A 57123-nucleotide genomic window follows, 5' to 3' on the forward strand; every position below is an offset into this window, starting at 1 on the left:
CCGCCGGTTTGGATGGATTTCGGGACGATGCGTCGTGGGTCGGTCACGCCGGTTTGGATGGGTTCCGGGGCGATGCACCGTAGGCCGGTCCCGCCGGCTTGGATGGATTCCGGGGCGATGCGTCGTGGGTCGGTTCCGCCGGTTTGGATGGATTTCGGGACGATGCGTCGTGGGTCGGTCACGCCGGTTTGGATGGGTTCCGGGGCGATGCACCGTAGGCCGGTCCCGCCGGTTTGGATGGATTTCGGGACGATGCGTCGTGGGGTCGGTCACGTCGGTTTGGATGGGTTCCGGGGTGATGCGTCGTGGGGTTCGTCTAACGGTATGGATGGTGATGTATTTCAGGGCGATGCACCGTAGGGGCGGCCCTGCGTGGCCGCCCTTCTTCCGCCGTCCATCCACCCATCCGCCGTCCGCATAAACATCCCACCCTGTAAATCCAGGCGTGACGTTTATCATCTTTATTCATGTTAGTTGCGAAATGACACGCGCCGGCATGTTCTGTGCGACTGTTCGCCGCATACGCTGCGAAACAACCGGAAGAGATGCGTGGCGCCGCCCATCGTTAAGTAAGCGTTCGCACCCTGGCCCCTTTCAAGGGGATGCGATTGAATATCAACGTCGCTGAAGCGGCATCACATTTGGAGGACAACATGGCTCTGTTCACACCCCAGGAAGCCCTGGATTATCATTCCGAAGTGCGTCCCGGCAAAATCGAGGTTGTGCCGGTCAAGCCCTATTCCACCCAAAAGCATCTGACCATGGCCTACAGCCCGGGCGTGGCCGAGTCCTGTCTGGCCATCGCCAAGGACCCCGACCTGACCTACAAGTACACCGGCCGCGGCAACCTGGTGGCCGTCGTCTCCAACGGCACCGCAGTTCTGGGCCTGGGCAACATCGGCGCCTACGCCGGCAAGCCCGTCATGGAAGGCAAGGGCCTGCTGTTCAAGATTTTCGCCGACGTTGACGTTTACGACATCAACCTCGACGTGACCGATCCCGACAAGCTCTGCGAGATCGTCAAGGCTATGGAACCCACCTTTGGCGGCATCAACCTCGAAGACATCAAGGCCCCGGAATGTTTCTACATCGAGGACAAGCTCAAAAAGGAAATGGGGATCCCGGTCTTTCATGACGATCAGCACGGAACGGCCATCATCTCCGCCGCGGGCCTGATCAACGCCTTGGAAATCACCGGCAAGAAAATCGATGAAATACGCATGGTCGTGTCCGGCGCCGGTTCAGCGGCCATCTCCTGCACGCGCCTCTACGTGGCCCTGGGCATGAAGCCCGAGAACATCGCCATGTTCGACTCCCGCGGCCATCTGCACCTGGGCCGTACGGACTTGAACGACCAGAAACGCGAATTCGCCACCGAAAAAGCCTACGCGTCCCTGGGCGAAGCCATGGTCGGCGCGGACATGTTCCTGGGCCTGTCCAAAGCTGGCGTGGTCAATCAGGACATGGTCAGAAGCATGGCCAAGGACCCCATCATCTTCGCCTGCGCCAACCCCGTGCCCGAAATCTCCTACAACGAGGCCAAGGAAGCGCGCCCCGACGCCATCATGGGTACGGGACGCTCGGACTTCCCGAACCAGATCAACAACGTCCTGGGCTTCCCCTTCATCTTCCGCGGGGCCCTCGATGTCATGGCCTCGAACATCAACGAAGAGATGAAGCTGGCCGCAGCAAAGGCCCTGGCCGAACTGGCCAAGCAGCCGGTGCCGGACTACGTGGTTGAGGCGTACGGTGTGGACAAGCTGGAATTCGGCATCGACTACATCATCCCCAAACCCGTGGACCTGCGTCTCATCGAATTCGAATCCGCCGCCGTGGCCCAGGCCGCCATGGATACGGGCGTGGCCAGAAAGCCCATCGCGGACATGGACGCCTACCGCGCGAGCCTTCGCGAACGCATCGCCAAGTCCCGCGAACGTTTGGACGCCTTTGTGAAGACCTACCCGCAGATTTTCTAGCGGATCGCTTACGGCAAAAAAAACCGCCCCGTCAGCAAAAGTGCTGACGGGGCGGCTTTTTTTCAGGTGTGCATCGGATCAGCTGGCGGGACGCACCTTGGACGCGACATGATCCCGCACCTGTCCATAGTTTTCCGGGGTGCAGAAAAGAGCGATGTTTTGCGCAAAACCTCCGTAAACCATGATCGTGCTGCGGCGCGGGTACTCCTTGATTTTCCTGATGCTCCTCCACTTGACCAACACATCCTGCCGGGATTGCGCCAGCACGCCGGCCCCGGCCACGGCCGGTTTGCCCGAAAGCAGGCCGAGTACGAAGGCGAGGGTGTTGATGATGCGGTTCTGTCTGGCCTGACGGGCGGCGGTTCTGCAACGGACGCCTTTGCTGTCGACAATGAACTCGGCATCGTATTTTCCGCCCCAGACAATCATGATGAAGAGCCAGGTGAAAAAAAAGAGCGCGCCTATGAGGATGGCCGGGTAGAGAAGGTCGGCGGGCTTTGCGCCGCTCAGCAGCATGATCACGAAAATCAGCCCGAAGGGAATGCCGATCCCAAGTCCCAACTGCTTGAGGATGATGGGATTTCGGAAGATTGGGACCTTTATCGACCACTCGATTCTATCGCTCATGTTGACCTGCCTGAAGATGGGTGCGGGAGGGCGGGTTGGCGGCTGCCGACCGAAAACGGTCATAGATCAGAAGCCTGGATCCTGGCAATGGCCGGGCTCTGCATGTCCGGAGCCTGCCATGCAAAGGTCCGGGTCTAGCGCAACTTGAAATGTATGGGCAAAATGACCTGGCAGGCCACGGGCCGGCCCTTGATGGTCGCGGGGCGGAAACGCGAAAGCAGGACCGCTTCCCGGGAGGCTTCCTCCATGCCGAAACCCTCGCCCCGCAGAACTTCCACGTCGCGCACGGCCCCGGCTTCATCCAGGGCAAGCCTCAGGACCACGATCCCTTCCTTGCCCAGACGTCTTGCTTCGTGCGGGTATCTGGGCAGGGCCATGCGGACAATGCCAGGGCCGCCGGGGGTTCCGAACTTCACCAGACTGTCCCCGGCGCCGTCGCTGCCGCTTGGTCTGTTGCCTCCTGAACCTCGTGCGCCCACGCCGGTTCCGGCCCCGGCAGCGCCGGGCCGGTTCTCCTGGCCTGTGCCCTGGGGGGGGCTCGCGGCTCCGGCTTGAAGCTTGGGGGTTCCGGCCTGGACCTTCCGGGCTTCTGGGTGCTCAGTGCGGTCGCCGGGCGAATTCAGGACCGGGTCCGGGGGCGAGTCCGCAGTGACAAGGCCCGCGTCTGGCGTCCTTTCCGGGGTTTGGATTTTCGGCTCGGGGACAGGCTGCCGAACAGGAGGCTGCTTCGTTGGGATCTGTTTGGGGGGATTGGGCTCAACCCGCGCCTGACTGATGGGTGTCTGCGCGGGCGTCTTTGGGGTAGCGGGCAGGGCAGGGGCGGAGGATGCCTCCGTGACCGGATTTTGCGCTTCGGGAGCCGGAGGCGTGGGAGGAGGGCCTTGGGTCCGGGCGGAGGAAGGCTCCGTGGCCGAATCGCCCAGCAAGGGCAGCAGGGAAGACTCGTCGGCCCCGGCTTGTCCTCCGGAAGAGGTGCCGCCGCCCGCGCCGCCACCGGAAAGCTCCAGGGCCATGAGCATGGGGCCGTTCGAACCTGCGCCGCCGGAGCCGAGCCATATCCCGAACGCGGTCAGGGCCAGGGCATGAACCAGCAGTGCGCAGAGCACGGAGACAAGGCATTGCCGGGCTTGAAACGGCTGGCCGGGATGCGGGGGGTGATTTTTCCCGTGGACGCCTTCCACGGCTTTTCCTATGTCTTGCGCAGCCTGCGCGCCTGTGACGCGCAGGACTTCACCGCGCGGGTCATCCCCATGCGCAGCAAGGAAATCATCGTGGACCCACAACTCATCATCGTCGCGGGGCGGGAAAAATCTCTGCTCAGGCGTCATCCCTGGATCTTTTCCGGAGCCGTGGCCACTGTCAAGGGCAGACCTGTATCCGGGCAGACCGTCGATGTCCTGGGACAGAACGGACAATGGCTGGCCAGGGCCTCTTTTTCGCCCAAATCGCAGATCATGGGCCGGGTTTGGACTTTTGACGCCGAGGAAGTCATCGACGGGGATTTCTTTTTGCGCCGCATTCTTCAGTCGGCCGGCAGGAGAAAGGATTTCGAGAGTGCAGGCAATGCGCTGCGCCTGGTTCATTCCGAATCCGACGGGCTGCCCGGGCTGATTCTGGACCGCTACGCCGGGGTTCTTGTTTTTCAGCTGCTGACCGCGGGCATGGAGTTCTGGCGTGACGCCATTATCGGGGCGTTGCGGAACCTCTTTCCCGAAGACGCCATCCTTGAGCGCTCGGATGTGGATGTGCGGGCCAAGGAAGGGCTGGCCGCAAGGACAGTGGTCGTGCACGGCCAGATCCCCGAGCAGGTCGGGATTCATGAGAACGGCGTGAAATATCTGGTCGACGTGCAGGGCGGTCACAAGACCGGCTTCTATCTCGACCAGCGCGACAGCCGTCTGGCCGTGGCGCGGGCCGCCGGGGGGCGCGAGGTGCTGAACTGCTTCTCCTACACCGGCGGTTTCGGCCTGGCCGCGCTCGGTGGCGGGGCGGCGCACGTGACCCAGCTCGATGCCTCGGCTCCGGCCCTGGCCCTGGCCGAACGCAACCGGGAAGCCAACGGATTTGCGCCCGGGAGCATGGACACGGTCTGCGGCGACGCGTTCCAGATTCTGCGCGACTGGCACAGGGAAAAACGCACCTTCGACCTCATCGTCCTCGATCCGCCCAAATTCGTTGATTCCAAGGCCAGCCTGAACCGCGCCTGCCGGGGCTACAAGGACATCAACCTGAGCGCCTTGCGACTCCTGAATCCCGGAGGACGGCTTTTCACCTTCTCCTGCTCCGGCCTCATGGAAGACGCCCTGTTCCAGAAAATCGTGTCCGACGCCGCCCTGGACGCAGGCCGCACCGGCCGCATAATCCATCGCCTGACCCAGGCCGGCGACCATCCCGTCTCCCTGGCCTTTCCGGAAGGAGCCTATCTGAAGGGGCTTGAGGTGCTGGTGGATTGAGATTTATCGCTCTTCTCAAAAACATGACCCTGATGTTCGGACCAGATTTGGAATAATTGAAAGGTTAGCCAACGGTCGTCAAATATTCCTTGGCTTCACGAATGATCTGCTCTGCGGTTTCGCTTCTTGGCTGGCAGCTTTCAGCCCATGAGCGCCCTGGATGGAGTACGTCCCAGCGGGGTCTAAAACCAGCATGCCGCCCTTTTCCCGGGTCATGGTTTCCAAAGCCATCAATAAGCGTGTTCCATATCGGACTGAATTTGGCGATGAGTAGTGATTCTCCAAGAGGAATCCAGATGTCGTCCACGATCAAGTATCGACAGTGAAAATCTGAAATATCGAGGTTTTTGGATTCTTCGATGCTTCGCGCATGTTGCGCGAGCCTACTGAAAAGGGCTTTTCCTGGAACTGCGTCAAGATTTCCCCCCTTGCGAGTTCCTTTTGGGACGGCTTTGCCGACGTAGATAGGATGAGTGAATCTGCCGCCTCGATTTTGCGCCGCCAGCGGGGCATAGGCCGGGAAGTCGCCAGTATAATACAATGCGTAGATTCCTGCCCCTTCAAAAGGTTTTAATGCGCTCAAGGATTCGGCAGGGCGCTGGAGCATGGCTTGTCCAACACTTTCGCCAAGATGCCGCTTGTCCAAGGGATTGAAGGGGATAATGTTGGCTCCCGTCATGCGACATGCCACCGTCTTAATTGTGTGATTTGTCGTGTACTTGCGGCGATTAGGCACTCCGCCACGGAGGCAGCCACCCGGCGACCCAGGGCGACCGGCACGGCATTGCCGAGTTGCCGCATTGCTTCCGTCCAAGAGCCATGAAGCACATATCCATCGGGAAAGGTCTGGAGACGCGCGGACTCCCTCACCGAGAAGTATCGGACTTGCCCGCTATCCATGACCATCATGTTTTCACCGCCAGGCACTCCATGATCCCCTGCCTTGAGGGTTTTGGCAGGCAGGTCAAGCGGGCTGCCTGTATGCCCTGGGTACGAACGGGCGCCATTTTGGAAAGCGTGGTTCATGAAGTTGCCGTCGGAATGGCGAGGATCCGAGACCTCCGCCAAGGCATCTCGAACTGTCCGCCAGGGTTTTTCTTTTGGCGGGGACATAAGATAACCTAGTTTACGAACCTTGGCTTCCAAAGCAGCCGTGATCTTCGGGCGATTTTTTTTTGGGATTTCATGGCGCTCCCAGTACTCGCCCGAGCCCCACTGCGTGTGGAGCAGAGCATCGAGGCTGTGCGAGGCGGAAGGAAAGGACCATTCAACCCCGAGATCGGAACGGAAGCCGACAATGAAAACTCGTTCTCGTTTCTGCGGAACACCGTGATCCGCAGCGTTTACCAATGTGGGCACGACATTGTAGGTGAGCCCGGATCCATGTAACGCTCCAGAGGTTTTTTCGGATTGGAGGCGTTTAAGATGATGTGACCAGCATTCATCATGCTGGCGTGTGACTTCAGGGAATTCCAGTTGAAGCAATATGTACTGATAGTAATTCGCGAAGCTGGAACGAGTCAGCCCTTTCACGTTTTCTATGATGAAGGATTTAGGTTTCAGAGAACGCACCACCTCGACGGTTGCCGGAAACATATCGCGTTTATCGCCGTAAGCCTTGTGCTTGCCGCCCATGGAAAAAGGCTGGCAAGGGGGGCCACCCGCAAGCAAATCGATGTCCTGCGGGATTGATGACCAGTCAAATGCACGGACATCGCCTTCCCAAATCGGCCAGTCGCGGACCAGAGGGAAGGCGCGTTTTTGATTTTCCCGGATAGTATCGCAAGCCCATTTATCCCATTCCACCACGGCAAGGGATTCAAAACCAGCGAGGGTGACCCCCATGGCTAACCCCCCGGCTCCGGCGAAAAGTTCCACTGATTTCATGATTGCCCTCTCGTGGGTTCGTCCAAAAATTTTCTGATGGTCATGACCAGCCGATCTGCGTCATCCAGTTCGCATTCCCAAATCACCAAGACGCGCCAGCCCAGTTCGTACAAGCGTTGTTGCTGCAGAGCATCTCGATTTTTGTTAGAATCCAATTTTTTCTTCCAAAAATCCAGCTTGGATTTTGGGAGTCTGGCGAGCTTGCAGCCTTCGTGGCGATGCCAGAAGCAACCATGCATGAAGATGACGGCGCGCCGAGATGGAAACACAAGGTCTGGAGTTCCGGGAAGTTCCTTGACGTGAAGCCGGTACCGATATCCAAGTTTGTGCACCAAGCGGCGAAGTCGTATTTCCGGAGCAGAATCCTTGCCGCGAATTCGAGACATTCGTTCACTCCGTTCCTGAGAGGAGAGCGAGTCTGTCATGGAATTGCCCTGGTTGTCAGGATTTCTCTCGCTGATCCAAATAGTACATCACCGGCACCACCATCCGGGAAAACAGCGTCGCCGCTACTTCTCCGGCCAGAAGCGATATGGCCAGGCCCTGGAAGATGGGGTCGAAGAGGATGACGAAGGCTCCGGCGACAACGGACAGGGCGGTCAGCACCATGGGCCTGAAGCGTACTGCTCCGGCTTCGACCACGGCGTTTTCCAGGCTTTCGCCCTGGTCGCGACGCATGGTGATGAAGTCCACCAGGATGATGGAGTTGCGGACCACGATGCCTGCCCCGGCGATGAAGCCGATCATGGACGTGGCCGTGAAGAAGGAGCCTGAGATGGCGTGGGCCGGGATGATGCCGATGAGCGAAAGCGGGATGGGGATCATGATGGCCAGCGGCGTCGTGTAGGACCCGAACCAGCCCACCACCAGGATGGCGATGAGCACCAGCACCACGGCGAAGGCCACGCCCATGTCACTAAAGACCTCGTAGGTGATCTGCCATTCTCCGTCCCATTTCATGGCAATCTCGTGGGTCGTGTCCGCGCCGCGGGTGTAGAGGCGGGTCAGGGGTCGCGTGTCTCCGGCCTGCCATGCGCCCCGGCCGGTCGCGGCCAGTTCGTCCAGGGCCTCGTCCACGCGGGCCATGCCGTAGATTGGGCTCTCTTCCTCTCCCGCCATGTCGGCCGTCACGTAGATCACGGGCAGCATGTTCTTGTGATAGATGTAGCCCGGCGTGATTCCCTGCGTCAGGCTCGCGATCTGGTCGAGGGAAACCATCCGGCCGTTTTCTCCGCGCACGGGCAGGGTTGCCAGATCCTTTGGATGCGAGCGCTCGGAGACGGGCAGGCGAAGCACGATGGGGACGTCCTCCCGGGCGCGCGGATCATGCAGGATGCCGACCTGCATGCCCCCCACGGAGGCGGCCAGGACCTGTCTGGCCCGATCCGGACTGATGCCGTTTTGCAGGGCCTTCTCCGGACTGAGGCGCACCCTCGTCTCAGGACGCGGATCGTTCACGAACCAGTCCACATCCACAACGCTCGGCGTCCGGGCAAAGATGTCCTTGACCTGTCCGGCCACGGCCAGTCTTGAATCGTGGGTCGGGCCATAGATTTCGGCCACCAGGGTTTGCAGCACCGGCGGACCGGGGGGCACTTCCACCACCTTGATTCTGGCCCCGAGTTCCCTGGCCAGGGGCGCGATGCTTGTCCGCACCCGACCCGCGATCTCGTGGCTTGAGGCGTCGCGATCGCCCCGGCCGACCAGATTGACCTGAATCTGGGCCACGTTCGGCCCCTGGCGCAGGTAATAATGGCGCACCAGCCCGTTGAAGGAAAAGGGCGCGGCCGTGCCCACATAGAGCTGCACGTCGGTCACCTCCGGCTGCGCGATTATGGAGCGCGACAGCGTTTCGGCGGCGGCCATGGTGGTCTCAAGGCCCGTTCCGTCGGGCATGTCGATGACAATCTCGAATTCGCTCTTGTTGTCGAAGGGCAGCATCTTCACCAGCACGGCCTTGAGCGGAAAGAGGCTGACGGCCAGAAGGAGCAGGGCGACCATCCCTGCCAGAAAGAGGGCGCGGAAGCGGGGCCGTTCGATGAGGTGGCGCATGAGCCAGATGTAGCCGCGCGTGAAGATGTCGTCGTGGGATTCGGGCTCGTGACTGTCCGAGGGCTTAAGGACCCGTTTGGCCAGCCAGGGGGTGATGACGAAGGCCACGGCCATGGACAGGAGCATGGCCATGCTCGCCCCCACCGGCATGGGGCGCATGTATGGTCCCATCAGCCCGCCCACGAAGGCCATGGGCATGATGGCCGCGATGACCGTGAAGGTTGCCAGGACCAGGGGCGCGCGCACCTCGCTGACGGCTTCGATGATGACCTGGGAAAAGGGCCGCCCCGCCGAACCGGGCAGGCGCACGTGGCGCACGATGTTCTCCACGTCCACGATGGGGTCGTCCACCAGGATGCCGATGCAGAAGATGAGCGCGAACAGGGTCACCCGGTTCAGGGTGTAGCCCAGCAGCCAGTAGGTGGCCAGGGTCACGGCCAGGGTCACGGGCACGGCCACCATGACCACCGCGCTGGCCCGGCTGCCCAGGAAAAAGGCCACGATGCCGCCCACGGACAGGGCCGCGATGGCCAGATGGAAGAGCAGTTCGTTGGACTTGTGTTTGGCCGTCTCGCCGTAGTCGCGCACGATGACGGTCTGCATGTCCGCCGGAATGACCGTTCCGCGCAGGCTCTCGATGGTCGCCAGCGCCTTTTGGCAAAGCTCGGTGGCGTTGATGCCCGGGCGCTTGGCCACGGTCAGGGTGATGGCGGGCTGGAGTCGGCCGGTCCCGGCGGACAGGCCCTTGGACTCGGCCCGCGCTCCCGGGGCAAAGAGGACATAATCCTCGGGTTCGGCCCAGCCGTCGCGGATATCCGCCACGTTGCCGAGTGTCACGGGGTGGCCGCCCTGCACGGCGATGACGGTTCCGGCCACGTCGGCGGCGGTGCGCATGGCATTGTCGAGGCGGACCTGACGGCTGGCTCCGGCCGAGGTCATGAGCCCGCTCTGGTCGGCCTGGTTCTGGCTCGCGATGGCCTCGGCCACATCCACGCTGTCCAGGTTCAGGGCCCGCAGCCGCGCCGGGTTCACCTCCACGGTCAGGGCCCGCTTGCGTCCGCCGATGAGGCTCACTTCCGAGACCCCGTTCATGGCCCGCAGGCTCTCGGCCACCTCCGAAGCGACCTGGCGCAGGGTCCGGCTGTCATGGGTGTCGGAGGTCAGGGCCACGGCCAGAACCGGCACATCGTCGATGGAGCGCGGTTTCAGGATGGGCTGCGAGCATCCGGGCGGAATCCAGTCCAGGTGCTGGTAGAGCTTGCCGTAGGTCTTGATCAGGCTCCTCTCCACATCCTCTCCGACCAGAAAGCGCACCACGGTCAGGGCCTTGCCGTCCATGGCCGTGGAATAGACGTATTCCACCCCCGAAATCTCCCACAGCAGCTTTTCCATGGGGCCGATGACGCGCTTTTCGATCTCCTCGGGCATGGCTCCGGGCATTTCGACCATGATGTCGATCATGGGCACGATGATCTGCGGCTCTTCTTCGCTCGGGGTGCGCAGCACGGCGAAGACTCCGAGAAAAATGGAAAAGACGATGATGAGCGGCACGAGCTTGGAGTCCACGAAGCTCGAAGTGATGCGGGTCAGGAAATCATGGTTGTGGGCGGGATGGTTCGACATGGATCACTCCCGAACCAGCAGGTCGCCTTCGCGGGCCACTGCGGGCGCGCTCAGGACCACCTCGTCGTCCGGGGAGAGGCCGGACAGGACCTCGACCAGAATTTCTGCCCCCTCGGGCACCGCGCCGAACTGATCGGTTCCGGTCTGGAGGATGAAGGTCTTTCCGCCGAGCACGGCCTTCTGGTAGACGCCGCCGATCTTGACGATGCGCAGCCGGAGCGTGGAGTCACTGTCAACGATGAGCGCCGTGGTCAGTTCGCCGCGTGGCCTCAGGGCGGAGCGCGGAACCAGCAGTTTCCTGGCCGTGCCCACGGGTACGCAGACCTTGCCGTACATGCCGGGGCTTGGCGTTGCGTCAAGGGCGGCCTTGATCCTGAAGGATCGGCTTGCGGGGTCCACCTGTCCGATCACGGCCGAAAGGGTGGTCAGGAACGGGGCCTCGGACAGGGATGGAATGAGCGCGACCACGTTCATGCCCTGTTCGATGCGTCCGAGCAGGGATTCGTCGGCCTGGGCCACGAGCTCGAAGCCGCTCTTCAGGTCATCCACCTCGGCCAGGGGAGTCCCGGCCTGCACGAACGCGCCCAGATCGACGTGACGGCGTGTCAGAACCCCGTTCAGGGGGGAGGTCACGGTGCTGTATTGCATGAGGGCGCGGATTTCGGCGCTCTGGAATCCTGCGGCGGAAGACTGCGCGGCCATGGCCTTTTCCTGGTTGGCCAGCGCCTCGTATTCGGCCTGGGCCCGGTCCACATCGTCGCGACTCACGGCAGCCTGGCGCAGCAGTTTTTGCATGCGCTCCAGGGTGGCCTTGGCCTGGGCCTTGCGCGCCGCCAGGGCCTTGCCCTCCAGGCCGGCCTGCCCGGCCGTGGCGCGCATGCTCTGCTCGCGCTGCCGCAGCTCGGCGTCGTCGATGCGCAGGATGGCCTGGCCCGCTGTGAGCACGTCCCCTTCCCTGGCCAGGATTTCCGTCACGGTGCCGCTGGTCTTGCTGGCCAGGATCACGCTGTTGCGCGACTCGACCTGTCCGGGGAGGCTCCTGCATTCGCGGGCCTCGGTCAGGGCCAGACGCATGGTCTGGGCCTTGATTGTTCGTGGTTCGGGCTTGGAGCGGGCGTCGTCCTGGCTGCATGCGGCAAGAAGCAGGGCAAGACTCAAGAGCAGATGGATGAATGCGGGCATGTCGGGATCTCCGGAGGTGAGGTGACGCTGTTCAGCGCACATGTACACCCTGCCGGGTTCCGAGTTCAACCTTGGGGAAAGGGAAAATATTAACTGGAGCGGGAAGGTATGGATTGGATCATGGCGCACGGCTGCGCAAAATGAGCTTGCGCCATGATCCAGGGAGGGGGCTACTTCAGGAAATCCTTCATGCACCGGCACAGCCGGGTGATGCCGTCGTCGATGACCTGTTCCGAGGCGTTGGAGAAGTTCAGGCGCAGGGTGTTCTGTCCTGTGCCGTCGGTGTAGAACGGCATGCCCGGCACAAAGGCGACCTTCTGCTCGATGGCCAGGTTGAAAAGGTCCATGCATGAGCCCTTGCCCTCAGGCAGGGTCACCCATGAGAACATGCCGCCTTCGGGACGGGTGAAGATAACGCCTTCGGGGGCCTCCCGCTCCAGGGTCCGGACCATGGCCGAGGCCTGGGACCCGTAGCAGGCCGTTATTTTGGCGATGTGGTCGTCGATGGAGTGCTTTTTGAGGTACTCGGCGATGACGAACTGGTTGAAGGTCGAGGAGTGCAGATCCGCGGCCTGCTTGGCCTTGACCGCCAGGCGGATGATTTCCGGAGGGGCGACCATCCAGCCCAGGCGAAAGCCGGGTACCGTGATCTTGGAGAAGCTGCCGAGCATGATGCTGCGTCCTCCCGTGTAGGCGAAGAGCGGCTTGTGGTGCTCGCCGGTGAAACGCAGTTCTCCGTAGGGGTCGTCCTCGATGAAGACCGTCTCGGGATATTTATGCAGCAGCTTGCCCAGCTCCTCGCGTTTGGCCCTGGAGTAGGTCAGGCCCGAGGGGTTCTGGAAATTGGGCACGGCATAGAAGAGCTTGGGGCGTCCCGTTGCCAGCAGCGACTCGACCTGGTCCAGGTTCGGGCCGTCCTCCTCCAGATCCACGGTCACGAATCTGGGCTCGAACATGGTGAAGGCCTGGATGGTGCCAAGGTAGCTCGGCCGTTCCAGGATGACCTCGTCGTCCTTTTCGATGAAGAGCTTGCCCAGAAGGTCAAGACACTGCTGGGAACCCGTGGTGATCAGCACCTGATCCGGGTCCACGGTCACGCCGTGGCGGGAGTAGCGGCTTGCGATCCAGGCCCTGAGTTCGACGTATCCTTCCGTGGTGGAATATTGCAGGGCGCGCGCTCCGGCCGTGGCCAGGGTTTCGCGGGCCGCATCCTGCAGAGCCTCGATGGGAAAGAGGTTCGGATTGGGCAGCCCGCCTGCGAAGGACGTGATGCTTGGGTCCTGGGTAACCTTCAAGATCTCGCGAATGAAGGATTTTGGAGTGTTCTGGATGCGTTTGGTGAACCTGAAACTCATGATGCCTCCTTGAGGCCGGTGTTATGCGAAAAATAATCTGCCCAGTGCCACGCAGCCCATGCCGGTGACGATGGCGCCGACAAAGCTCTTTGTTTTCCAGCAGACCGCGAAGGTCGGGATGGCCGCCCAGAGAAAGATGTTGTCGGCGGAAAAATCAAGTCCTTTTTCCGTGATCACCAGCGACGGCAGCAACATGGCCGAAAGCACGGCCACGGGGATGAAGCCCAGCCAGCGCACGACGGACTCGGGCAGGGTGCGCTGCGCCAGGGCCAGGAGCGGCAGGGCGCGCGGGACATAGGTCACGGCCATCATGCCGAGAATGGTCAGGAAGATTGTCTGCTGGTCCATGCGTGAACTCCGAGGCCAATGGTTGCGGCGATGATGGTTGCGGCCAGGACATGGCTCTGGTCAAGGCCCGCGAGCATCAGGACGGTGGACAGGACGCCCGCGACGACGGCCACGGCGAGGTGCTGCCGCGACTTGAGCTGGCCGAGCAGCAGGGCGATGAACATGGCCGGCAGGGCGTAATCGAGGCCGATGGGCCGGATGTCGGTGATGAGCGTGCTCGCGGCCAGGCCAAGGACCGTGCCGCCGACCCAGGCGCTCTGGGCGATGACGTTGATGCCGAAGGTCTCCCCCGGTCCGGTCTCGCCTCTGGCGAAGCGGCCGACGTGCAGGGCGAAGGTCTCGTCCGTCATCTGGTAGGAGAAGAGGGCCAGGCGGGACTTGCTCCAGCCGCGCAGGTAAGGGGCCAGGGCCGCCGACATGAGCAGGTGGCGCAGGTTGACGACGAAAGTGGTGGCCACGATGGCCAGGGGCGCGGCCTTGGCGGCAAACAGGCCCACCGCGATGAGCTGGGCCGATCCGGCAAAGACCAGAAGGCTCATGAGTATGGTGTTCATGCCCGAAAGGCCGGACTTTTGGGCCAGAACCCCATAGGCGAAGCCCACGGGCACATAGCCCAGGATGATGGGCAGGGTCTGGCGGAAGGCCGAGACCAGGGGGGACTCGGCGCGGCTGGTGGATGAAAGGGTGGCACAGTTCATAATCGATTATCCTCTTCGGACTCAACCTAGTCAAAATCTGTTTGCAGTACAGATACAGTTTGTATAAATTTCGACCATAACAGATTGGAGAGATCGACGGGCTGCAAACCGCGGAAGAGATGGTGGCATGGAGGTCCGTTCAGGGCAAGGCCGAAAGGTTACGGATGGGGGTTTGGCAGGGGCCGGGAGTGGCGGTCCGCCGGAAATCCCTCGCGGGCCTCGTAGAGACGGATCATCGCTTCTTCGAACAGCGGCCTGCGCTCCGTCCGGGAGGCGATGATCCGTCAAACGATGCCTGGCTCAGTCAGACAGCCGACGGTCCGCCACTCCCGGCCCCCACCAAACCCTGCGGTACGTCGGTGAATGTAAAGGCAGAAATGCACCGTCCTGTCCCCGGCGTCATTCCCGCGAAGGCGGGAATCCATGCTTTTGATCGAAAGCACCCGATGCCTCCACGATGGAAAAAGACAAGGGCTATAACCAAAAACGCAGTAACCTTGGGAGCAGTGTCTTCTCCCTTTGCCATGCGTAAGGGTACTTCCATGGAAGATTTCAGATACCGGCAGATCGAGCAGAACCTCATGCAGCAGATCGTCTCGGGTACTCTCGGCCCCGGAGCCAGGCTGCCTTCCCTGCGCCATGTCAGCCTGCGCAGCCGGGTGGCGGTCAGCACCGTGCTCCAGGCCTATGCCGAGCTGGAGCGCAAGGGGGTCATCGAGTCGCGCCCCAGGTCCGGGTTTTTCGTGCGGAGCGACACGCGGCAGCTGCCGCCTCCGCCGCGCAACCCTCGGCCCGTGCTCCGGCCGCACACCGTCAACCGCAGCCAGCTCATCTCCGCCGTGCTTGAGACCGTGGGCGACCGGGAGCTTGTGCCCCTGGGCATCAATTGCCCGTCGGAAGATCTGCTGCCCTACCGCGAACTGGCCAAGGTGGCGGCGCGCCTGTCGAGGGAAGATCCCAAGCGCCAGGTCGGCTACCTGCCCGTGGAGGGCAGCCTGGAGCTGCGCCGCCAGCTGTCCCTGCGCGCGGCCCAGGCGGGGCTTGCGGTGCGGCCCGAGGAGATCATCATCACCTGTGGGGCCCTTGAGGCCCTGCACGTGGCCGTGCGCAGCCTGGTCCGCCCCGGAGACAACGTGCTCATCCAGGCTCCGTCCTATTTCTGCTTTCAGCAGCTTCTCGAGAATCAGGGCGTGCGTTCCATCGAGATCCCCTCGCATCCTCGGCACGGGGTGGACCCCGCCGACGTGGAGCGGGCGCTTGAGCGCTTCGACATCAGCGCCTGCATCTTTACCCCCAATTTCAACAATCCCGACGGTTCCCTGACTTCGGACAGCGCCAAGCGCGAAATCGTGGAACTTCTGGCCAGACGGGAAATACCGCTCATCGAGGACGATGTGGCCGGAGACCTCCATTTTGGTCCGACCCGCCCCACGGTCTTCAAGATGTACGATGCGCAAGGGTTGGTCATTCTATGTTCGTCCCTTTCCAAGACTCTGTGTCCGGGCTACCGCATCGGTTGGATCATGCCGGGCCGGTTTTATCGCGAGGCCTACGAGGTCAAGGCCACCACCAACGTCTGCTCCGCGACCCTCACCCAGGAGGCCGTGGGCCTCTATTTGCGCGAGGGCCGGTATGATCGGCACTTGCGCGGTCTGCGCCGGGCCTTGCAGGAGCAGACACAGTCCATGCAGCTGCACGTCAGCCGCACCTTCCCGGAAGGCACGCGGGTCGGCAGGCCCGAAGGCGGGGGCGTGCTGTGGGTGGAACTGCCGACGGGCGTGGATTCGGTGGAGCTCATGTACCGGGCCAGGGCGGCGGGCATCAGCATCGCCCCCGGCACCATCTTTTCGACCCAGGATCGTTTTTCCGGGCATGTGCGGCTCAACTCCGGCAATCCCTGGACCTCGGAATTGGCGGGCGGGATAGAACGCCTGGGCGGCCTGGTGGCCGAGATGGTCGGCGGGTGAGGCGCGCTTGTGTCATTTTGGCATATTGACGAGGCTTCCGTGCTGGTCGAGGAAACGGGCATGTCCATGAACACCCCCCTTTTTCCCCGTAAACTGTATGTGGAGCCGGCGACCCTGTGCAATCTGGGCTGCGCCATGTGCGTCAAGCATTCCGCGGGCTGGGACTGCGAGGACGCGCTCATGTCCAGGGCGACCTTCGAGGCCCTGACCCCTCTTTTTCCCCATCTGGACACGCTCAACCTGAACGGCATTGGCGAATCCCTGATGCATCCGGAGCTGGCTGCGTTCATCGCCCTTGCCAGGGCCAAAGTGCCAGATGGCTGCGTCATCGGGTTTCAGTCCAACGGCATGCTCCTGACCAGAGGTTTGGCCGGAGAACTCATGGATGCAGGGCTCGACCGGATCTGTTTTTCCGTGGATTCGCCGGATGCGGATCAGCTGGAGCGTTTTCGTGCCGGAGCCGAGCTCGGTCAGGTCGGACAGGCCTTTGAGCTGATGCGCGGAGCAGCAGGCCGCCCGGGGGCGCGGCCTTTGTCGCTTGGCGTGGAGACCGTGGTCAGCGCCCAGAATTATTCCAGTCTCCCTGACATGGTCTCATGGTGTGCGGATCGCGGCGTCGATTTCGTCATCGTGTCCCATGTCCTGCCCTACAATGCCTCCGACGCCCCGCAAAGCCTGTACGTGCCCTTGTCCCGCCGCTGTCTGGATTTTTACCGCGAATGGGAAAAGGTCTTTCACGCCGAAGGGCTGGATGTTTCACATTCCTATACATCCTTTTACGCGGTGTTTCGCACACCGGAGCAACAGCGGCTGGTCGACATCATTCTGGCCATGAAGGAGGACGCGCAGGGACGCGGTCTGCAATTCAGCCTGCCCAATGCCATGAACGTCGATTTCGAGCGCCTGGAGCGCGTTCGCGAGACATTTGCCCGCGCCATGGATGTTGCGCAGGCAAGGGGGATTCGCCTTGATCTGCCCGAAACGGAGGCGCGGGAGCCCCGGGAATGCGCGTTTGTCCGCGATCCGAGCCTGTTCGTGGCGTACGACGGCGCCTTGGCTCCCTGCTATTATCTGTGGCACAGCTATTCGGCCTGGCTGCTTGGCTCCGAGGTGCGCGTCAGGCAGCGGGCCTTCGGCCTGGTACCGGAGGATGATCCTTTGCAGGTCTGGCGGTCTGGGGATTTTGTCCGTTTTCGAGACGAGGCCGTGCGTGAGGAATATGCCCGCTGTGCCGATTGCAGCGTGGTTCCATGCGATCATGTGCAGGGCTTTCCCGCGCCTTTCGCCAAGGACTGCTATGGCCAGACAGTGCCGTGCGGAGTCTGTCCGTGGTCCGGCGGCGGATTTGCCTGCCTGCGATAAAAAAAGGGAGGCGCTGATGGCCTCCCTTCGGTGTCGTGCGTCGGATCTGCGGTGGCTGGTTTTTTTAAAACTCTTGAAATTCACAGGCCGCTTAAAAATGGTGAGATGCAAGGAAGCGAAAAAAGCCAGGCGCGCAGTGTATTGGGCATACATAAGCGGTCTGGCTTTTTTCGCTGACGCATCAGATTGCCGTTTTTAAGCGGACTGTTAGCCCATTGCGGCAGGTCCGGTTTCCTGGGTGCGGATGCGCACGGCGGCGGCGCATTCGAGCACGAAGATCACTCCATCGCCTTCCTTGCCGGTCCGGGCTCCCGCGTTGATGGCCTCCACGGCCTGCTCGGCGAAATCGTCGTTGACTCCGATCTCCAGTCTCAACTTCTTCAGCAGGTTCACTTCCATGACCACGCCTCGGTAAGTTTCGGTGAATCCTTTCTGGCGTCCGCTGCCGAGCACGTTGGTGACGGACATGTTGTAGATTTTCTTGGCGTACAGCTCTTGCTTGACTGCGTTCAGGCACTCGGGCCGGATATATGCTACTACGAGTTTCATGGCGTTATCCCTCTTATTCGTTGGTGAAGATCTGGAAGCCGTTGTAGGATTCCATGCCGTGTTCGGTGATGTCGAGACCCTTGAGTTCTTCTTCCTGGGTGACGCGTACGCCGATGGTCATCTTCAGGATGGTGAACAGGGCCAGACCCGCGCCGAAGGCCCAGGCAAAGACCGCTGCCGCGCCGATGAGCTGCGTGACGAGGATCTCGCTGCCGCCGCCGTAAAAGATGCCCACGTTGTCGCCGTAGCCGGGAGCCGCGAAGAAACCCACCGCAATGGTGCCGAACACGCCGCACACGCCGTGCACGGAGGAGGCGCCGACCGGATCATCGATCTTGAGGACCTGGTCGATGAATTCGATGGAAATGATGACCAGGACGCCGGCCAGCAGGCCGATGATCAGCGAGCCCACGGGAGAGACTTCGTAACAGCCGGCGGTGATGGCCACCAGGCCGGCCAGCGCGCCGTTCAGGGACATGGAGGTGTCCGGCTTGCCGTGCTTGATCCAGGCGAAGATCATGGCGCCAAGAGCACCGGTGCAGGCTGCCATGGCGGTGTTGACCGCGATATAGCCGATGGTGCCGTCAGCGGTGGTGGTGCTGCCGGGGTTGAAGCCGAACCAGCCGAACCAGAGGATGAACACGCCAAGACCGGCCAGGGGGATGTTGTGCCCGGGGATGGCCTTGGCCTTGCCGTCGGCGGTGTACTTGCCCAGACGGGGCCCGACTACGATCGCACCGGCCAGGGCGATCCAGCCGCCTACGGAGTGAACCACGGTGGAGCCTGCGAAGTCGATGAAGCCCATGGCTTCGAGCCAGCCCGCGCCGAGCTCGTCACCACCCCAGAGACTGGCCCATGCCCAGTGTCCGGAGACGGGATAGATGAGGGCCGTGACCGCGATGCTGACGATGATGTAGGCCGAAAATTTGGTCCGCTCGGCAATGCCGCCGGAAATGATTGTCGCTGCCGTGGCCGCGAATACGGACTGGAAGAACAGGAAGGTCAGATCCCATTGTCCGGCTGCGCTGGTCGGATCGACCCCGGACAGGGCAAAGCCGCTGGAACCGAAGAAACCCGCGATGTCCTGGCCGAACATGATGCCGAATCCAACCAGGAAGAATACCGGCACGCCGGCGGAAAAATCGAGCAGGTTTTTCATGAGGATGTTGCCGGCGTTCTTGGCGCGGGAAAAACCCATTTCTACCAGGGCGAAGCCCGGCTGCATGAACATGACCAGAATGGCCGCGATCAGGGTCCAGAGCAGGTTGCCGTGCTCCTGCGAGAGCGCTTCGCCTTCGGCAAAGGCCATGGCGGGGGTGAAGGTTGCAAGCAATAGGGTCAAGGCCCAGACTTTTGGTCTGAGCAGGGCGGTTGTTTGTTTTTTCTCTTCGAACATGATGACCTCCGTGGTGGTGAGTGTTGATACCTCCACAAAAGCACAGGGGATGCCAAAGTTGTTAACAATCTGTTTTTTAATACTATGTTCTGTTTCAGCATGCGTTCTCCTGCGGTATTTGTTATTTTTTGAGCCTTTTTTTCGGGTAGATTTCGTTGTAAATTAACATTTATGTATAATAACGTGTGAATGTTCTTGTGGTTCCGCTTCTCTGCCGTTAGTTTTGTGATGGCTTTATGCTTTCTCTTTTATTTCAGCATATTAATTTTTTTTCCAATTTTGAAATACGTTTGGCGATCGCGTCCCTGTCGTCGCGCTCTGGATTTTCTTTTCAGACAAGCCAAATTTCACCGAATACTCCCTTTTTGATAAATCTGCCTCTCGCGGAAGCACTTGCCCGGGCGCTCATTTCGATTTTTGCGTCGAGTTGTCATGTCATATGTCGCTTTACGCCGACAAATTTGTTTATTTTTACAAAATAGTCGTCAGGCTTGGTGTCGCTGTTTTACAAAAAAAGACAATTTGTCGTTTGTTCTGTACGAAATTGTATTGAAATGAATTTCTGTTGCTCAGTCTGTTTTCTCAATACCCTGATATGAAATGATTTTTTCCTGTGGCACCGTCCTTGCTCATATCCGACAAAAATGGAGGTGCATTGTGAATCCGACAGATACCGCTTTTATCATCATTTGTGCTGCCCTGGTCATGTTCATGACCCCAGGGCTCGCCCTCTTCTACGCGGGCATGACCCGTTCCAAGAACGCCCTGGGAACCATAATGCAGAGTTTTGCCGCCCTTGGCGTCATCACCCTGGTCTGGATTTTCTGGGGATATTCCCTGTCGTTCGGTACTGACATGAACGGCCTCATCGGCGGGCTGGACTTTGTGGGGATGGCCGGAGTCGGCATGGAACCGCACGAGTCCATAGCCACCAATCTTCCGCACATGGTCTTCATGATCTTTCAGTGCATGTTCGCCATCATCACCCCCGCCCTGATCTCCGGCGCCTTTGCCGAGCGTATGCGTTTTTCCGCCTTTATCATTTTCATCATCCTGTGGTGTACGTTCGTCTATGCTCCTTTGTGCCACTGGGTCTGGGGCGGCGGCTGGATGGCCCAGATGGGCGCCATGGATTTTGCGGGTGGAGCGGTCGTACACATGAGCTCGGCCAGCGCGGCCCTGGCCGCGGTTCTGGTCATCGGCAAGCGCAAGGGCTACGGCAAGCGCTCCTTCTTGCCGCACAACCTGCCCATGACCATGATCGGTACGGCGCTCCTGTGGTTCGGCTGGTTCGGTTTCAACGCCGGCAGCGCCCTGGCCGCCGACGGCCTGGCCGGCAACGCCTTTGTGACCACTCACATCGCGGCCGCCACTGCCATGCTTGCCTGGGTGTTCGCGGAATGGAAGTTTCACGGCAAACCCACAACCCTGGGCGCGGCTTCCGGCGCGGTGGCAGGGCTTGTGGCCATTACTCCGGCGGCAGGTTTTGTCGGCATCATGGCTTCCGTGCTCATTGGGCTTGGCGCTGGCGTGCTGTGCTACTTCGGCGTGAGCCTCAAGGCCCGCTTCGGCTACGACGACAGTCTTGACGTGGTCGGCATTCACGGAGTGGGCGGAGTCTGGGGCGCCTTGGCCACCGGTCTTTTCGCCAGCCAAGCCATAAACCCGGCCGGATTCAACGGTCTCTTCTACGGCAATCCCGGCCAGCTCTGGATTCAGTTTGTATCCGTCGTGGCCACCTGTGCCTTTTCATTTGTCGTATCCTATGTTTTGCTCAAGATCGTTAACGCCATCGTGCCCATTCGTGTCACCGAAGAAGAGGAAGAGGCCGGCCTTGACGTGGCCATTCACAGCGAATCCGCTTACCAGGCCTGATTTGCCAACCACTTGAGGAGGAATCATGAAACGAGTAGAAATAATCACCCGGCCCTACAAGCTGGACGAAATCAAGGAAGCCCTGACGGGCATGGGCATTCAGGGCATGACGGTCACCGACGTGCGGGGGTTTGGACGCCAGCGCGGCCACAAGGAAGTCTATCGCGGGGCCGAATATCAGGTCGACTTCGTGTCCAAGGTCAAGATCGAGATAGTCATCGACGACGACATGCTTGATCAGACCCTGGAGGTCATCCAGCAGGCCGCCAAGACCGGCAAGATCGGCGACGGCAAGATCTTTGTCTCCACCATCGACAACGCCATCCGCATCCGCACCGGAGAATCCGGCGGATCGGCCCTCTAGGAACGGGCAGCTTCGGCTGCCCATTCTCGACATGAGCATCGAAACCTTACGCCTGGCCCGGGACCTTTACCGCAACGTGAATGCGGACCCGGGCCATTCTCCTGCCTGGTTCTCCGCGTGCATGGATGATTGGGTACGCACGGCCTGTCAAAGTCGCCTCGACTCCGGCGGGGGGACGCTGGTCCTGGCCCTAGGCGGGTATGGTCGCTCCCGGCTTTTCCCTTATTCAGACATCGACCTTCTGGTCTGCCTGCCCGAATCGGGCGCTCCCGATCCCGAGCTTCTGGCCCAGGACCTGTTTCTTCCGCTGTGGGACAGCGGTTTTGACGTCGGGCACGGCATCAGGACCGTCTCCGAGACCATCGACCTGGCCGCCGCCGATTTCGAAGTTCTGTGCTCGCTCCTCGATGCCCGGCTGCTGTATGGCTCCGCGGATCTGTTTTCCGATTTTCAGACTGCCGTTGCGCGGGATCTTGTCATTCCCCTTCGCGCGGAACTTTTCTCCTGGCTCGCCGGACGTCATGAGGCGCGGCACGAGCGCTTCGGCGATACCGCGCATCTCTTGTCCCCAAGCCTCAAGGAGGGCCGGGGAGGGCAGCGCGATCACCAGACTACGCAGTGGCTGGAAACCTTGTGCCGCATGGGGGGGGATTCGTGGCCCCTTCTTTCGGCTTCCGAGCGGGAAGCATTGTCGCGCAGCGCCGATTTCATTTCAATGGCAAGAGTGGCTCTGCATCGCGTCAGCAAGCGCAAGAATGATGTCCTGCATCTGGAACTGCAGCCCGAGATAGCGCAGCTCATCGGCTATGGTCCGGCCACCGACAGGGATTCGGTGGAAAGGTTTCTCTCCGGGCTGCACAAGGCCATGGCCGAAACGAGGCTGCTTTGCCGGCTCTGCCTGGACAAGGCGCGGGTTCTCGCCGGAGGCGCTGCTTCCGGGAAACCCAGCGCCCCGGCCGGCCTTGATTTTTCCATTCTTGTCGCCGATCCGGCCAACGTCTTGGAATTGTTCCGGCACAGCGCGCAGACCGGGATTCCCATTGGCTGGCATACTCGGCGCATTATCCAGGACCGTTTTCCCGCCTTGTCCCTGGACCTGAACTGGCAGAAGCCCATTGTCTCGCGTTTCGAAGAGATTCTGTGCAGCGCGCACGCCGGGCACGCTCTCGACCAGATGCTTGAGGTCGGTTTCTTGAACCTTTTTGTGCCCGAGTTTTCGGCCATCGAGCATCTGGTCCAATTTGACGCCTATCACAAGCTTCCAGCCGGTCCGCATCTGGTCGAGACGGTGCGCAATCTTGCGGCCTTCGACCAGGATCATGAATTTATGGGTGATTTTCTGCACTCCCTGCGCAGCGATCCCTGTCTGCGCTGGGCCGCGCTGCTGCACGACATCGGCAAGGGTAACGGGGATCACGCCGTCAAGGGCGCGCGGCTCTCGCGTCTCATTCTTGAGCGTTTGGGATATGGCGATAATTTTGTTCAGGAATGCGCCTTTCTGATCGAACACCATCTGCTTCTGGTGCATACCGCCACGCGTCACGATCTGGGAGAGGAGTCCGTCGTCATGGAACTTGCCCAGACGCTTGGCAGCGTGAGGCGCCTCGACCTGCTGACCCTGTTGACCTGGGCCGACTCCATGGCCACCGGCCCCAAGGCCTGGAATCCATGGATCGAGAATCTTTTGCGGGAAACCTATTTCAAGACGCGCAAGGTCCTTGAATATGGATTAATGTCCGATGAAACCCTCGTGCACAGGCTCAGCACCCTGCGCGATGCCCTGCGCTCCAGCCGTCCTGCCCATTTTTCCATCCGCGATTTCGAGCGCTTTCTCTCCGTCATGCCCGCCAGGTACCTGATGCAGACCGCGCCCAAGCGCATCATCGAGCATATCGAGCAGGTCCATGCTTTTCGTGAATGCCCTGATTGCGGACCGTTTCACCTTTCGTGGGAGCACAGGCCCCATTCAAGGTCGTTGCGCGTCACGCTGGTCTCCACCGACCGCCCCGGGCTCTTTGCCCGAGTGTGCGCGGCCCTGGTCCGGCATGGGATGTCCGTGCTTGGCGCGGAACTTTGTGTCTGGGATGACAAGACGGTCGTGGACGTGTTCTGGGTCACCGAACCTCTGGACATGCTTTATGCCGACCAGACGGTCGAAGCCGTTCAATCCAGCCTTTTTGGCCTGCTTGCCGACGAGAACAGGCTGGATCAGCTCCCTGTGCAGATCACCACGCGACTCCGGAAGGTTTTCGCACTGGACCGCGATCTGGTCAGCGTTCGCCTCGACAACGGCGTTTCGGATTTTTATACGGTGCTTTCCATTGAAGCTCCGGATGTGCCCGGACTTCTGGCCACGGTTTCGCTTTGCCTTTACCGGCTTGGCGTTGACCTCGTCTTTGCCAAGATCGCGACGCAAAAAGACAAGGCCATGGACATTCTGCACATCCGCGAAGGCGGGGAAAAGATTCCCGACTCCGAGTGCGAATCCCTTGAACGCTCCCTGTGCCTGCTCATCCGCAGCCTGTACGCCTGAAGTTCTATGAGTGATTGGGTTGCCCGATCCAGTCTTCCAAGGTCACGGGTTCCGAGAGGCATTGATACCTCGGTTCCCAGTCGCACCTGGCCTTGATCTCGGCGCCATGCTGGATGATGGAAATGGGACGGTCCGAGCTGACCACGACCAGGATGACCTGATTGTGTTCGGCCGTGAACCTGAGGGCGGAGTTGTATCTGGCTCCACGGGCGCGGTTTTCTCCGGCTACCGCGCGGCCATCGAGCAGGGACGCGAATGCGTGCAGCTTGAGGTACATCATGTCGATGTGCAGCGCCCCGTCCACCTTGGCCAGCGAGGTCGCCAGATCAAGGTCCATGTGGCGCTTCAGATCAAGCGGCGTTTCCAGATGCTGCCCCGAGATGTTGGCCAGTGGGCTTCCGAAGTCGAGCACCAGGGCGCAGCCGTGTTTTCTTTCCTGGGCGCTGCGCACCAGCGTGCTGACCACCTTCATGATGGTGTAGAGCTTGCTCGAATCAAGGTTCAGTTCAAGCAGCACCTCTTCCAGCTGTACCAGATTGGCTTGTCTGGTGGAGGAGTGGAACCCGCCGTCGGAAAAGCTGCATATGGTTTCGTCCTGGACCTTGATGAAGCCATGATTCCCGCGATATTCCGCGGTCACGGAAAAGTCCGGCATCCGGCCCGTGCCGATGCCGATGATTTTCTGTCCGTTGCTGACCAGTTTGTGCTTGTTACCTTCCACGGCCTGCAGGAGCTTTCGGGTGTGCTTGAAATCCTTCATGGCAGGTCTTTCGAAATCGCCGAAGGTGGCCAGATAATGGATTCGGTGCACTTGAGATGGCTCGACGAAAATGAGATCGCCAAAGGCCCATTTGCCTTCTTCCTGGGTCTTCGAAATGTTCAGGACCGAGTCCAGTATGGGGTAGATGCGCAACCGCGTGTCCGGGCCCAGGCTCAGATTGCGCATGTCGACGATGTGATCCCGGACGGCGTGGGTCGCAAAATTTTGCAGTACATATCCCGACGTCTCAAGGTCCGTGATGCTTTTTGTTCCCAGATCCTGGGACAGGAGTCTGCATGCGTATTCCAGCCAGCGCTGCGTGGGACCGGTTGAACACATGTCCACATGGTGCTCACTGAACCATGTCTGGTAGAACATGTTGTGAAAATGACCACCATGGGCGATTATTCCAGCCAGTTCCGGGTTGTCGAACTGTCCTGGGTCATGCTCTCCATCCCCGGAAGGGTCCTGCATCCATTGTCCATGCCTGAGGTAGAGTTCCTCCAGGCGCGGCTCGTGTCCGCGCAGCAGATCACAGGGGTCATAGATGCGGAGCGGGCTGTTCCTGTTCAATGCATAAATCAGCGCGGCCCGGCTTGGCCCCGAGAACCTGCCCAGTCCATTGCACAAACCATCGTGAATCTGGTCGATGCATTTGATCAAAAACAGTTCTTCCATGAGTATCTTCCGGTATTTTTTCTTTTTTTGCTATCTCAGGCAAAGTTTTCGGTCAACGCATCCTTTGTGAAGGCCCTTGCTCCCTTTTGTTCTGCGCTTAGATTGTACCTTGAAAAGCAAGGAGGCTCACATGCATGAAGTCAGTCTGAATCGCGTCATTACGGATTATCTCACCGGCCGGGAGATCATGGATACCACGTATGAGGACTTGCGGCAGGCTCTGGCCAAGCTGCTGGTTGAAGACAGGAAGTATCCCCGTGAGAATATCCGCTCAAAATATGTCCTGGATTACTCGATAAACGGAGAGCCGCATTCGGTCGCCATCGATCTGGCGGTCTTTTCCCCTGCGGGTGAGCCGCTTTTGGCCCTGGTGTTCTGCCCCGGAGAGGTCGGAACCTTTGTGAGAGAGAGTGTCGCAGCGGCCCGCATTCATCTGCCGTCTCCCTTTCCGCTGGTCATCGTGACGGATTCGATGGAATTGCTGCTGGTGGAGACCAAGACCTCCGAGGTGATCGGGAGCGGCTTCAATGCAGTGCCCCGGTGGAGTGAGCTGCCAGGCCTCGCCCAGGCGCATCCTTGCCCATTGCCGGGTGAGGACCGGCTGGACAAGGAGCGCAGGATACTTGCCGCCTATGACGGTCTGGGCGGGCCTTGCTGCGGCAGTGAATGCGGCATCTAGGTGGTCATGCGGCCTATCGGCGGGAACGAGCACCATTTTTCCTGTTGCGCCGAAGGCCAGGACGCCAGGGTTTCGGTGAGTTCCTCCTGGGTGATGCCTACCGCGCCGACCTGTCCGACCACCAGTCCGGCGGCGCAATTGGCCAGTATGCAGGAGCTGAGCAGATCGAGGCCTGAGCTCAGGCCAAGGGCAATGACCGCGATGACGGTATCTCCCGCACCGGTCACGTCGAAGACCTTCTTGGCCGTGGTTGGCAGGTGAAAGACCCCCTGGCCGGGCAGGAATACAGCCATGCCCTCCGCGCCCAGGGTGATGACCAGGCTTTGCAGTCCCCGTTGCGTGATGATCCTTTTGCCCGCCTCAAGTATTTCCTCGCGGGTTGTAATGGCCATCTCGGCGCCTTCGGATGCTTCCTTCTTGTTCGGCGTCATGCAGTAAAGATCCTCGTAGTGAGGGAAATTGCATGTCTTGGGATCCAGAATGATTTTTTGGTCCGGCTTTTTCCGTTCGCGCAGCCAGTTCAGGAATTCTCCTGAAATGACGCCCTTGCCGTAGTCGGAGAGGATGATCGTATCAAAACCGTCGAGCCGGCTTTCCACTGTTTCCAGAAGCGACGAGAATTCCCCTGCATCGAGGGGCCGGTTCGTTTCCCTGTCCACGCGCAGCATCTGTTGGTGCTGGGCCATGATACGGGTCTTCAGTGTCGTTTCACGTGATGCCGACCGGATAAGATGACTTTCAACGCCGAGCGTGCCGCAGAGGTCCTGCAGGTTGTCTCCATAGAGATCCTGGCCGCAAATGCTCACCAGGGTGGGGCACCCGCCAAGGGTGGCCACGTTCTGGGCCACATTGCCGGCGCCGCCGATCTTGAAGACCTGTTCGGTGATTTTGACTATGGGCACGGGCGCTTCGGGCGAAATTCTTTCAACCAGCCCCTTTTGATACTGATCGAGCATGATGTCGCCGATGATGAGCACCTTGGAGCCGATCATACGCGAGGCATTGAACGCCAGATTCATATTTCCTGCTCCTTTGCCATTCGTTCAAGGAAAGACGCTATTTTTTCCCTTTCTTCGTTGCTTGCGTAAGCGAACACGATTTTTCCTTTTTTTGGCGTTCCCGAGTGTTTGACGGTGAAGGTGCCTGCCAGGGCCTTGACCACGTCCGCTATGTCTTCGGCCATGGGTTTGGCGCGGCGCGGTTTTTCTTCTTCCGGCTCGTTCTGGTTTTTGATTTTTTTGACCAGCTCTTCCGTGGCGCGCACGTTCAGATTCTTTTGCAGAATCTTTTCAGCCAAGCGGGTCATGCTCTCGGGATCATCGAGCCCGAGCAGCGCCCTGGCGTGTCCGGCGGAGAGGGCATTGGTCTCCAGAAGGTTCTGCACTTTTTCGGGCAGCTTCAGGAGCCGAAGGCTGTTGGTCACGGCGGGTCTGCTTTTGCCGATCTTGTCGGCCAGCTCTTCCTGGGTGATCTTGAAATGTTCCTTGATCTGCCCCAGAGCCCGCGCTTCCTCGATCGGGTTGAGATCCTCGCGCTGCAGGTTTTCGATGAGCGCGATGGCCATGCTTTCATGGTCGTCCATGCGCCGGACTATGCAGTCGATGGTATCAAGCCCGGCCATGCGGCAGGCCCGCCAGCGCCTTTCCCCGGCCACGAGTTCGTAGTGTCCCGTTGGCAGCGGTCTGACCAGCACCGGCTGGATCAGGCCCTGGCTCTTGATGGAGGCGGCCAGCTCTTCCAGCGCCGCCTGGTCGAAGTGGTGGCGTGGCTGGTGGATGTTGGGCTCAAGCGCGTTTATGTCCAGCGTCACTATTTCTGCTTCGTGTTCGGGTTCGACATTGCGGCTTTTGATGAGTACATCAAGCCCGCGACCGAGCCCGCGTTTTTTCATGGTCATGCTTTACCCGCGGATGTTTGCGTCAAGGGCCGTTGACCCCTGGCGATTCGTATTTAAAGACAGATGATTGTCCAAACCTTCAACTTCCGGAGTCACTGTGAACAAGGATACGGCCATCAGATACGTAGTCGATGCCAAGGGTGCGCCCCAGGGTGTTTTTATCGAAGAGGAAATGTGGCAGCATGTATGCCGGCATGTTCTCTCCGTAGTGGAGAAGCTCTATCCCTCGGTAGATCCCATTGTCGAACCCATGGCTGACCTGCAGCTCCTCGAAAAATATTGGGACCTCCGTTACGAGCTGCCCACCGACGTGACGTGTGAAACCTGCGGATCAACCACCGAGGACTGGAAGGCCGACGAACCCCGCAAGTTCATGCTGCGTGCCGCCAACATGGGCGGGCTGCTTGCATTCCAGTGTGTCGCTTGCAAGTCGCGCATCACCAAACGCCATTTCAAGGACAAGGTCACCGTGACCTGCACGCCTCAGGTCGCCTGCTCCTGCGATTGACCCAGCTTCTTGTCGATCAGTTCCTGGGCCAGCGTGATATAGGACTGGGTTCCCATGGACCTGATGTCGTAGAGTATGGCTGGAAGGCCATGGCTCGGCGCCTCCGACAGGCGCACGTTTCTCGGTATCGATGTTGTGAACACAAGCTCTTTGAAGTGGTCGCGCACCTCGCGTTCGACCATGAATGAGAGCTTGTTGCGTTTGTCGAACATGGTCAAAAGTATGCCCAGGATGTCGAGGTCGGGATTCAGCCTTTCCTTGACCAGTCCGTAGGTTTTCATGAGCTGTGCGATTCCTTCCAGCGCGTAGTATTCGCATTGAAGCGGAACGAGCAGCCATCTGGCCGCGCACAGGGCGTTGATGGTGATCAGCCCCAGTGATGGAGGACAGTCGATCAGGATGTAGTCGTACTCCGGGCTCAGCAGTTTCACGATGCCGCGCAGTATGAATTCCCTGTCCTTCTCTTCGCCAAGTTCGATCTCCGCGCCTACCAGGTCCGGCGTTGAAGGGAGTATTTTCAGGAATTCCATGTCGGAATCAACGATGCCCTTGCGTGCCTCTTCCGGAGAGAAAAGGGCCTGGTAGATCGAACTTTGCACCTGGCTCACGTCGACGCCAAGGCCGCTTGAAGCATTGGCCTGCGGGTCGCAATCAATGACCAGTACGCGCTGTTCCATGGCCGCCAGTGATGCCGCAAGATTAACGGTGGTGGTGGTTTTGCCCACCCCGCCTTTCTGATTTGCCAAAACGATTGTCTGCGCCAAAAGTCTTCCCTCCAGATCCTGTTGTTTCACGGGGAACTAAGGACGGTAGTAATCTTTGTACCAGGCGATGAACTTCTCTATTCCTTCCTCGATGCTTGTGGATGGCTTGAATCCGACTTCCTTGATCAGGTCATCGATGTTGGCGTAGGTCGCCGGCACGTCTCCGGGCTGGATATCCATGTAGTTGCGCACGGCTTTTTGGCCCAGGGCATTCTCAAGCACGGTGATGAACTGCTCAAGTTCCACGGTGTTGTTGTTGCCGATGTTGTAGAGCTTGTAAGGCGCGGGGGAGGTGCTCGGGTCGGGATTCTTGCCGTCCCATGCCGGATTGTCTGCCGGAACATGACTCACGATCCGGAACACGCCCTCGACGATGTCGTCGATGTAGGTGAAGTCCCTGCGCATCTTGCCATGATTGAAGACGTTGATCGGCTTTCCTTCGCAGATAGCCTTGGTGAAGAGGTACAGCGCCATGTCGGGGCGCCCCCAGGGGCCGTACACCGTGAAGAAGCGCAGACCTGTGGTCGGCAGCTTGTAAAGGTATGAATAGGTGTGCGCCATCAGTTCGTTTGATTTCTTGCTGGCCGCGTACAGACTCACGGGATGGTCCACATTGTCGTGGACGGAAAAGGGCATGGATGTGTTCAGCCCGTAAACCGAGCTCGACGAGGCGTACACCAGGTGCTTCGTACCGTTGTGGCGGCAGCATTCCAGCAGGTTTGCAAAGCCTACTATATTGGAATCAATGTAGGATTTCGGGTTCAGAAGGGAGTATCTGACACCCGCCTGAGCCGCCAGATTGACCACGTGTGTAAACTCGTTGGCCTTGAAATATGCATCCAGGGCTACGCCGTCAGCGAGGTCGATGGGCTCGAAATGGAAATTTGAATCCTGTTGCAGAAGCTTCAGGCGGTCTTTTTTCAAGTCCACCGAGTAGTAGTCATTGAGGTTGTCCAGGCCAAATACGGAAGTTCCCGCGGCAAGAAAGCGTTTGGCGAGGTGAAAACCGATAAATCCCGCCGCGCCCGTGATAAGAATTTTCATGCAATGCTCCATGTGAAACAAAATATGAAAAACATCTAACCTAAGGCTGTTTGGTGGGCAATACGGAATTTGAGATGTGCGGTTGCTTTTTTGTGAATTGAATTTTTAAGGCCCCGTCAGGAGCGGGCGATCAGATGCTCTGCAGGATTTTCCAGGCTTCATTTTTGACTTGCTGGTTGCCTTGCGCCATCTCTTCCAGGCTTGGCAGGGTTACGACCGGGCAGTCTGATTGTCCCAGAAGATTTTTGATACGGGCGTGAACCGTTTCATCAGTTGATTTGCGGTCCAGGAAGAGCAGGATCCGTTGCGGCCTGAAGTGATCCAGTCCTTTGCGGAAAGTTCCGGAGTCCAGATCGAGGGGCCATGAGCTGATATCCCCGGCTTGCCATTTGAGGTGCAGGCAGACGGACTCCTGGATTTTTTTGAAGACGACCAGGCGGGGCGGATTTGTCGCCTTTTGCATGTCTTCATAGAGCCCGAGGTACGTCCACATGGAGCGAACCGGTGATTGTTTCCCGTGAAACAATGACCGTAGTAAAATGGGAAGCGGTTCACTTGCGGGTGAAGACGGTTTTTGGACTGTTGGGTTTTGGCTTGGCGTTTCAGGTCTTGGAGCCGCCTTCAAAGGTGCCGGCGCTGGCGGCGTCTCTTCGGCCGCCTCTGTCCGGGGAAGCAGGACATGGGTGACACCAAGACGCTTCAGGGTGCGCTGGGCTTCGGTCAGGGTGTGTTCATTGAGATCCAATCCCAAATCCTCCAGGCAATTTCAGTTTTGGGCAGCTGCGGCCACGCTTCCTGTCGGCCGTGTCGATCCATGACCAAAACCCTGTTGGTGCATGATGCAAAGCCGGCACCGGCCTCGTCTATGGGATTGGCTACGAGCAGATCAAGATTTTTTTTGGCGAGCTTCAGCGCGGCATTCTTTTCGAGGTCTTGCGCTTCAGCGGCAAAGCCGATGGTTTGTTGCCATGATTTTTTGGCGTTGCTCAGGGTTGCGAGGATGTCAGGGTTGGGCTCAAAAGTCAGGCTCAGGGTTTCTCCGCTCTTTTTGAATTTGCCCGTGGAGCAGGCCGGAGGACGAAAGTCAGCCACGGCTGCCGTGAAGCATCCGATGTCCTGCGTTGGAAAAATGTCCTGGGCGGCTTCAAACATGTCACGGGCCGTGACCACGGGCACGCGCTGGATCATGGACGGCAGGGCGATTTCCGCCGGGCCGGTGATGGCGGTGACTTCGGCGCCGCGCAGGGCCGCAGCGACGGCCAGGCTGGCCCCCATGATTCCGCTTGAGGGATTGGACCAGAAGCGGGCCTTGTCAAAGTATTCTCTGGTTGGGCCGAGCGTAATCATGATTTTCTTGCCGCTAAGGTCCTGAGGCGAAAGCGCGGCCAGGGTACGGATGAAAATCTCGTCCAGTGGGGCAAGCCTGCCCTGACCCGTGTCACCGCAGGCGACATTGCCGCATTCGGGTTCAATGAGCGTAACGCCGCGTTCACCTAGCACGGACCAGTTGTGGCGGGTTGCCGGGGCGCTCCACATACGCGGGTTCATGGCCGGAGCCACCAGCACCGGGCCGGAGTAGGCCAAAAGCTGACAGCTGAGCAGGTCGTCGGCGATGCCGCAGGCCATTTTGGCGATCATGTTCGCAGTCGTTGGAACAACGACAAAGGCATCGGCCACCGATGGTTCGAGATGATCGAAATTGGCGCCACTGGAAAACATGTCGGTGTAGAGAGGATCAGCTCCGAGCGCCCCAAAGGAAAGGTCGGTCACGAATTTGCGGGCCGATTCCGTCAGGGTCACTCCGACTTGAAGGTGCAAATGCAAAAAGGCCCTGGTCAGATCCAGGGCCTTGTATGCTGCAATGGAGCCGGTGACTCCCAGGTGGATACGTTTCCCGTGAAACGTGTCGAACAGGTAGTGTGCGGGAATCACTGCGACAACGTCCTTTCGGAGTCCAGGCCCGTTCCCGCTGGCGGGTAGGTCTGGTAAGGATCAGCGGGGGGCGGGGTGCCGATGGAATAGGCAGGTTCGCTGCTGCCCGCGACCTTGGGGGATACCTTGATCTCAAGCCACGTGTACCACATGGGGCTTTCCTCGATGGTAATCATGCAGACGCGATTTTCTTTTGTAAAAACAAGGTGATAGCGCTGGTATTTCTGGTAGGTGACCATGGTCCAGCCGTCTTTGGGCATGGTGTTGAAGAAAAAGTCGAAAAGCGAAATGGGTTCGGCTCGGCCGCGAAAGACGATGGTTCCGTACTTGCCGCTTTCCATGGGAGAAATGGCAGACTTTTTGGTCTGAATCTCCATTTCTTCGGGTACGCGAATGTCTTTGAAATCATAGTAGAAACTGTTTTGTGTCGGGGCGGCTCCGGGATCTTCGGAGGTGGTGCCGTTAAAGGTGGCGCAACCCCACGAAGATAGCAGCAAGGCTACAAGAATCAGTTTAAGATAACGCATGAGTGTAATCCTTTCAGGAACGTTAAAATTGGAGATCGCAAGTTCTTGGGCTGAAAATCTAGCAACATCGGCAGTGAGATCAAGTTTTTTTTAAGAGCCGGCACTTTCTTCAAGCCGCCTGGCCTTGGCCGCTTCGTCAAGCCAACCCCCGTCTTCCAGGGATTGTGCGGCCAGAGCGTACATGCGGTGTGTTCCCTCCGTGTACACGGCGTGGATCAGTTCCTCTGCATATCCCTTGAAAACGCCGTGAACGAGATCGCTTTGAGCGTAAAGAAATCGGGCCAGCAGAGGGTTTTCATGGTGGAGGGGAAGATATAGGATGAAAAGGCGCTTGCAATGGAAGATGATGAAACGAATGCGGCGAACCTCGCGCTCTATGCTTTCCGAAGTCTGCCTGATGACCGCATAGAGTTCCGAACCGATATGCTGCTCTTCCGGCGTGAGCCCGACGCCCTGCTGCAGTTGCTTGAAGCGGGGCTTGTAGTTCATCTGCTGGTAGGCGTCTTCCTTGAGCTTTATGCACTCGTGGAAGATGTAGCCCAGCGCCCAGTCCAGGTACTCGCCGAAAACCGCGAAGGATGTCCTCTCTTCGTTGCGGAAAAGCAGATGGGAGGTGTCTTTGAGCCTCCAGAGCAGGCCCTTGCTGTTTTGGCGGCCGAGCATGTCGTCAAAGAAATGGAAGCTCACGGACCCGCTTGCGTCGTACTCGGAAAAATGATTTTCCAAAGCACTGGCGATCTGGCAGAAATCGCGCAGAACGTCGCGTACGAAGGAATCATGTTTGGACTTGAGCCAGCTTTTGGACATTGCACATCCCGTACTCATTTTTCGCGACATGTACGGCACCCCCAGACATCCGTCAAACCCACAAGAATCGATGAATACCGAACAAAAAATCATTTCTCCCGAACAAATTGCAAGGCCAGGCGGCAAGGTCGTGTTCACCAATGGCTGCTTCGACATCATCCACCCGGGCCATGTGGACTATCTGGAGCGGGCCAGGAGCATGGGCTCCTGCCTGGTCGTCGGCCTCAACAGCGACGCTTCGGTCAGGCGCCTAAAAGGCGCGCTGCGGCCGGTCAACGAACAGCAAAGCCGGGCGCGGGTGCTGGCGGCCCTGGCCTGCGTGGATTTCGTCATCATCTTCGACGAGGACACGCCTCTTGAACTGATCCGCAAGGTCCGCCCGGACGTGCTGGTCAAGGGCGGGGACTGGAGCGTAGACCGGATAGTGGGGCGAGAGGAGGTGGAGGCGGCGGGAGGGACGGTCTGCTCCATCCCGCTGTTGGCCGGATATTCAACCACGGGGACGGTAGAACGCATCGTGGCCATGCATCAAAGAGGCGGCAATGGATAGCTTGAACACAAAGCGCGTGGTCTATTCCCTGACGTATCTGCTGGAGATTCTGACCGACGCGGGCGAGATAAGCGAGGCGCAGGCCCGGATCATCATGGACCACGCCGTCAAGAACGGGATCAACGTGGAGGGGCCGGACGGAATCGACGACCTCATCCGCTTCAATATCCGAAAGCCCCCCAAAGAACCCGGACACCCGGAAGCGCGCATCACCGAGGATGTCATCCTGAAGGCCGTGGCGCGCCGGGAGGGGCTTGAGTTTCGCCGGGTGGACCCCTTTGATCTGGATCTTGAGGTCACCACCAAGACCATCTCCGAGAGTTTCGCCCGGATGAATACCCTGGTGCCGATCATGATCCGCGACGGCGAGCTTGAGCTTGCGGTCTTCAATCCTTTCCGGCCGGAGCTGTGGCAGGACATGGAGCGCGTCAGCGACCTGCCCTACAGGGTGTTCCTGAGCACCCGTCAGGACATCAACCGGCTCATCGACGATTATTACCAGTTCCGGACAGCCATCCAGGCCGCGCAGATCGAGTTCATGGACTCAAGCGAAATCGGCAATCTCGAAGCGCGGGTCAAGGTCTCGGAAAAATCCGACCCCGAATCGCAGCGGCACATCATAAAGGCCGTGGACTATCTGCTGCGCTCGGCTCTGCGCGAGCGCGCCAGCGACATCCACATCGAGCCCAAGAGGGATTTCGCGCTGATCCGGTTTCGCATCGACGGCATCCTGCATGATCTGCACAGGCTACCCATGACCGTGCATCTGGCCATGATAAACCGTTTGAAGGGGATGAGCCGGCTTGACATCTCCGAGAAGCGCAGGCCCCAGGATGGGCGCGTGCAGCTGGTCCTGGCCGGAGTGCCGACGGACGTGCGCGTTTCGACCATTCCGGTGGCCTTTGGCGAAAAGATGGTGCTGCGGCTCCTGTCCAGCGACAGCACGCTCAAGAATCTCGAAGAGCTGGGCATGGGGCCCGATCATTACGCGACCTACAGCAAGTTTCTGGGAAAGACCTACGGTCTCATCCTGGTCACCGGCCCCACGGGGAGCGGCAAGTCTACCACGCTGTACTCGACCCTGAAGGTGCTGGCCAATCCCCAGGTCAACGTGGTCACGCTAGAAGACCCCATCGAGATGGTGGTCGACGATTTCAACCAGATCGGCGTGCAGTCCAAGATCGGCGTGACCTTCGGGCAGATGCTGCGCCACATCCTGCGTCAGGACCCCGACATCATCATGATCGGCGAGATGCGCGACCTCGAGACCGCCGAGCAGGCCATGCAGTCGGCCCTGACCGGGCATATCGTCTTCTCGACCCTGCACACCAACGACGCCAGCGCCGCCCTGACCCGCTTGCTGGACCTTGGCCTTGACGCCTATCTCATCAATGCAGCCGTCATCGGCTGCATCGCCCAGCGCCTGGTGCGCAACATCTGCCTGCACTGCAAGGTGCAGTACACGCCGGATTACGAGGAGATAAAGGCCCTGGGGCTGGACAGCTACATCCGTCCGGGACAGGCCTTGTGGAAGGGGCGCGGGTGCGACCACTGCCGGCAGACGGGCTATTACGGGCGAACCGGCATCTTTGAGATCCTGCCCTACGACACCGAGGTCAAGGACGCCATCCGCAAGAACATCGATCTTGGCGATCTGCGTGAAATGGTCCGCAAAAAAGGGGTTCGGTCCCTGTTCGACGACGGCATGGCGAGGGTGGTGCAGGGCGTGACGACGGTGGAGGAGGTTTTGCGCGTGGCCGGGGGCTCCGTCGATTAGGTACGGGGCTTTACGGACTTAGGAAGATTCTTGCCGGTCAGTTTTTTTATGTCCTCGAATGCCTGATCCAGGGTGGAGCGTTCTCCGACGCTTTGCTGCAGAAAAGAGCGGATGGGATGGACCATGCCCAGGGCCTGGTCGATTTCCGGATTAGAACCGGGGGCGTAGGCGCCGATGTTGACCATGTCCTCGACACGCTGAAAGGTGGCCATCATGCGGACCAGGTCCCGTCCGGCGGCGATTACAGGCGCGGGAGCGACGTCGGGCGCCAGACGGCTGACGCTCTTGAGCACGTCGATGGAAGGGTAGTGCCCCTGGTCGGCCAGTTCTCGTGTGAGCACGATGTGGCCGTCGAGGATGGAGCGCACCGCGTCGGCCACGGGCTCGTTGAAGTCGTCGCCTTCCACAAGCACCGTGTAAATGCCAGTGATGCTTCCTTTGGACGAGCGCCCGGCGCGTTCGAGCAGGCGTGGCAGGTGCGAGAAGACCGTGGGTGTGTATCCACGCGTGGTGGGCGGTTCGCCGGCCGCAAGGCCCTCCTCGCGGGCGGCCATGGCGAAGCGGGTCACCGAGTCCATCATGAGCAGCACGTCCTTGCCCTCGTCACGAAAAAACTCGGCCATGGCCGTGGCCGCATAGGCGGCGCGCATGCGCACCAGAGGTCCCTGATCCGAAGTGGCCACGATGAGTACGGACTTGGCCAACCCTTCCGGTCCCAGATCCTTTTCGATGAAATCCACGACTTCCCGGCCACGTTCGCCGATCAGCCCGATGACGTTGACCTCGGCCGACGTGTACCGTGCGAACATGCCCATGAGCGTGCTCTTGCCGACGCCGGAGCCGGCCATGATTCCGACGCGCTGGCCCTTGCCCAGGGTCAGGAGACCGTTGATGGCCCGGACCCCGACATCCAGCGGTTCGGTGATGCGCGGTCTGGTCAAGGGGTTGGGGGGATCCGTGTGCAGGGGATTGTAGCGGGCGGGAAAGATGTTCTTTTGCGGGTCGAGGGACTGCCCGAAAGCGTCCACGGCGTGTCCGAGGTAGCGATGGCCGACCGGGAAAACAGGCGGAGTGCTGGTGTTGCGGATGAGGCTTCCCGGGCGGATGCCGCGCATCTCGCCGTAGGGCATGAGCAGCATGACGTCGTCGCGGAACCCGACCACTTCGGCGTTGATGACCTGCTTGCCGGTATCCCCCGGCAGAAGCTGACAGACCGAGCCAAGCGGGGCCTTTATGCCGCGCCCCTCGGCCACGAGCCCCACGACCTTGGTCACCTTGCCATAGGCTTGCGCCGGCTGAAGGCCGGCCAGCAGATGCAGGGTGCCGTCAAGATCGGCGGTCATGAATTTTCCACGTATCCGTCGAGAATGGCGCGGACCTGTTCAAAACGGGCGGCAATGGAATTGTCCACCAAGCCGTCGCCGCTTTCGATGCGCACTCCGCCGGGAGCAAGTTCCAGGCTTGAGCAGATGCGCAGTTCCGGAAGATCGGAGCGCTTTTCTCTGGTCTGATCGGCCAGGGACTTGGCCAGTTCGAAGTCTTGCGCGCAGACATGCACGGTGATGCAGGTCTTGGCCTGGAGCTGTGAGACGGCCTCCTCGAAGAGGGTGTTCAGGACCTGCTCGCGCTGTTCGTCGAGTATGACACCCAGGGTCTTTTCAAAGGCGAGGCGCATGATCTGGAAGAGGCTTTGCTTGTGCTCGGAGTAGATGCGTTCCTTCTCGGCGACCATCGCCGCCTGGATCGTGTCCATGAAGGAGCAGACTTTCGCGGTTTCCGCCTGCGCCATGGAGTTGGCCTGCTCTTGTCCGGCGGCAAAGCCTTCGGCCTGGGCGCGGGCACGAATCTGCTCGGCTTCGGCCAGAGCCTGGGCCAGAATATCCTTGGCCATTTGCTGGGCGCGCTGGCGTACCTGTTCCATATAGTGGTCCTCGGTCTCCGTGTTCCAAGTCAGGGTGGGCGGGCGGTTGAGTCCGACGCCGTCGCGGCTGTGCAAGCCATAAATGACCCTGCACGGGTTTTGCGCGTGCTCAGACAAGGACTTCGCCTCCGCTGCCGGCGATGACGATGCGGCCTTCGGCCTCCAGGCGTCTTACCTGCTTGACGATGTTCTGCTGCGCGGCCTCGACCTCGGACAGCTTGACCGGTCCCATGATTTCCAGATCCTCGCGGATCATGTTGCCCGCGCGTTCGGACAGGTTCTTGAAGAACTTCTCGCGCAGTTCCTCCGGCGCGGTCTTCAGGGACATGGTCAGGTCCTCGTTGCTGATTTCCTTCAGAACTTCGCGGATGCCGCGGTCGTCGATCTTGGTGATGTCCTCGAAGACGAACATGAGCTGCTTGATCTCTTCGGCCAGCTGCGCGCTCTCTTCCTCGATGTCGGCCATGATTTCCTCTTCCGTGGCCCGGTCGATGGCGTTGAGGATTTCCGCCACGGAATTGACGCCGCCGACCTTGCGGCCTTCCTTGCCGCCGATGGCGATGAGCTGGCTTTGCAGGACCCGATCGACCTCGACCAGCATTTCCTCGGCCACGGCTTCGAGCTTGGCCAGGCGGATGAGCACCTCGGCCCGCACTCCGGGGGCCATGTTCTGCAGGAGATTCCCCGCGCTATCGGATGGCAGGTGCCCGAGGATCAGCGCCAGGGTCTGGGGGTGCTCGTTGCGCAGGATCTGGGCCAGAATCTTGGGACTGACGTTGCCAAGCTCCTTGAAGGGCACGGGCCCGGAATCGAAATCAAGCTCGTCCAGGATGTAGCGCGCCGTGTCGGAATCGAGGTTCGAGGAGATCATCTTGCGCACCTGTTCCGGGCCGCCGTAGAGCATCTCCTTGCCGATGGTCATGGCCTGGTTGAACTCCTTGAGCACTTCCTCGGCCTGTTCCTTGTTCACGGTATCGAGCTTGGCCATGGCCCGTGACACGGCAGTGATCTCGGCGCGTTCGAACTTCTTGAAGACCTCGGAGGCAAACGCGTCGCCAAGGGCCAGGATAAGGATGGCCGTCTTCTGCGGCCCGGTCAGTTTTCCAGTAGGTGCTGCCACTTATGCTTCTCCCTGAGTCATCCATTGGCGCATGATCATGACGGCCTGATCCATGTTCTGCTCGACAAGCTGCTGTGCGAGGTGCTTGGCGTTTTCGATGCGTTTGACGGCGTCCACGGCCGCCATGTCCTCTTCGTTCAATCCTTCGGTCAGGGCCATGAGCTCCTGGGCCGCACCCAGTTCGTCGGACGTCTGCACGGTGGGCTTTTCGACCTTCGGGCGGATCAGGGCCAGGACCACGGGGCGCGCCACGAAGAGCAGGAACAGGAGGATGATGAGTGTGTTCAGGAGCGGCTTGCCCAGAAGCTGGAAGTAGCGCGAGGCAACGTCCAGAAGCGGGGCCTGTTCGGCACCCATGGGCTCGCCAAAGGAGATCGAGGAGACCTCTATGGCGTCGCCGCGGGTGTCGTCGAAGCCGACGGCGCGCTGGCTGAGCTGGCGGATTTGTTCCATCTGCTCGGCACTGAGCGGCTCGAAGGCGTACGTCCCGTCCTGCTGCTGAGTGTACTTGCCGTCGACGAGAACGGCAACGCTTAAACGCTTGATGCTCCCGACCTGGGAGATGATCTGCTGCTCTTCCTTGTTGATGTCGAAATTCGTGGTGGAGGAAGTGCGGGTGCTTTCCTGCGCCGTGCCGGAGGCCATGCCGTCGTTCTCGCCCTGGTAATTGGGATCGGGGGTACCGCCGTCGACATTGGCCGAACCCTTGCTTTCCTCTTCGTTTCTGACCTCGCTCCTGACCACGGCGGACTTGGGGTCGAAGATTTCCTTGCGGATGGTCGTGCGATCGAAGTCGAGATCGGCATTGACGCGGGCGATGACGCGTCCGGGGCCGACGATGGGCACCAGAAGCTGTTCGATGCGCTGCTCCAGGCTGCGCTGCATGCTCATCTGGTATTCAAGTTGGGTCGAGCTCAAACCCGTGAAGTCCGTGTCCGCCTTGGGTTCATAGAGGATCTTGCCCCGGCTGTCGGCAAGGGTGATGTGTTCGGTGGTCATGCCCTCGACGCTGGTGGAGACGAGGTTGACGATGGCCTGCACTTGCTGCGCTCCCAGGCTGCGGCCGCCCTTGAGCTTGAGCATGATGGCCGCGGAGGGCGGGGCCTGTTCCTCGACGAAGAGGCTCTTGTTGGGCAGCACCAGGTGCACGCGGGCGCTCTCCACCTCGGACAGCTCGGAGATGGTGCGGGACAGCTCGCCCTGGAGGGCGCGCTGGTAGTTGATGCCCTGCACGAAGTTGGTTTGGCCGATCTTGTTCTCGTCGAAGAGCTCGAAGCCGATGCCCTGACCATGCAGGGAGCCTTCGCCGGCAAGTTTGAGCCGCGCTTCGTAAACCATGTCTCCCGGCACCGTGATGGTGGTTCCGGAATCGGTGATCCGGTAGGGGATTTTTTCCTTTTGCAGGTAGTTCACCACGCTGGACGCGTCTTCCTGATACAGATTGCTGTACAGGACCCTGTAGTCGACCTTGTTCATCCAGAAGATCATGGCGAAGAACGCGATCAGGAGCGAGACCAGCAATCCTCCGAGGAGGATGCGCTGGGCCAGGGATTTATCGGTCCAGAAGTCCGTGGCCTTGGCCAGGGTGCTTTGCAGAAAGGGGGGCATGGTGAATCCTCGCGTGTATTAGAATCAGAACTGGATGCGCATTATTTCCTGATAAGCCTGCATGACCTTGTTGCGGACGGCGGAGGTCATGTCCATGGCCAGTCCGGCCTTTTGCAGGGTGATCATGAGCTCATGCACGTTCTGGTTTTTGCCCGAGACAAAATCCTGGATCATGAGCGATTTTTCCCCCTGCATTTCATTGACCTTGGCCAGGGACTCTTCGATGGTCTGGGCAAAGGACTGAGTCGCTTCCTTGGTGGACGTGTTCTTGGCGTCGATGCTTTTGGGGTTGCTCAAAAGCTCGCTTGCCGCCGAATAGGCCTTGATGGCCAAGGGTGATACCGCCATGGAATGTCTCCTTGTCTGTGTCTGCTACTTTATCCGGTCCGGGTCATGGTCCGGGCTAACGTCCGATTTCAAGGGCCTTGGAAAACATGCTCTTGGACGTGGTGATGGTCGAAACGTTGGCCTCGTAGGCGCGCATGGCCGAGAGCATGTTGGTCATCTCCTCCACCACGTTGATGTCCGGATAGCTGACGTAGCCTTCCTCGTCGGCGTCCGGGTGCCCCGGCTCGTAAACCTGCTTGAGCGGCCGCCGGTCGTTCTGGACCGATTCGACCCTGACTCCTTTGACGTCCTGATCCAGGGCCGAGTTCATGGCCTTGGAGAAGGGGCTCTGCACTTCGGTTTCCTTGAAAACGACTTCCTTGCGGCGGTACGGTCCGCCGTCCGCGGTTCTGGTCGTCTTGGCGTTGGCCAGGTTCATGGAGATGACGTTCAAATGGGTGCGTTCGGCCTTGAGCGCGGACGCCCCGACATCGATGGCGGTCATGAAGTCCATTATTTGCCTCCGTCAGCGATGGTTTGCTTCAGGCCGGAGAGGCTTTTCTGCATCACCGTCGCAAGCGTGTTGTAAAGGAGGTTGTTCTTGGCCATGGCGGCCATCTCCTTGTCCAGGTCCACGTTGTCCACGCCCTGCACTACTCGCGGCGTCAAGGATTTGGTCACGCTGGCCTCGGCCGAGTCGGCGGCGAAGGCGAGAGGAAAGTGGTCGGGATGCGTGCGGGCCACGGCTCCGGTCTCGGAAAGGCCGAGGGCGGCCTGGAGGTCTTTTTCAAACTCCAGGGTGCGGGCCTTGTAGCCGGGCGTGTTGATGTTCGCCAGGTTGGTGCTGACGATGTTTTGACGCTGCAGCTGAAAATCCATGACCTTGGCCGTCAGATCAATGTGATCGGGAAACAAGCTTTTCATTCGATAACCCCTTGTCATACCGGCTTTTGTTTTTCATCTTGAGACAGAGCCGGGATGCTGACGAGGTCTGGTTTGCAATGACCATTCCAGATTGCGCAGAAGGCAATATGATATTTAAAATCATCATGTTGTCAGGAGAGAGGCATGTTCGGGGAGAAGTTTTGCTGAGTGGAGAGAGGTGTGGCACCAAAGTTGCTAAGTCGTTGGCAGACAGTCAACGCATACTAGATTTGCCGACAAGGAGGAGGAACCATGAGTTCGCATCTGGATTATGAAATCAACAAGGAACTTGGCGAATGTTATCTTTTCATGGGTGAATTGGACAAGGCCGAGAGTTATTACCAGAAAGCCGCAAGCAGCAACGGCGTCCACCCGGATCCGTATCTGGGCCTGGCGACCATTGCGGTGCAGCGCGGGGACCTGAATCAGGCCTTGACCATGTATCAAAAGGCCGACGATATCGCATCTTCGGACAAGTCCATTGCCGGGATAGCGCTCATCAGCGCCCAGCAGGGTCAGGAAGACAAGGCGTTCGAGCTGTATCAGAAGGCCCTCGGGCTCAATCCTGAAAACATCGTCGCTCTTTTCGGACTGGTTCAGGTTTCGCATGTGCTCGGGCGCACCGCAGAGGCCATCGCCCCCCTTGAGCTGCATCTGGAGATCAATCCGGGCAAGAGCGAAGTCCGCTATGCCTTGAGCGGTTGCCTTGTGTCCTGCGGCCGCAAGGACGAGGCCAAGGCGCATCTGCATCGGCTTTTGGAGTTGGACCCCGGCAACGCGTCGGCGAACGAACTTCTGGCCCAGCTTTAGAACGTTTTCGTTCCCCTCCCTCAAGGCAGGCCGAATCCCGGCGATCCGGGATTCGGCCTGCCTGTGTTATTGCATATTGCGATCAAAGGTGGCAGTGCACGGCGAACATTCTTTTGAGAGGGGGACACCATGAACATGTTGCCGATTCGCCGGGCCATCCTGAGCGTCACAGATAAATCAGGCCTTGATGACTTTGCCCGTTTTCTGCAAGAGCAGGGAGTGGAGCTCGTTTCCACCGGGGGCACCCGCAAGAAGCTCGTCCAGGCGGGCCTCAAAGTCCGTTCCGTCAGCGACGTGACCGGTTTTCCGGAGATTCTGGGCGGCCGGGTCAAGACCCTGCACCCGCACGTGCACGCCGGAATCCTGGCCGACAAGGACGATTCCACCCATATGCAGACCCTGAAGGACCTGCGGCTGTCTCCCTTCGATCTGATCTGCGTCAATCTCTACAATTTTGCCGAAGCCGTGCGCCAGACCCTGGAAGACAAGCAGGCCGTGGAACAGATCGACATCGGCGGACCGACCATGCTGCGCGCCTCGGCCAAGAACTTTCATTCCGTGGCCGTCATTCCTGATCCGTCCTACTATGCCGAATGCATGCAGGAGATGAAGAGCAACGGCGGTTCCCTGTCCCTGGACTTCCGCAAGCGCATGGCCGTGGCGACCTTTGCCCTGACTTCGGAATACGACCGCATGATCACCGAGTACCTGAGCCGCTCCTGACGGAGCGGCCCGGCCGGCTCACACCGGCCACGGAGAGAACACCATAGCATCAAAACCACTCGGCAACCTGACCGGCCTCAAACCCAGCCAGATCACGGCCATTTCCCGGCTCTACAACAGACGCTTTCCCGACCAGGGCGGGTTCACCCCCGACCAGGCCCGGGAGCTGGCCATCCTGAGCAGGGGCGTCAGCCGTCAGATCGGCGTGCTCATAAACCGCAAGGGCGTGCCGGTCATGGTACTGGTCGGAGAGCAGGACGGCATCCTGATCCCCGAGCTTTCGCGCCATCGTCAGGCCGACTCCCGGCTTTCCGGCCTGCGCCTCCTGCACACCCATCTCGATTCGTCCCTGCTGACCCAGGAAGACCTCATGGACATGGTCTTTTTGCGTCTTGACGCCATCAGCGTGCTGACGGTGTCTTCCGACGGGGCTCCCAGAACCTGCCAGATCGCCCACATCCTGCCTCCGAACACCGACGAGCTGCCCTATCAGATTCACCCGGCCATGATCTGGGATGATGTGGATTTTGATTTCGGAGCGAACGTCAAGGCCCTGGAGGACGAGCTTGCGCGCACGGGCCAAAGCGTGGCCGCCGCGGCCCGTGAGGGCTCGGCCATACTGGTCAGCGTGGCTTCGGAGTCCAGGGGCGCGCAGGAGCGATCCCTGGCGGAACTGGCGGAGCTGGCGGATACGGCCGGACTGGAAGTGGTGGGGCAGGTCGTGCAGCGGGTGACCCGGGTCAATCCCAAGCTCATCCTCGGCCGGGGCAAGCTTGCCGAGCTGGAAGTCCTGGCCTTGCAGAAGAATGCCGCGACCCTGGTCTTCGATCAGGAGCTGACCCCCACGCAGCAGCGCAACCTGAGCCAGATCACCGAGCGCAAGGTTCTGGACCGCACCCAGCTCATTCTCGACATTTTCGCCCAGCACGCCCAGACTCGCGAAGGAAAGCTGCAGGTCGAGATGGCCCAGCTCAAGTACATGATGCCGCGCCTAGTGGGCCAGAATCGGGCTCTCAGCAGGCTGGCCGGCGGCATCGGCGGACGCGGTCCGGGCGAGACGCGTCTGGAGATGGATCGCCGCAAGATCCGCGAGCGCATCGCCCAGATCAAGGCGGAGCTCATGAGCGTGCGAAAGCACCGCAAGTCCACGCGCAGCCGCCGCGACAAGGCCGGGCTGCCCATCGTCTCCCTGGTCGGGTACACCAACGCGGGCAAGTCCACGCTTCTGAACACCCTGACCAAGAGCGTGGTCCTGGCCGAGAACAAGCTTTTCGCCACGCTCGATCCCACCAGCCGCCGGTTGCGTTTTCCCGAGGACCGGGAAATCATCCTGACCGACACCGTAGGCTTCATCCGTCACCTCCCGGCCGATCTGCGCGAGGCCTTCATGGCCACCCTGGAGGAACTTGAGAGCGCGGACGTGCTGGTGCATGTGGCCGACGCCTCCCATCCGGAGATGGACGCCCAGATCGAAGCGGTGGAGTCCATCCTGCGCGACCTCTCCATCGACACCATTCCGCGCATCCTCGCCCTGAACAAGACCGACCGCATAAGCGAAGAGACCCGCCAGACCCTGCGCTTCGTCCATCCCGAAGCTGTCTTCATTTCAGCCCTCGAACGCCCGACCCTGGCTCCTTTGGTCGAGCGCATCAAATCGCTGCTGTGACGCCGCGTCCTGTGCAAAGCCTCTTTCGATAAAGGCATGGATTCCCGCCTGCGCGGGAATGACACATGAACAACGCCTGAATTGGTGGTTACGGATCGACGACGGCCAGGAGTTTTCGCCTTGCGACCACGTCATTCCCGCGCAGGCGGGAATCCATGCTTCATCCGGCACGAACCCTTCGCCCCTCCGGGCATCTTCCCTTGGTCGATGAGCAGGAATTTTCGCCTTGCGACCACGTCATTCCCGCGCAGGCGGGAATCCATAATTCATCCGGCACGAACCCTTCGTCCTTCCGGGCATCTTCCCTTGGTCGATGAGCAGGAATTTTCGCCTTGCGACCACGTCATTCCCGCGCAGGCGGGAATCCATGCTTCATCCGACATGAACCCTTCGCCCCTCCAGGCATCTTCCCTTGGTCGATGAGCAGGAGTTTTCGCCCTGCGACCACGTCATTCCCGCGCAGGCGGGAATCCATGCTTCATCCGACATGAACCCTTCGTCCCTCCAGGCATCTGCCCTGAAAAGCGAAAAGCGCGAAAACCCTTGGGCTTCCGCGCTTTTCGCGTTGTATTCAAGACGAAAGTTACTTCATTTTCCAGGGATGTTCCTCGCCCGCCATGAGGCGCTGGATGTTCTCGGAGTGCTTCCAGAAGATCAGCGCCATGAGCACCAGGGCCAGGGGAATGGCGCTAAAGAGGCCCTGGAAGAGCAGCACCACGGGCATGAGCGCGACCATGACCAGGGAAGCCAGGGACACGAAATTGTAGAAGTACAGGGCCGCGAGGAATCCAAGGGCGCAGAGTATCGTCCCAGAGGTGGAGATGGCCACGAAGGCTCCCACCCAGGTGGCTACGCCTTTGCCGCCCTTGCCGTGCAGGAACACGGAGAACATGTGTCCGCAGACCGCGGCCGTGGCGACCAGCGTCAGAAAAAAGTAGGAATCCGAGAAGCTCGCGGCCAAGGCCACGGGCACAAAGCCTTTCAGCATGTCCAGGGCCAGGGTCAGGGCTCCGTACTTGGTGCCGCAGAGGCGGCCGACGTTGGTCGCCCCGATGTTGCCGCTGCCCTCACTGCGCGGGTCGATGCCGCAGCAGGTTCTGGAGATCAAGAGGCCGAAGGGCATGGCACCCAGAAGATAGCTGATTGCGAGCCAGAATATTGTCACCATGTGCAGTCTCCTTGGTCTTTGGAAAGTTGGATTGGCATGTGCCGAAATCCCCTACGTGAAAATGGCTGCCCGTACAAGTTCATTCCTCTTCCCAGGCCTCGACGATCTTGATCTCGTTGTTCAGGGGATCGACCTTGCCGATTCTGATGGAAAAGCCCTGGCCGAGGCGGATCTTGTCCCCGAAGATCTTGCGCGGAGCCTTCAGGAAGAGCTGCAGATCGGGCAGCGAGATGGTCACCAGGTGCGAGCCCGGATCGACAATGATCCCGGACCAGCGCATCTTTTTGTGATTTTGCCTGAAATATTCGTATTTCCAGTATCGTGGGCGCATGCGCTGAACCTGTCCGACCAGTTCGGCCCTGCTGGACAGCAGCGGGAGCAGGCTTTCGAGCTCGGCCTGGTTCAGCAGGCGCCCGTGCCCGGTCAGTCTGGCCATGATCTGGGCCATGTTGATGAAGTCCGAATAGCGCCTGAGCGGCGAGGTCACCGGAGCATAGGCCTTGGCCCCGATGGTGGCGTGACGCCGGGGCTCGCATTCAAGGATGGAGGGGCCCATGTTGTTGATGATGCGGTAGATGTCCGTGGGATCGGTCCAGACTCCGGCGCTTTCGGCGGGCAGCGTGATGTTCTGGGTCCTGAAAAGCAGGGCGGTGCCGGTCTCCCGGGCCCACGAGCCCATGGCCTTGTTGGCCAGGATCATGAACTCGGACACGATTTTCTGCGCTTCGGGCGTGGATTCGGACTGCACGACCTCGACTTCCGGATTGACCGGGTCCTTGCACAGGACCATGCGCGGATCGGGCTGGTCCATGATCACGGCGTGATCGCGGATGCGCGCCTGCCGCAGCAGGGTGGCCAGGTCGCGGGCGTGGTGCAGCATTCCGGGATCGGCTGTCGCGATTTCGTTTTCAACACCCGTGTAGGTCAGGTTGGCCTTGATGCTGATCCACGCGATTTGCGGGTCAAAGGAGCGCAAGGCTCCTTCCGGGTCCAGATCGAAGGAAATGATCAGAGCCGGGCGTTCCTGCCCGGCGCGCAGGCTGAAGAAATCCTTGCCCAGGGCCTCGGGCAGCATGTGGCTGGTGCCTTCGGGCAGATAGAGGGAAGTGAAGCGGTGTAGCACCGCTTTGTCCAGGGGGCTGCCGAATTCCCAGCCAAGACAGGGGCAGGCCAGGGCCAGACGCAGCTTGAACCCGTCCTGATCCCGCGTCAGGTCGAATCCGTCGTCGATGTCCTGGGTGCTGGAGGAGTCGATGGTCACGATGTCGACGATGGGCTCTGTGCGCGAGGCCAGAACCCGTTCCTGCAGGGCCGTGACCGCCTCGGCGTGGGCCTCGGCCCAGTCCGGCTCCCAGTAGTATTGGGCGCGGCAGAGGTGGAAATTGAAATGCGGCGGCACGATGCCCCAGGCCTGGGCCAGAAAGAGCGGCAGGTGCGGGTCTTCCGGCATGCCCTGGCACATGGTCTTCCACAGGGCGTCCGAATCCCGGTCGTCGGGGTTGCACAGACGGGTCATGAGCAGGTCGCGGATGCGGCTCGCCTGCTCCTCGTCGGGCTGGGGCAGGGTGCTTTTGCGCTTGCAGAAGATGTCCCACAGTCCGCGCAGAAAGACCTGCCCGAAGCCGACCAGACGCTCGCGCTCCTGAGCCTTGCGCAGCTCTTCCTGACGGCGCTCCACGGTTTCCTGCGGATAGATCTCGAACTGGGGCGGGGAGAACTTGAAATGGGTCTTGGTCTGGAGCAGCTTGCGCCCGAGGGCCGCGAGCTGGTCGGGGCTTGCCTCCTCGAAGACCAGGCTTGCGAACCATTCAATGCCCGCCTCGTCCACTTCGCCCTGGGCCAGGTCCCAGATTTCCAGCGCATCGACGGATTCCGCCAGGCGTTCCCGGCGCCCGTTGTGCGTGCGCAGCAGATCGAGCATCTCCTGACGGCTGCTTCCCGCCGGACATTGGGGCCCAAGCCAGGGCAGGACGCGGGACAGCGGGAGCTTGAGCTCGCGCTGCCCCGAGGTGAAGACCCGCAGGCGAGGCCCCTGGACGTCCAGGACCCAGGCCGTGACGGGCTGGTTGTCCTGCAGGAATTCCATGATGCACCCTGGCTGCAGGGATAGAGAGGTGGACATAAAAGGCCTTATGCGCTGTGCGCGTGAGCCGACCTGGCCGGCTCGGGTGAACGGCCCTTGGGCCGTGTTCTAGTGTTTGAAGGAGCGCTGGCCGGTGAAGACCATGGCCACCTGCGGGGTGGCGCTGTTCACGGCCTGGATGATTTCCCAGTCGCGGATGGAGCCGCCGGGCTGGGCGATGGCGGTCACGCCCTGGGCCACGGCCAGATCCACGCCGTCACGGAAGGGGAAGAATCCGTCCGAGACGAGGACCGTGCCGGGCAGGCCGCCCCTGGCCTGTTCGGTGCTGGCCAGAATCTCGGCCAGGGAAGAGGCCAGCTCCTGGTCCGCCCGGGCTTTTTGCTTCAGCTCGTACAGGGAGAGGCCGTGGCGTTCGAAGGCCAGCTTGTCGGCGTACTTGGTGTAGGCCTTCTGGATGGTCAGCTCGACGCAGCCCACCCGGTCCTGTTCACCCGTGCCGATGGACACGGTGGCCCCGTCGCGGGCGAAGATGATGGAGTTCGAGGTCACTCCGGCTTCCACGGCCCAGGCGAAGAGCAGATCCTCGGCTTCGCGGCGGCTGGGCTTGCGGGCCAGGTAGGTGGTGCCGTCCTTGATCGCCTCGGCGGGCAGGAAGTCGTCCTCGGTCAGGATTCTGTTCCTGAAGGAGGCCTGGATGATGAGTCCGCCGTCGACCAGGGATTTTATATCCAGAAAAGGGGTGCCGACAATTTTTTCCAGCTCGGCCAGCGCCGGGATGCCGATGATGCGCAGGTTCTTTTTCGCGGTCAGGACGGTCAGGGCCTCGGCCGTGAAATCCGGGGCGGCGATGACCTCGAAGTAGCTTCCGCTTATGAACTCGGCGCAGTCCTTGTCTAGGGTGCGGTTGACGATGATGGTGCCGCCGAAGGCCGCGATGCGGTCGGAGGCGAAGGCGCGGGTCAGGGCCGTGAACAGGCCCTCGTCAGACCAGGCCGCGCCGCAGGGATTGTTGTGTTTGAGGATGATGGCGGCGGGCTTGGCCGTGAGGTACTGGAGCATGTTGATGCCGTTGTCCACGTCGGTCAGGTTGATCTTGCCCGGATGTTTGCCGGACTGGATCAGGTTGTCCTCGGTCAGACTCGACACGAGCTTGTGCTGTCCCTGCTGGAAGGCGACGCCGTCCATGTTGAAGGAGCTCTCGACCACTTCATAGAGCGCCGCGGGCTGGTCCGGGTTTTCGCCGTAGCGCAATCCTTTCTGTTCGCCGCCGATGTTCCAGGTTTTCTTGGCGTAGCGGATGGTCTGTTCGCCCACGGTCAAGGTCAGGTCGGCGGGAAAGGAGTCCCGGTTCAGCGTATGATACATCTTCTTGAGATCACTCATATATATTCTCCGAAAAGAGGATTTGGCGTTGTCCGGCGTGGGTCCGGGCCGTGTGAATCCATGTGCCCCTAGCACAGGCCCGGATGGACGGCAAATCCCGTGCCGTGCCGGGGCCTGGGGCGGGACGCGCGGGCTGCGCGAATTGTCGTGTTCGAGTTTTTCCGGACCAATCGATTGCGTAAATTGACTTCGCCCCAGCCTTCTCATAAAGAAGGGAGCCATTTGCCATTGCGCTGACGGCGAATATACCAAAGACGAGGAGATCGGATTCATGGCGAATATCGTAGTCATGGGCGCCCAGTGGGGCGACGAAGGAAAGGGCAAGATAGTCGATTTGTTGACCACGGATGTGGCCGCCATCGTGCGCTTTCAGGGCGGAAACAATGCCGGACACACGCTGGTGGTCAACGGCAAGCAGACCATTTTGCACCTCATTCCGTCCGGCATCCTGCATCAGGGCAAGAAGTGCATGATCGGCAACGGCGTTGTGCTGGACCCCTCCGTGTTCTGCCTTGAGATGGACAAGCTGGCCGCGTCGGGCATCGACGTCAGCCCCGAGCGGCTTTTGATCAGCAAGAAGACCCAGCTCATCATGCCGTATCATTGCGCCATCGACAGCGCGCGGGAAAATTTCAAGAGCGGATCGGACAAGATCGGCACCACGGGCCGGGGCATCGGTCCCTGCTACGAGGACAAGGCCGCACGCATCGGCATCCGCGCTGCGGATCTGGCGGACGAAGCCCTGCTCAGGCAGAAGATCGAAAAAGCCCTGGTGGAAAAAAACGCCTTGCTCACCGGCCTCTATGGCCAGGAGCCCATGTCGGCGCAGAAGATTTTCGAGCAGCTCCTGCCCGTGGCCAAGCGTCTGACTCCCTATCTCGGCGACGTGTCCTCGGCCATCCAGGAGGCCGCCGGACAGGGCGTTCTTTTCGAGGGCGCGCAGGGCACCCATCTTGATATCGATCACGGCACCTATCCCTTTGTGACCTCATCCAACACCGTGGCCGGAAACGCCTCGGCCGGATCAGGATGTTCGCCGCGCATGTTCGACCGCATCGTGGCCATCGTCAAAGCCTACACCACCCGCGTGGGCGCGGGCCCGTTTCCGACGGAGCAGCCCGAGGGCGCTGGCGCCTACATGCAGGAGAAGGGCGCGGAGTTCGGCGCGACCACTGGCCGCAAGCGCCGCTGCGGCTGGCTGGACATGGTCGTCCTGCGCGAATCGCAGCGCCTGAACGGCCCCACGGAGATCGCCCTGACCAAGCTCGATGTCCTGGGCGGTCTCGACGAACTGAAGCTCTGCGTGGCCTATCGCTACCGGGGCGAAGAAGTCGCCTATCCGCCGCAGGAAGAGAACGGCATGGCCTATGTCGAGCCGATCTACGAGAGCATGCCCGGCTGGACGGAAGACATCACCGGATGTCGGACCTTCGCCGAGCTGCCTTCGGCCACGCGCGATTACATCGCCCGCATCGAGGAAATCCTGGGCATTCCGGTGTCCATCGTGTCCGTGGGTCCGGACCGGGACCAGACCATTCTGCGCTGACAATGGGAGGTTCGCCTCCCATTTTTTGATCATGTCCACACCCTGGCAGCATATCATCTCTTCCCAGCCCCGCATCGCGGGGTTTCTGGAACGCCTCGCCCAGGCTCCGCCCAATTCACTGCTCCTGGAAGGCGGAAACGCTTCCGAACGTCTGGCCTTCGGGCTTTTCTGGGCCGCGCGGCTGATGTGCCGCGAGGCGGCTCCTCCGTGTGGAAAGTGCCGCATCTGCCTGCAGATCGCCGATGACGCCTGTCGTGATCTTTTTCTCCTGAACGGGGCCGAGGGTTCGATCAACGTGGACACGGTGCGCGAAGTACGCGCCGTGCTCGGCGATCCGCCTGCGGGTCGGGGACCGCGCGTGGTCATCCTGGCCGAGGCGCAGGCCCTGGGCGACGGCGCGGCCAATGCGCTGCTCAAGTCCCTGGAGGAACCAAGCCCGGGCAACGTCTTTGTGCTTTTGGCTCCGAGCCGTGAAATTTTGCTGCCGACCCTGGTGTCCCGCAGTTTCGTGCTTACCTTGGGTTGGCCCAAAGGCGGGCTCGAAGACCCCGATCTGGGCGAGCGCCTGCGCGCCTTGTGCGAGTTCATCCAGAGCGGCAAGGGCGCCTGGCTCGAATGGACGGGGCGCAAGGGCAGCGTGGACGCGCGGATGGCCGACTCCATTTTGCGCGAGGTCCAGCGCAGCCTGGTCCAGGCCGGGTACGGCAACCCCCTGACCGAGCTGGCACGCCTCCTGGCCGCGAGGCTGGATGTGGTCGCGGTGCGTCAGGTGGGCGTCATCATCGAGAATGCCCTCGAAAGTCTGGAAGTGGGGGCCAATCCAGCCGTGGTGCTGGAGTGGGTCGCCATACGCATGTGGAACCTCCTGCACAAATAAGAAGATGCGCGAAATCATTCTCATACAAATCGCCGGCACTGACCGGGACGGTCTTCTGGCCGGGATCATGGGGCAGCTGGCCGAGTCCGGGGTGACCATCCTCGACATCAGCCAGTCCGTCATTCACGACGACCTCTCCCTTGGCGTGCTCATCGAGGTGCCGCGCGAGAACGAATCCTCGCCCATTTTGAAGGACCTCCTCTACTGGGCCCACAACCAGGGTCTGCACCTCAAGTTTTCCCCCGTGACCGAGGACGATTACGAACGCTGGGTCGGCGTGCAGGGCCGCAAGCGGCATATCGTGACCGTGCTCGGGCGCACCATAACGGCGGCCAATCTGGCGGCCATGGCCGAGGTGATCACCTCGCACGGACTGAGCATCGACTGCATCACCCGCCTTTCGGGTCGCAGATCCCTGGCCAATCCGCCGGCCATGCCCCGGTCCTGCCTCGAATTTTCCGTGCGCGGTACTCCGGAAGACATCTCCGGCATGCGCGCCGCTTTTCTGGACCTCTCCCGGGAACAGGGCATCGACATCGGCTTTCAGGAAGACAACGCCTTCCGTCGCATTCGTCGGCTGGTCTGTTTCGACATGGATTCGACCCTGATCCAGGCCGAGGTCATCGACGAGCTGGCCAAGCGGGCCGGAGTGGGCGAGGAGGTCGCGGCCATCACCGAGGCGGCCATGCGCGGGGAGCTGGACTTTTCCCAGAGCCTGCGCAAGCGCGTGAGCCTGCTCAAGGGCCTGCCCGAAACCGTGCTGCAGGATGTCGCCGCGACCCTGCCCATGACCGAGGGCGCGGAAAGACTCATTCGCACCCTGAAGAGCCTTGGCTACACCATCGCCATCCTGTCCGGCGGTTTCAATTATTTCGGGCACCGTCTGCAGGAGCAACTCGGCATCGACTACGTGCACGCCAACGAGCTTGAGATAAAGGACGGGGTCCTGACCGGCGGACTGGTGGGCGAGATCGTCGACGGCGCGGGCAAGGCCCGGTTGCTGAAGTCCATCGCCGCCGAGGAGCATATCTCCCTGTCTCAGGTCATTGCCGTGGGCGACGGGGCCAACGATCTGCCCATGCTCGACGTGGCCGGGCTCGGCATCGCCTTTCACGCCAAGCCCGTGGTCCGTCAGGGCGCGGGGCAGGCCATTTCCAACGTGGGTCTTGACGGCGTGCTCTATTTTCTGGGCCTGCGGGACCGCGAAACCCTGGATCAACTGGCCGGAAGGGAGGGATAATGTTCGGAAAGCTGTTTTTGCTCTTTGTGCTGGTGCCGGTGGCCGAGATTTACGTGCTGGTCACCGTCGGCAGCTCCATCGGGGCCTTCCCGACCATCGCCCTGGTCATATTGACGGCCCTGGCCGGAGCGCATCTGGCGCGCATGCAGGGGCTGTCGACCATGATGCGCATCCGCGAGAATCTGGACCAGGGCTTCATGCCCGCCGAAGAACTCCTCGACGGCGTGCTCATCTTTCTGGCCGGAATGGTACTCCTGACGCCGGGCTTCCTGACCGACATCGCAGGCCTGCTCATCCTTCTGCCGGCAACGCGCAACCTGTTCAAAAAGTGGCTGCGCAAGAAGTTCGACGAATGGCGGCAAAATCCCAACGTACACATAACGTTCCACAGATAAAGGCCAGCCCCCGGCGGAACGCGCCCCACAGGCGCAAGCTCTGCGTAGTTCATCCAGTCCATTCCGCCCATTCCGTCCGTAGCGTCCACCAAAAAAGCCTACAAAGCCCCAGACCCCGGAGCACACCATGATCTACCGCAATCTCAAATCCTGCCTCGACGATCTGGAGCGGACCAAACAGCTGGTACGCATCGATGAGCCCATCGACCCCTATATCGCGGCCGGAGCCATCCAGCGCAGGGTCTTTCAGGCCGGTGGACCGGCACTGCTCTTCACCAACGTCAGGGGCACCAAATTTCCCATGGCCGCCAATATTTTCGGCACATTGGCGCGGACAAAATTCATTTTCCGCGCCACCCTGCGCCGCGTGGAGGCCATGCTTTCGGCCAAGGCCGATCCGGCCCTCGTCCTGAAAAAGCCCGCGCTCTGGCCAGGGCTGGCCCTTGGCGCCTGGCACACCCTGCCCAAGACCGTCAGCGACGGCCCGATCATGGCCCACACCACCAGCATTTCGCAGCTCCCGCAGCTCGTTTCCTGGCCCATGGACGGCGGGGCCTACGTGACCCTGCCGCTGGTCTATTCCGAGAGCCCTTCAAAGCCCGGATACATGGGCTCGAATCTTGGCATGTACCGCATTCAGCTCTCGGGCAACGAGTTTGAAAAGGACCGGGAAGTGGGCCTGCACTACCAGATCCATCGCGGCATAGGGTATCATCACGCCGAAGCCATCGCGCGCAAGACCCGCCTGCCCGTGAACATTTTCGTCGGAGGACCTCCGGCCATGACGCTGGCCGCCATCATGCCCCTGCCCGAGGGCATCGCCGAGATGCTCTTTGCCGGTGCGCTGGGCGGGCATCGCGTGCCCATGGTCAAGCGGCCCGGGGAACTGCCGATCCCGGCTGAGGCGGATTTCTGCATCCGTGGATACATCGACCCCGGCGTGCAGAAGCCCGAAGGCCCCTTCGGGGACCATCTCGGCTACTACAGCCTGGCGCACGATTTTCCGGTCATGCAGGTTTCCGAGGTGCTGCACCGCGAAGGCGCCGTCTGGCCTTTCACCACGGTGGGCCGCCCGCCCCAGGAGGACACCATGTTCGGGGCGTTCATCCATGAACTGACCGCCGAGCTGGTGCCGCAGGTTTTCGGAGGCGTGCACGAGGTTCACGCCGTGGACGCGGCCGGAGTGCATCCGCTCCTCTTGGCCGTGGGCAGCGAGCGCTATGTGCCTTATGCGGGCGAGCGCCAGCCTCAGGAGCTCATCACCAACGGGCTGTCACTGCTGGGCACGACCCAGACCTCCCTCTCCAAGTACGTCATCCTCGCCGCCCGCGAGGACGACCCGGACCTGTCCTGCCACGATGTGCCCCGATTCCTCGGGCATGTGCTCGAACGCCTCGATCTGTCGCGGGATCTGCATTTCATCACCCGCACGACCATGGACACGCTCGATTATTCCGGCATCAGCCTCAATCAGGGCTCCAAGGTGCTCTGGACGGCCGCCGGAAGTCCCAAACGCGAACTGGGCACGGCCTTGCCCGCCCTGATCCTGCCGGACGGGTTTTCCAATCCGCGTTTTTTTGCTCCGGGCATGCTGGTCCTTTCCGGTCCGGCCCACGCCCAGCCGCGCGACACCCACGACCCGGCCATGGAAAATCTGTGTCAGGTTCTGGCAAAAGCCGACCTGCGCGGTTTTCCGCTCATCGTTGTCGCCGATGACGCCGAGTTCACGGCGGATTCCTGGGACAATTTCCTGTGGGTGACCTTCACCCGCTCGGACCCGGCCACGGACACCTACGGGCTGAACGGATTCACGCACTGCAAGCATTGGGGATGCACGAGCATGGTCGTCGACGCCCGGCTCAAGACCTATCACGCCCCGGCGCTGGTCAGTGTGGCGGAAATCGAAAAAAGAGTGGACGAACTTGCCCTGCCCGGCAGACCCCTGTATGGAATCATCTAATCACCCAATCAACACCAGCGGGGACATGCACATGCGTACAAAGATAGTGGCCACTCTGGGCCCGGCTTCCATGGATCAGAACGTCATGAAGGAAATGGTCCTGCTTGGCGTGCGGGTCTTCCGTCTCAATTTTTCCCATGCCGACGCGGAGTATTTCGGGCCGGTCATTCAGAAGATCAGGCAGGTCGAGAAGGAGACCGGCATCCCGCTTACAGTCATGGGAGACCTGTGCGGTCCCAAGATCCGCATCGGCGAGGTCAAGGGCTCGCCCCTGCAGATCCGCAAAGGGGCCTATGTATGCCTTGGCGGGCCATCCATGGCGGCGACGACCGAAAGCGACATCTTCATAAGCCTCGATGTGCCGGAGCTTCTGGAAGGCCTGGAGGCGGACATGCCCGTGTCCCTGTCCGACGGCATGCTGCAGTTCAAGGTCGTGAAGGTCATCGAGCGCGACCGACTGGTCCTGATGGAGGCCCTGAACGGCGGCATCCTGACCTCCAACAAGGGCATCGCCTTTCCCGGCAAGACGCTCAAGGTGGCGGCCATGACTGACAAGGACCGCCGCGATCTGCACCAGGGACTCGATATCGGCATCGACGCCGTGGCCCTGTCCTTCGTGCAGAGTAAGGAGGACATCGAGGACATCAAGGCCGAGATCGCGCGGCACGGGACCTGGATTCCCGTGGTGGCCAAGGTCGAGCGCAAGAACGCCGTGGACAAGCTCGACTCCATCCTGGAAGTGGCCGACGCCATCATGGTCGCGCGCGGCGACCTGGGCCTCGAATGCAGCCCGGCCGAGCTGCCCATCATCCAGAAAAAGATCCTGCGCTCCTGCCGGCATGCCCAGAAGCCGGCCATCGTCGCGACCCAGATGCTCTTGTCCATGGTCAAGAATCCCATCCCCACGCGCGCTGAATCGACGGACGTCTCCAACGCCATGATCGACGGCGCGGACTGCGTCATGCTCTCCGAAGAGACGGCCATCGGCAGCTATCCCGTCGATGCCGTGCGCTTCATCAACGAGATCGCGCAGTATTCCGAGCCATATTACCTGGAGCGCCTGGGCGGCCCCTACATGCCCAAGGCCGAAAAGAATCCGCCCAAGTTCCTGGCCTACTCCGCCTGCCTCATGGCCGACAACGCCGACAGCGTGGCCCTGGTCTGCCATTCGACCACGGGCGCCACGGCCCGGTACATCAGCT

The 57123-nt window shown here is 60.6% G+C and carries 52 protein-coding genes (1 of these 52 cut by a window edge); 20 read left to right on the forward strand and 32 right to left on the reverse strand.

Translation table 11 applies throughout. The features are described from left to right. Positions 1 to 182 (reverse strand): hypothetical protein (locus H4684_RS20535; protein ID WP_225940197.1); only part of this gene is annotated, 182 nt, incomplete at its 3' end. Positions 183 to 653: 471 nt separating this feature from the next. Here H4684_RS20535 and H4684_RS02945 point away from each other — a divergent pair. Next, positions 654 to 1976, forward strand: coding sequence for a malic enzyme-like NAD(P)-binding protein (locus H4684_RS02945; RefSeq protein WP_192622765.1), 1323 nt, complete (start codon positions 654 to 656; stop codon positions 1974 to 1976). A gap of 78 nt (positions 1977 to 2054) precedes the next feature. Here H4684_RS02945 and H4684_RS02950 read toward each other — a convergent pair whose 3' ends face one another. Both H4684_RS02950 and H4684_RS21100 read right to left on the reverse strand, forming a co-directional pair. Continuing rightward, complete coding sequence (locus H4684_RS02950; protein ID WP_143077834.1) at positions 2055 to 2603, reverse strand: hypothetical protein; 549 nt, start codon at positions 2601 to 2603, stop codon at positions 2055 to 2057. Between the two features lie 134 nt (positions 2604 to 2737). Then, positions 2738 to 3784, reverse strand: a complete 1047-nt coding sequence (locus H4684_RS21100; RefSeq protein ID WP_192622766.1) for a TonB family protein — start codon at positions 3782 to 3784, stop codon at positions 2738 to 2740. Between H4684_RS21100 and H4684_RS02960 the strand changes: the two genes are divergently transcribed. Further along, positions 3758 to 5056: a class I SAM-dependent rRNA methyltransferase gene (locus H4684_RS02960; protein ID WP_318779604.1), complete on the forward strand. Its 1299-nt coding sequence runs from the start codon at positions 3758 to 3760 to the stop codon at positions 5054 to 5056. The two genes, H4684_RS21100 and H4684_RS02960, sit on opposite strands and share 27 nt — an antisense overlap. Before the next feature lie 64 nt (positions 5057 to 5120). Here H4684_RS02960 and H4684_RS02965 read toward each other — a convergent pair whose 3' ends face one another. The 8 genes from H4684_RS02965 to H4684_RS03000 form a co-directional block, all read right to left on the reverse strand. Further along, positions 5121 to 5735 carry an Eco29kI family restriction endonuclease gene (locus H4684_RS02965; RefSeq protein WP_192622767.1) on the reverse strand — a complete coding sequence of 205 codons (615 nt, stop codon included), beginning with the start codon at positions 5733 to 5735 and terminating at the stop codon, positions 5121 to 5123. Continuing rightward, complete coding sequence (locus H4684_RS02970; RefSeq protein ID WP_192622768.1) at positions 5732 to 6943, reverse strand: DNA cytosine methyltransferase; 1212 nt, start codon at positions 6941 to 6943, stop codon at positions 5732 to 5734. Before H4684_RS02970 ends, H4684_RS02965 begins: the two co-directional genes overlap by 4 nt. Beyond that, complete coding sequence (locus tag H4684_RS02975; RefSeq protein ID WP_192622769.1) at positions 6940 to 7368, reverse strand: very short patch repair endonuclease; 429 nt, start codon at positions 7366 to 7368, stop codon at positions 6940 to 6942. The genes H4684_RS02970 and H4684_RS02975 overlap by 4 nt, the downstream gene beginning before the upstream one ends. Before the next feature lie 16 nt (positions 7369 to 7384). Further along, positions 7385 to 10618, reverse strand: a complete 3234-nt coding sequence (locus H4684_RS02980; protein WP_192622770.1) for an efflux RND transporter permease subunit — start codon at positions 10616 to 10618, stop codon at positions 7385 to 7387. 3 nt (positions 10619 to 10621) lie between these two features. Beyond that, the gene (locus tag H4684_RS02985) at positions 10622 to 11800 is read right to left on the reverse strand and encodes an efflux RND transporter periplasmic adaptor subunit (RefSeq protein ID WP_192622771.1); all 1179 of its coding nucleotides are present in this window, start codon (positions 11798 to 11800) and stop codon (positions 10622 to 10624) included. Between the two features lie 170 nt (positions 11801 to 11970). After that, positions 11971 to 13155: an aminotransferase-like domain-containing protein gene (locus H4684_RS02990; protein ID WP_192622772.1), complete on the reverse strand. Its 1185-nt coding sequence runs from the start codon at positions 13153 to 13155 to the stop codon at positions 11971 to 11973. 21 nt (positions 13156 to 13176) lie between these two features. Further along, positions 13177 to 13503: an AzlD domain-containing protein gene (locus H4684_RS02995; protein WP_092189738.1), complete on the reverse strand. Its 327-nt coding sequence runs from the start codon at positions 13501 to 13503 to the stop codon at positions 13177 to 13179. After that, a complete protein-coding gene (locus tag H4684_RS03000; protein ID WP_192622773.1) occupies positions 13479 to 14201 on the reverse strand; it encodes an AzlC family ABC transporter permease in 723 nt (240 codons plus the stop codon). Before H4684_RS03000 ends, H4684_RS02995 begins: the two co-directional genes overlap by 25 nt. 542 nt (positions 14202 to 14743) lie before the next feature. On the opposite strand from H4684_RS03000, the gene H4684_RS03005 reads away from it, so the two are divergent. Together H4684_RS03005 and H4684_RS03010 are read left to right on the forward strand one after the other, a co-directional pair. After that, positions 14744 to 16168, forward strand: a complete 1425-nt coding sequence (locus H4684_RS03005; protein WP_192622774.1) for an aminotransferase-like domain-containing protein — start codon at positions 14744 to 14746, stop codon at positions 16166 to 16168. Between the two features lie 9 nt (positions 16169 to 16177). Continuing rightward, positions 16178 to 17530 (forward strand): radical SAM/SPASM family putative metalloenzyme maturase, encoded by a 1353-nt coding sequence (locus tag H4684_RS03010; protein ID WP_192622775.1) that lies wholly within the window; start codon positions 16178 to 16180, stop codon positions 17528 to 17530. 207 nt (positions 17531 to 17737) lie between these two features. Here the strand turns inward: H4684_RS03010 and H4684_RS03015 are convergent, their stop codons facing one another. Both H4684_RS03015 and H4684_RS03020 read right to left on the reverse strand, forming a co-directional pair. Then, entirely contained in the window at positions 17738 to 18079 is a 342-nt protein-coding gene (locus H4684_RS03015) for a P-II family nitrogen regulator (protein WP_192622776.1), read from the reverse strand. 13 nt (positions 18080 to 18092) lie between these two features. Next, the gene (locus H4684_RS03020) at positions 18093 to 19475 is read right to left on the reverse strand and encodes an ammonium transporter (RefSeq protein WP_192622777.1); all 1383 of its coding nucleotides are present in this window, start codon (positions 19473 to 19475) and stop codon (positions 18093 to 18095) included. A gap of 657 nt (positions 19476 to 20132) precedes the next feature. On the opposite strand from H4684_RS03020, the gene H4684_RS03025 reads away from it, so the two are divergent. From H4684_RS03025 to H4684_RS03035, 3 genes are read left to right on the forward strand one after another with little or no spacing between them, the layout of a single operon-like run. Then, positions 20133 to 21350, forward strand: coding sequence for an ammonium transporter (locus H4684_RS03025; protein WP_092189729.1), 1218 nt, complete (start codon positions 20133 to 20135; stop codon positions 21348 to 21350). Between the two features lie 25 nt (positions 21351 to 21375). Then, a complete protein-coding gene (locus tag H4684_RS03030) occupies positions 21376 to 21714 on the forward strand; it encodes a P-II family nitrogen regulator (RefSeq protein ID WP_092189727.1) in 339 nt (112 codons plus the stop codon). 31 nt (positions 21715 to 21745) lie between these two features. Next, complete coding sequence (locus H4684_RS03035; protein ID WP_192622778.1) at positions 21746 to 24247, forward strand: [protein-PII] uridylyltransferase family protein; 2502 nt, start codon at positions 21746 to 21748, stop codon at positions 24245 to 24247. A gap of 4 nt (positions 24248 to 24251) precedes the next feature. Here H4684_RS03035 and H4684_RS03040 read toward each other — a convergent pair whose 3' ends face one another. After that, the gene (locus H4684_RS03040) at positions 24252 to 25685 is read right to left on the reverse strand and encodes a DNA integrity scanning protein DisA nucleotide-binding domain protein (RefSeq protein ID WP_192622779.1); all 1434 of its coding nucleotides are present in this window, start codon (positions 25683 to 25685) and stop codon (positions 24252 to 24254) included. 130 nt (positions 25686 to 25815) lie between these two features. On the opposite strand from H4684_RS03040, the gene H4684_RS03045 reads away from it, so the two are divergent. Beyond that, complete coding sequence (locus H4684_RS03045) at positions 25816 to 26364, forward strand: type I restriction enzyme HsdR N-terminal domain-containing protein (protein ID WP_192622780.1); 549 nt, start codon at positions 25816 to 25818, stop codon at positions 26362 to 26364. Here the strand turns inward: H4684_RS03045 and H4684_RS03050 are convergent. Together H4684_RS03050 and H4684_RS03055 are read right to left on the reverse strand one after the other, a co-directional pair. Further along, the gene (locus tag H4684_RS03050) at positions 26361 to 27383 is read right to left on the reverse strand and encodes a bifunctional heptose 7-phosphate kinase/heptose 1-phosphate adenyltransferase (RefSeq protein WP_192622781.1); all 1023 of its coding nucleotides are present in this window, start codon (positions 27381 to 27383) and stop codon (positions 26361 to 26363) included. The two genes, H4684_RS03045 and H4684_RS03050, sit on opposite strands and share 4 nt — an antisense overlap. Beyond that, positions 27380 to 28261, reverse strand: a complete 882-nt coding sequence (locus H4684_RS03055; protein ID WP_192622782.1) for a ParB/RepB/Spo0J family partition protein — start codon at positions 28259 to 28261, stop codon at positions 27380 to 27382. Before H4684_RS03055 ends, H4684_RS03050 begins: the two co-directional genes overlap by 4 nt. Positions 28262 to 28358: 97 nt before the next feature. On the opposite strand from H4684_RS03055, the gene H4684_RS03060 reads away from it, so the two are divergent. Continuing rightward, positions 28359 to 28769, forward strand: coding sequence for a hypothetical protein (locus H4684_RS03060; RefSeq protein WP_092189717.1), 411 nt, complete (start codon positions 28359 to 28361; stop codon positions 28767 to 28769). Here H4684_RS03060 and H4684_RS03065 read toward each other — a convergent pair. The 6 genes from H4684_RS03065 to H4684_RS03090 all read right to left on the reverse strand — a co-directional run bounded on the left by H4684_RS03065 (position 28745) and on the right by H4684_RS03090 (position 33843). Continuing rightward, positions 28745 to 29533, reverse strand: coding sequence for a ParA family protein (locus H4684_RS03065; protein WP_092189715.1), 789 nt, complete (start codon positions 29531 to 29533; stop codon positions 28745 to 28747). The two genes, H4684_RS03060 and H4684_RS03065, sit on opposite strands and share 25 nt — an antisense overlap. A gap of 36 nt (positions 29534 to 29569) precedes the next feature. Beyond that, a complete protein-coding gene (locus H4684_RS03070) occupies positions 29570 to 30577 on the reverse strand; it encodes an NAD-dependent epimerase (protein WP_192622783.1) in 1008 nt (335 codons plus the stop codon). A gap of 130 nt (positions 30578 to 30707) precedes the next feature. Then, complete coding sequence (locus tag H4684_RS03075) at positions 30708 to 31070, reverse strand: hypothetical protein (protein WP_092189711.1); 363 nt, start codon at positions 31068 to 31070, stop codon at positions 30708 to 30710. A gap of 227 nt (positions 31071 to 31297) precedes the next feature. Then, positions 31298 to 32509 carry a bifunctional phosphopantothenoylcysteine decarboxylase/phosphopantothenate--cysteine ligase CoaBC gene (gene coaBC, locus H4684_RS03080; RefSeq protein WP_192622784.1) on the reverse strand — a complete coding sequence of 404 codons (1212 nt, stop codon included), beginning with the start codon at positions 32507 to 32509 and terminating at the stop codon, positions 31298 to 31300. After that, on the reverse strand, positions 32506 to 33036 hold the full coding sequence (locus tag H4684_RS03085; protein WP_092189707.1) for a hypothetical protein: 531 nt from the start codon (positions 33034 to 33036) through the stop codon (positions 32506 to 32508). The genes coaBC and H4684_RS03085 overlap by 4 nt, the downstream gene beginning before the upstream one ends. 90 nt (positions 33037 to 33126) lie before the next feature. Then, positions 33127 to 33843 (reverse strand): hypothetical protein, encoded by a 717-nt coding sequence (locus H4684_RS03090; RefSeq protein ID WP_092189705.1) that lies wholly within the window; start codon positions 33841 to 33843, stop codon positions 33127 to 33129. A 70-nt stretch (positions 33844 to 33913) separates the two neighbouring features. On the opposite strand from H4684_RS03090, the gene rfaE2 reads away from it, so the two are divergent. Continuing rightward, a complete protein-coding gene (gene rfaE2 / locus H4684_RS03095; RefSeq protein ID WP_192622785.1) occupies positions 33914 to 34393 on the forward strand; it encodes a D-glycero-beta-D-manno-heptose 1-phosphate adenylyltransferase in 480 nt (159 codons plus the stop codon). Next, on the forward strand, positions 34386 to 36170 hold the full coding sequence (locus H4684_RS03100; protein WP_192622786.1) for a GspE/PulE family protein: 1785 nt from the start codon (positions 34386 to 34388) through the stop codon (positions 36168 to 36170). Before rfaE2 ends, H4684_RS03100 begins: the two co-directional genes overlap by 8 nt. On the opposite strand, the gene H4684_RS03105 is transcribed toward H4684_RS03100, so the two are convergent. The 7 genes from H4684_RS03105 to flgB are packed head-to-tail and all read right to left on the reverse strand — an operon-like array spanning position 36167 to position 42070. Next, positions 36167 to 37513: a FliI/YscN family ATPase gene (locus H4684_RS03105; RefSeq protein ID WP_192622787.1), complete on the reverse strand. Its 1347-nt coding sequence runs from the start codon at positions 37511 to 37513 to the stop codon at positions 36167 to 36169. The two genes, H4684_RS03100 and H4684_RS03105, sit on opposite strands and share 4 nt — an antisense overlap. Beyond that, entirely contained in the window at positions 37510 to 38208 is a 699-nt protein-coding gene (locus H4684_RS03110; RefSeq protein WP_192622788.1) for a FliH/SctL family protein, read from the reverse strand. The genes H4684_RS03105 and H4684_RS03110 overlap by 4 nt, the downstream gene beginning before the upstream one ends. Next, positions 38201 to 39211: a flagellar motor switch protein FliG gene (gene fliG, locus H4684_RS03115; RefSeq protein ID WP_092189695.1), complete on the reverse strand. Its 1011-nt coding sequence runs from the start codon at positions 39209 to 39211 to the stop codon at positions 38201 to 38203. The genes H4684_RS03110 and fliG overlap by 8 nt, the downstream gene beginning before the upstream one ends. Next, positions 39212 to 40819: a flagellar basal-body MS-ring/collar protein FliF gene (gene fliF / locus H4684_RS03120; protein WP_192622789.1), complete on the reverse strand. Its 1608-nt coding sequence runs from the start codon at positions 40817 to 40819 to the stop codon at positions 39212 to 39214. A gap of 24 nt (positions 40820 to 40843) precedes the next feature. Further along, complete coding sequence (gene fliE / locus H4684_RS03125; RefSeq protein ID WP_092189691.1) at positions 40844 to 41167, reverse strand: flagellar hook-basal body complex protein FliE; 324 nt, start codon at positions 41165 to 41167, stop codon at positions 40844 to 40846. Positions 41168 to 41222: 55 nt separating this feature from the next. Then, entirely contained in the window at positions 41223 to 41660 is a 438-nt protein-coding gene (flgC, locus tag H4684_RS03130; protein WP_092189689.1) for a flagellar basal body rod protein FlgC, read from the reverse strand. Next, on the reverse strand, positions 41660 to 42070 hold the full coding sequence (flgB, locus tag H4684_RS03135) for a flagellar basal body rod protein FlgB (protein WP_192622790.1): 411 nt from the start codon (positions 42068 to 42070) through the stop codon (positions 41660 to 41662). Before flgB ends, flgC begins: the two co-directional genes overlap by 1 nt. Before the next feature lie 252 nt (positions 42071 to 42322). Here flgB and H4684_RS03140 point away from each other — a divergent pair, with 252 nt between their 5' ends. The 3 genes from H4684_RS03140 to hflX all read left to right on the forward strand — a co-directional run bounded on the left by H4684_RS03140 (position 42323) and on the right by hflX (position 45269). Next, positions 42323 to 42880, forward strand: coding sequence for a tetratricopeptide repeat protein (locus H4684_RS03140; protein WP_092189685.1), 558 nt, complete (start codon positions 42323 to 42325; stop codon positions 42878 to 42880). 129 nt (positions 42881 to 43009) lie between these two features. Continuing rightward, positions 43010 to 43603, forward strand: a complete 594-nt coding sequence (locus H4684_RS03145; RefSeq protein ID WP_092189683.1) for an IMP cyclohydrolase — start codon at positions 43010 to 43012, stop codon at positions 43601 to 43603. A gap of 43 nt (positions 43604 to 43646) precedes the next feature. Continuing rightward, complete coding sequence (gene hflX / locus H4684_RS03150; protein ID WP_192622839.1) at positions 43647 to 45269, forward strand: GTPase HflX; 1623 nt, start codon at positions 43647 to 43649, stop codon at positions 45267 to 45269. 583 nt (positions 45270 to 45852) lie between these two features. Here the strand turns inward: hflX and plsY are convergent. The 3 genes from plsY to H4684_RS03165 all read right to left on the reverse strand — a co-directional run bounded on the left by plsY (position 45853) and on the right by H4684_RS03165 (position 49903). Continuing rightward, positions 45853 to 46437, reverse strand: a complete 585-nt coding sequence (plsY, locus tag H4684_RS03155) for a glycerol-3-phosphate 1-O-acyltransferase PlsY (RefSeq protein ID WP_192622791.1) — start codon at positions 46435 to 46437, stop codon at positions 45853 to 45855. 79 nt (positions 46438 to 46516) lie between these two features. Further along, the gene (locus H4684_RS03160) at positions 46517 to 48559 is read right to left on the reverse strand and encodes a ribonuclease catalytic domain-containing protein (protein ID WP_192622792.1); all 2043 of its coding nucleotides are present in this window, start codon (positions 48557 to 48559) and stop codon (positions 46517 to 46519) included. 69 nt (positions 48560 to 48628) lie between these two features. Next, a complete protein-coding gene (locus tag H4684_RS03165) occupies positions 48629 to 49903 on the reverse strand; it encodes an IMP cyclohydrolase (RefSeq protein ID WP_192622793.1) in 1275 nt (424 codons plus the stop codon). 271 nt (positions 49904 to 50174) lie between these two features. On the opposite strand from H4684_RS03165, the gene H4684_RS03170 reads away from it, so the two are divergent. The 6 genes from H4684_RS03170 to pyk form a co-directional block, all read left to right on the forward strand. Beyond that, entirely contained in the window at positions 50175 to 51449 is a 1275-nt protein-coding gene (locus H4684_RS03170) for an adenylosuccinate synthase (RefSeq protein WP_192622794.1), read from the forward strand. A 31-nt stretch (positions 51450 to 51480) separates the two neighbouring features. Then, positions 51481 to 52326, forward strand: coding sequence for a DNA polymerase III subunit delta' (locus H4684_RS03175; RefSeq protein WP_192622795.1), 846 nt, complete (start codon positions 51481 to 51483; stop codon positions 52324 to 52326). A 4-nt stretch (positions 52327 to 52330) separates the two neighbouring features. Further along, positions 52331 to 53566: a phosphoserine phosphatase SerB gene (gene serB / locus H4684_RS03180; protein WP_092189668.1), complete on the forward strand. Its 1236-nt coding sequence runs from the start codon at positions 52331 to 52333 to the stop codon at positions 53564 to 53566. Next, positions 53566 to 53961 (forward strand): FxsA family protein, encoded by a 396-nt coding sequence (locus tag H4684_RS03185; protein ID WP_192622796.1) that lies wholly within the window; start codon positions 53566 to 53568, stop codon positions 53959 to 53961. The genes serB and H4684_RS03185 overlap by 1 nt, the downstream gene beginning before the upstream one ends. 127 nt (positions 53962 to 54088) lie before the next feature. Continuing rightward, on the forward strand, positions 54089 to 55921 hold the full coding sequence (locus H4684_RS03190; RefSeq protein ID WP_192622797.1) for a UbiD family decarboxylase: 1833 nt from the start codon (positions 54089 to 54091) through the stop codon (positions 55919 to 55921). Positions 55922 to 55952: 31 nt separating this feature from the next. Further along, positions 55953 to 57123, forward strand: partial view of a pyruvate kinase gene (gene pyk, locus H4684_RS03195; RefSeq protein WP_192622798.1) — the 5' portion only. 251 nt of this gene lie beyond the right edge of the window; only the first 1171 of its 1422 coding nucleotides appear in the window; the start codon lies at positions 55953 to 55955; its stop codon lies beyond the right edge, outside the window.

The organism is Desulfomicrobium macestii (assembly GCF_014873765.1).
Taxonomy (GTDB): Bacteria; Desulfobacterota; Desulfovibrionia; order Desulfovibrionales; family Desulfomicrobiaceae; genus Desulfomicrobium; species Desulfomicrobium macestii.

What these genes read in the sequence shown, in the direction of transcription:
- H4684_RS02945 (WP_192622765.1), top strand. Translation starts at nt 654, where the DNA reads ATGGCTCTGTTCACACCCCAGGAAGCCCTGGATTATCATTCCGAAGTG.
- H4684_RS02950 (WP_143077834.1), bottom strand. Translation starts at nt 2,603, where the DNA reads ATGAGCGATAGAATCGAGTGGTCGATAAAGGTCCCAATCTTCCGAAAT.
- H4684_RS02965 (WP_192622767.1), bottom strand. Translation starts at nt 5,735, where the DNA reads ATGACGGGAGCCAACATTATCCCCTTCAATCCCTTGGACAAGCGGCAT.
- H4684_RS02970 (WP_192622768.1), bottom strand. Translation starts at nt 6,943, where the DNA reads ATGAAATCAGTGGAACTTTTCGCCGGAGCCGGGGGGTTAGCCATGGGG.
- H4684_RS02975 (WP_192622769.1), bottom strand. Translation starts at nt 7,368, where the DNA reads ATGACAGACTCGCTCTCCTCTCAGGAACGGAGTGAACGAATGTCTCGA.
- H4684_RS02980 (WP_192622770.1), bottom strand. Translation starts at nt 10,618, where the DNA reads ATGTCGAACCATCCCGCCCACAACCATGATTTCCTGACCCGCATCACT.
- H4684_RS02985 (WP_192622771.1), bottom strand. Translation starts at nt 11,800, where the DNA reads ATGCCCGCATTCATCCATCTGCTCTTGAGTCTTGCCCTGCTTCTTGCC.
- H4684_RS02990 (WP_192622772.1), bottom strand. Translation starts at nt 13,155, where the DNA reads ATGAGTTTCAGGTTCACCAAACGCATCCAGAACACTCCAAAATCCTTC.
- H4684_RS02995 (WP_092189738.1), bottom strand. Translation starts at nt 13,503, where the DNA reads ATGGACCAGCAGACAATCTTCCTGACCATTCTCGGCATGATGGCCGTG.
- H4684_RS03000 (WP_192622773.1), bottom strand. Translation starts at nt 14,201, where the DNA reads ATGAACTGTGCCACCCTTTCATCCACCAGCCGCGCCGAGTCCCCCCTG.
- H4684_RS03005 (WP_192622774.1), top strand. Translation starts at nt 14,744, where the DNA reads ATGGAAGATTTCAGATACCGGCAGATCGAGCAGAACCTCATGCAGCAG.
- H4684_RS03015 (WP_192622776.1), bottom strand. Translation starts at nt 18,079, where the DNA reads ATGAAACTCGTAGTAGCATATATCCGGCCCGAGTGCCTGAACGCAGTC.
- H4684_RS03020 (WP_192622777.1), bottom strand. Translation starts at nt 19,475, where the DNA reads ATGTTCGAAGAGAAAAAACAAACAACCGCCCTGCTCAGACCAAAAGTC.
- H4684_RS03030 (WP_092189727.1), top strand. Translation starts at nt 21,376, where the DNA reads ATGAAACGAGTAGAAATAATCACCCGGCCCTACAAGCTGGACGAAATC.
- H4684_RS03035 (WP_192622778.1), top strand. Translation starts at nt 21,746, where the DNA reads ATGAGCATCGAAACCTTACGCCTGGCCCGGGACCTTTACCGCAACGTG.
- H4684_RS03040 (WP_192622779.1), bottom strand. Translation starts at nt 25,685, where the DNA reads ATGGAAGAACTGTTTTTGATCAAATGCATCGACCAGATTCACGATGGT.
- H4684_RS03045 (WP_192622780.1), top strand. Translation starts at nt 25,816, where the DNA reads ATGCATGAAGTCAGTCTGAATCGCGTCATTACGGATTATCTCACCGGC.
- H4684_RS03050 (WP_192622781.1), bottom strand. Translation starts at nt 27,383, where the DNA reads ATGAATCTGGCGTTCAATGCCTCGCGTATGATCGGCTCCAAGGTGCTC.
- H4684_RS03055 (WP_192622782.1), bottom strand. Translation starts at nt 28,261, where the DNA reads ATGACCATGAAAAAACGCGGGCTCGGTCGCGGGCTTGATGTACTCATC.
- H4684_RS03070 (WP_192622783.1), bottom strand. Translation starts at nt 30,577, where the DNA reads ATGAAAATTCTTATCACGGGCGCGGCGGGATTTATCGGTTTTCACCTC.
- H4684_RS03075 (WP_092189711.1), bottom strand. Translation starts at nt 31,070, where the DNA reads ATGTGGACGTACCTCGGGCTCTATGAAGACATGCAAAAGGCGACAAAT.
- H4684_RS03085 (WP_092189707.1), bottom strand. Translation starts at nt 33,036, where the DNA reads ATGCGTTATCTTAAACTGATTCTTGTAGCCTTGCTGCTATCTTCGTGG.
- H4684_RS03090 (WP_092189705.1), bottom strand. Translation starts at nt 33,843, where the DNA reads ATGTCCAAAAGCTGGCTCAAGTCCAAACATGATTCCTTCGTACGCGAC.
- rfaE2 (WP_192622785.1), top strand. Translation starts at nt 33,914, where the DNA reads ATGAATACCGAACAAAAAATCATTTCTCCCGAACAAATTGCAAGGCCA.
- H4684_RS03100 (WP_192622786.1), top strand. Translation starts at nt 34,386, where the DNA reads ATGGATAGCTTGAACACAAAGCGCGTGGTCTATTCCCTGACGTATCTG.
- H4684_RS03105 (WP_192622787.1), bottom strand. Translation starts at nt 37,513, where the DNA reads ATGACCGCCGATCTTGACGGCACCCTGCATCTGCTGGCCGGCCTTCAG.
- fliF (WP_192622789.1), bottom strand. Translation starts at nt 40,819, where the DNA reads ATGCCCCCCTTTCTGCAAAGCACCCTGGCCAAGGCCACGGACTTCTGG.
- fliE (WP_092189691.1), bottom strand. Translation starts at nt 41,167, where the DNA reads ATGGCGGTATCACCCTTGGCCATCAAGGCCTATTCGGCGGCAAGCGAG.
- flgC (WP_092189689.1), bottom strand. Translation starts at nt 41,660, where the DNA reads ATGGACTTCATGACCGCCATCGATGTCGGGGCGTCCGCGCTCAAGGCC.
- flgB (WP_192622790.1), bottom strand. Translation starts at nt 42,070, where the DNA reads ATGAAAAGCTTGTTTCCCGATCACATTGATCTGACGGCCAAGGTCATG.
- H4684_RS03140 (WP_092189685.1), top strand. Translation starts at nt 42,323, where the DNA reads ATGAGTTCGCATCTGGATTATGAAATCAACAAGGAACTTGGCGAATGT.
- H4684_RS03145 (WP_092189683.1), top strand. Translation starts at nt 43,010, where the DNA reads ATGAACATGTTGCCGATTCGCCGGGCCATCCTGAGCGTCACAGATAAA.
- plsY (WP_192622791.1), bottom strand. Translation starts at nt 46,437, where the DNA reads ATGGTGACAATATTCTGGCTCGCAATCAGCTATCTTCTGGGTGCCATG.
- H4684_RS03160 (WP_192622792.1), bottom strand. Translation starts at nt 48,559, where the DNA reads ATGTCCACCTCTCTATCCCTGCAGCCAGGGTGCATCATGGAATTCCTG.
- H4684_RS03165 (WP_192622793.1), bottom strand. Translation starts at nt 49,903, where the DNA reads ATGAGTGATCTCAAGAAGATGTATCATACGCTGAACCGGGACTCCTTT.
- H4684_RS03170 (WP_192622794.1), top strand. Translation starts at nt 50,175, where the DNA reads ATGGCGAATATCGTAGTCATGGGCGCCCAGTGGGGCGACGAAGGAAAG.
- H4684_RS03175 (WP_192622795.1), top strand. Translation starts at nt 51,481, where the DNA reads ATGTCCACACCCTGGCAGCATATCATCTCTTCCCAGCCCCGCATCGCG.
- serB (WP_092189668.1), top strand. Translation starts at nt 52,331, where the DNA reads ATGCGCGAAATCATTCTCATACAAATCGCCGGCACTGACCGGGACGGT.
- H4684_RS03185 (WP_192622796.1), top strand. Translation starts at nt 53,566, where the DNA reads ATGTTCGGAAAGCTGTTTTTGCTCTTTGTGCTGGTGCCGGTGGCCGAG.
- H4684_RS03190 (WP_192622797.1), top strand. Translation starts at nt 54,089, where the DNA reads ATGATCTACCGCAATCTCAAATCCTGCCTCGACGATCTGGAGCGGACC.